At 53.4% G+C, this 57,671-nt stretch carries 53 protein-coding genes and 1 pseudogene (2 of these 54 cut by a window edge); 38 read left to right on the forward strand and 16 right to left on the reverse strand.

What is annotated here, in order from left to right; genetic code table 11:
* The 4 genes in view from hpaH to hpaA are tightly spaced (at most 21 nt apart) and all read left to right on the forward strand, a layout consistent with a single transcriptional unit that may run on beyond the window.
* Positions 1–399 carry the final stretch of a 2-oxo-hept-4-ene-1,7-dioate hydratase gene (gene hpaH, locus V7Q49_RS12530; RefSeq protein WP_333852293.1) on the forward strand. It extends 405 nt beyond the left edge of the window, so only the last 399 of its 804 coding nucleotides appear in the window; the start codon falls outside the window, past its left edge; the stop codon is at positions 397–399.
* Between the two features lie 10 nt (positions 400–409).
* The gene (gene hpaI, locus V7Q49_RS12535) at positions 410–1,207 is read left to right on the forward strand and encodes a 4-hydroxy-2-oxoheptanedioate aldolase (protein ID WP_333852295.1); all 798 of its coding nucleotides are present in this window, start codon (positions 410–412) and stop codon (positions 1,205–1,207) included.
* 21 nt (positions 1,208–1,228) lie between these two features.
* Positions 1,229–2,575 (forward strand): 4-hydroxyphenylacetate permease, encoded by a 1,347-nt coding sequence (gene hpaX / locus V7Q49_RS12540; protein ID WP_333852297.1) that lies wholly within the window; start codon positions 1,229–1,231, stop codon positions 2,573–2,575.
* 9 nt (positions 2,576–2,584) lie between these two features.
* Positions 2,585–3,475, forward strand: a complete 891-nt coding sequence (gene hpaA / locus V7Q49_RS12545) for a 4-hydroxyphenylacetate catabolism regulatory protein HpaA (protein WP_333852299.1) — start codon at positions 2,585–2,587, stop codon at positions 3,473–3,475.
* 75 nt (positions 3,476–3,550) lie between these two features.
* Here the strand turns inward: hpaA and V7Q49_RS12550 are convergent, their stop codons facing one another.
* Positions 3,551–4,006, reverse strand: a complete 456-nt coding sequence (locus V7Q49_RS12550) for a hypothetical protein (protein WP_333852301.1) — start codon at positions 4,004–4,006, stop codon at positions 3,551–3,553.
* 468 nt (positions 4,007–4,474) lie between these two features.
* Between V7Q49_RS12550 and hpaB the strand changes: the two genes are divergently transcribed.
* The 26 genes from hpaB (at position 4,475) to V7Q49_RS12680 (ending at position 37,072) form a co-directional block, all read left to right on the forward strand.
* Positions 4,475–6,037: a 4-hydroxyphenylacetate 3-monooxygenase, oxygenase component gene (gene hpaB, locus V7Q49_RS12555; protein ID WP_333852302.1), complete on the forward strand. Its 1,563-nt coding sequence runs from the start codon at positions 4,475–4,477 to the stop codon at positions 6,035–6,037.
* A gap of 17 nt (positions 6,038–6,054) precedes the next feature.
* On the forward strand, positions 6,055–6,567 hold the full coding sequence (locus V7Q49_RS12560) for a 4-hydroxyphenylacetate 3-monooxygenase reductase subunit (RefSeq protein ID WP_333852304.1): 513 nt from the start codon (positions 6,055–6,057) through the stop codon (positions 6,565–6,567).
* A gap of 485 nt (positions 6,568–7,052) precedes the next feature.
* The gene (locus tag V7Q49_RS12565; protein WP_333852306.1) at positions 7,053–7,427 is read left to right on the forward strand and encodes a hypothetical protein; all 375 of its coding nucleotides are present in this window, start codon (positions 7,053–7,055) and stop codon (positions 7,425–7,427) included.
* Between the two features lie 17 nt (positions 7,428–7,444).
* Positions 7,445–9,208 carry a polysaccharide biosynthesis/export family protein gene (locus tag V7Q49_RS12570; protein WP_333852308.1) on the forward strand — a complete coding sequence of 588 codons (1,764 nt, stop codon included), beginning with the start codon at positions 7,445–7,447 and terminating at the stop codon, positions 9,206–9,208.
* A 109-nt stretch (positions 9,209–9,317) separates the two neighbouring features.
* Entirely contained in the window at positions 9,318–10,061 is a 744-nt protein-coding gene (locus V7Q49_RS12575) for an ABC transporter permease (RefSeq protein WP_333852310.1), read from the forward strand.
* 10 nt (positions 10,062–10,071) lie between these two features.
* Positions 10,072–10,722 (forward strand): ABC transporter ATP-binding protein, encoded by a 651-nt coding sequence (locus tag V7Q49_RS12580; protein WP_333852312.1) that lies wholly within the window; start codon positions 10,072–10,074, stop codon positions 10,720–10,722.
* Between the two features lie 12 nt (positions 10,723–10,734).
* Entirely contained in the window at positions 10,735–11,937 is a 1,203-nt protein-coding gene (locus V7Q49_RS12585) for a sugar transporter (RefSeq protein WP_333852314.1), read from the forward strand.
* Positions 11,938–12,187: 250 nt separating this feature from the next.
* Positions 12,188–13,153: a hypothetical protein gene (locus V7Q49_RS12590; protein WP_333852316.1), complete on the forward strand. Its 966-nt coding sequence runs from the start codon at positions 12,188–12,190 to the stop codon at positions 13,151–13,153.
* A 1-nt stretch (position 13,154) separates the two neighbouring features.
* Positions 13,155–15,071: a glycosyltransferase family 2 protein gene (locus tag V7Q49_RS12595; protein ID WP_333852318.1), complete on the forward strand. Its 1,917-nt coding sequence runs from the start codon at positions 13,155–13,157 to the stop codon at positions 15,069–15,071.
* Positions 15,072–15,357: 286 nt separating this feature from the next.
* Positions 15,358–16,947, forward strand: a complete 1,590-nt coding sequence (locus V7Q49_RS12600; protein ID WP_333852321.1) for a CatB-related O-acetyltransferase — start codon at positions 15,358–15,360, stop codon at positions 16,945–16,947.
* A complete protein-coding gene (locus V7Q49_RS12605) occupies positions 16,940–18,970 on the forward strand; it encodes a glycosyltransferase (RefSeq protein ID WP_333852323.1) in 2,031 nt (676 codons plus the stop codon). The genes V7Q49_RS12600 and V7Q49_RS12605 overlap by 8 nt, the downstream gene beginning before the upstream one ends.
* Positions 18,971–19,110: 140 nt before the next feature.
* A complete protein-coding gene (locus V7Q49_RS12610; protein WP_333852325.1) occupies positions 19,111–20,277 on the forward strand; it encodes a nucleotide sugar dehydrogenase in 1,167 nt (388 codons plus the stop codon).
* An 88-nt stretch (positions 20,278–20,365) separates the two neighbouring features.
* Positions 20,366–21,274, forward strand: coding sequence for a glycosyltransferase family 2 protein (locus V7Q49_RS12615; RefSeq protein ID WP_333852327.1), 909 nt, complete (start codon positions 20,366–20,368; stop codon positions 21,272–21,274).
* 69 nt (positions 21,275–21,343) lie between these two features.
* Positions 21,344–23,353 (forward strand): glycosyltransferase family 2 protein, encoded by a 2,010-nt coding sequence (locus tag V7Q49_RS12620; RefSeq protein ID WP_333852329.1) that lies wholly within the window; start codon positions 21,344–21,346, stop codon positions 23,351–23,353.
* The gene (locus V7Q49_RS12625; RefSeq protein WP_333852331.1) at positions 23,341–24,366 is read left to right on the forward strand and encodes a glycosyltransferase family 1 protein; all 1,026 of its coding nucleotides are present in this window, start codon (positions 23,341–23,343) and stop codon (positions 24,364–24,366) included. The genes V7Q49_RS12620 and V7Q49_RS12625 overlap by 13 nt, the downstream gene beginning before the upstream one ends.
* A gap of 145 nt (positions 24,367–24,511) precedes the next feature.
* A complete protein-coding gene (gene rfbB / locus V7Q49_RS12630; protein WP_333852333.1) occupies positions 24,512–25,597 on the forward strand; it encodes a dTDP-glucose 4,6-dehydratase in 1,086 nt (361 codons plus the stop codon).
* Complete coding sequence (gene rfbD, locus V7Q49_RS12635) at positions 25,597–26,484, forward strand: dTDP-4-dehydrorhamnose reductase (protein ID WP_333852334.1); 888 nt, start codon at positions 25,597–25,599, stop codon at positions 26,482–26,484. The genes rfbB and rfbD overlap by 1 nt, the downstream gene beginning before the upstream one ends.
* Positions 26,485–26,573: 89 nt before the next feature.
* Positions 26,574–27,446 (forward strand): glucose-1-phosphate thymidylyltransferase RfbA, encoded by an 873-nt coding sequence (gene rfbA / locus V7Q49_RS12640; RefSeq protein WP_333852335.1) that lies wholly within the window; start codon positions 26,574–26,576, stop codon positions 27,444–27,446.
* Positions 27,447–27,497: 51 nt separating this feature from the next.
* Entirely contained in the window at positions 27,498–28,046 is a 549-nt protein-coding gene (rfbC, locus tag V7Q49_RS12645; protein WP_333852336.1) for a dTDP-4-dehydrorhamnose 3,5-epimerase, read from the forward strand.
* Positions 28,047–28,096: 50 nt separating this feature from the next.
* Entirely contained in the window at positions 28,097–30,100 is a 2,004-nt protein-coding gene (locus tag V7Q49_RS12650; protein ID WP_333852338.1) for a capsular polysaccharide biosynthesis protein, read from the forward strand.
* 85 nt (positions 30,101–30,185) lie between these two features.
* Positions 30,186–31,430 (forward strand): capsule biosynthesis protein, encoded by a 1,245-nt coding sequence (locus V7Q49_RS12655; RefSeq protein WP_333852340.1) that lies wholly within the window; start codon positions 30,186–30,188, stop codon positions 31,428–31,430.
* A 204-nt stretch (positions 31,431–31,634) separates the two neighbouring features.
* On the forward strand, positions 31,635–32,522 hold the full coding sequence (locus V7Q49_RS12660; RefSeq protein ID WP_333852342.1) for a helix-turn-helix transcriptional regulator: 888 nt from the start codon (positions 31,635–31,637) through the stop codon (positions 32,520–32,522).
* Positions 32,523–32,742: 220 nt separating this feature from the next.
* The gene (locus V7Q49_RS12665; protein ID WP_333852344.1) at positions 32,743–34,896 is read left to right on the forward strand and encodes a carbon starvation CstA family protein; all 2,154 of its coding nucleotides are present in this window, start codon (positions 32,743–32,745) and stop codon (positions 34,894–34,896) included.
* A gap of 96 nt (positions 34,897–34,992) precedes the next feature.
* Positions 34,993–35,196, forward strand: a complete 204-nt coding sequence (locus tag V7Q49_RS12670; protein WP_032616354.1) for a YbdD/YjiX family protein — start codon at positions 34,993–34,995, stop codon at positions 35,194–35,196.
* Positions 35,197–35,206: 10 nt separating this feature from the next.
* A complete protein-coding gene (yjiA, locus tag V7Q49_RS12675; RefSeq protein ID WP_333852348.1) occupies positions 35,207–36,160 on the forward strand; it encodes a GTPase in 954 nt (317 codons plus the stop codon).
* A gap of 366 nt (positions 36,161–36,526) precedes the next feature.
* A complete protein-coding gene (locus tag V7Q49_RS12680) occupies positions 36,527–37,072 on the forward strand; it encodes a YfaZ family outer membrane protein (RefSeq protein ID WP_333852350.1) in 546 nt (181 codons plus the stop codon).
* Positions 37,073–37,181: 109 nt separating this feature from the next.
* Here V7Q49_RS12680 and V7Q49_RS12685 read toward each other — a convergent pair whose 3' ends face one another.
* The 4 genes and pseudogenes from V7Q49_RS12685 to V7Q49_RS12700 form a co-directional block, all read right to left on the reverse strand.
* Positions 37,182–38,552 carry an NAD-dependent succinate-semialdehyde dehydrogenase gene (locus tag V7Q49_RS12685; protein WP_333852352.1) on the reverse strand — a complete coding sequence of 457 codons (1,371 nt, stop codon included), beginning with the start codon at positions 38,550–38,552 and terminating at the stop codon, positions 37,182–37,184.
* A gap of 584 nt (positions 38,553–39,136) precedes the next feature.
* Positions 39,137–39,268: pseudogene (locus V7Q49_RS12690) on the reverse strand (BrnA antitoxin family protein); the annotation flags it as partial.
* A gap of 50 nt (positions 39,269–39,318) precedes the next feature.
* Positions 39,319–39,741, reverse strand: a complete 423-nt coding sequence (locus tag V7Q49_RS12695; RefSeq protein ID WP_333852354.1) for a hypothetical protein — start codon at positions 39,739–39,741, stop codon at positions 39,319–39,321.
* Positions 39,719–40,111: a polymorphic toxin type 44 domain-containing protein gene (locus tag V7Q49_RS12700; RefSeq protein WP_333852356.1), complete on the reverse strand. Its 393-nt coding sequence runs from the start codon at positions 40,109–40,111 to the stop codon at positions 39,719–39,721. Before V7Q49_RS12700 ends, V7Q49_RS12695 begins: the two co-directional genes overlap by 23 nt.
* A 174-nt stretch (positions 40,112–40,285) precedes the next feature.
* Here V7Q49_RS12700 and V7Q49_RS12705 point away from each other — a divergent pair, with 174 nt between their 5' ends.
* From V7Q49_RS12705 to V7Q49_RS12715, 3 genes are all read left to right on the forward strand, one after another.
* Positions 40,286–41,029, forward strand: coding sequence for a helix-turn-helix domain-containing protein (locus V7Q49_RS12705; protein ID WP_333852358.1), 744 nt, complete (start codon positions 40,286–40,288; stop codon positions 41,027–41,029).
* A gap of 47 nt (positions 41,030–41,076) precedes the next feature.
* On the forward strand, positions 41,077–41,721 hold the full coding sequence (locus tag V7Q49_RS12710; protein WP_333852360.1) for a LysE family translocator: 645 nt from the start codon (positions 41,077–41,079) through the stop codon (positions 41,719–41,721).
* A 125-nt stretch (positions 41,722–41,846) separates the two neighbouring features.
* The gene (locus tag V7Q49_RS12715) at positions 41,847–43,127 is read left to right on the forward strand and encodes a DUF445 domain-containing protein (protein ID WP_333852362.1); all 1,281 of its coding nucleotides are present in this window, start codon (positions 41,847–41,849) and stop codon (positions 43,125–43,127) included.
* A 5-nt stretch (positions 43,128–43,132) separates the two neighbouring features.
* On the opposite strand, the gene V7Q49_RS12720 is transcribed toward V7Q49_RS12715, so the two are convergent.
* The 5 genes from V7Q49_RS12720 to V7Q49_RS12740 all read right to left on the reverse strand — a co-directional run bounded on the left by V7Q49_RS12720 (position 43,133) and on the right by V7Q49_RS12740 (position 46,768).
* The gene (locus V7Q49_RS12720; RefSeq protein ID WP_333852364.1) at positions 43,133–44,200 is read right to left on the reverse strand and encodes a DUF2955 domain-containing protein; all 1,068 of its coding nucleotides are present in this window, start codon (positions 44,198–44,200) and stop codon (positions 43,133–43,135) included.
* 2 nt (positions 44,201–44,202) lie between these two features.
* Entirely contained in the window at positions 44,203–45,270 is a 1,068-nt protein-coding gene (locus tag V7Q49_RS12725; protein WP_333852416.1) for an HlyD family secretion protein, read from the reverse strand.
* Positions 45,270–45,737: a MarR family winged helix-turn-helix transcriptional regulator gene (locus V7Q49_RS12730; RefSeq protein WP_333852366.1), complete on the reverse strand. Its 468-nt coding sequence runs from the start codon at positions 45,735–45,737 to the stop codon at positions 45,270–45,272. Before V7Q49_RS12730 ends, V7Q49_RS12725 begins: the two co-directional genes overlap by 1 nt.
* 108 nt (positions 45,738–45,845) lie before the next feature.
* Positions 45,846–46,187 carry a hypothetical protein gene (locus V7Q49_RS12735; protein WP_333852368.1) on the reverse strand — a complete coding sequence of 114 codons (342 nt, stop codon included), beginning with the start codon at positions 46,185–46,187 and terminating at the stop codon, positions 45,846–45,848.
* 17 nt (positions 46,188–46,204) lie between these two features.
* Entirely contained in the window at positions 46,205–46,768 is a 564-nt protein-coding gene (locus V7Q49_RS12740) for a helix-turn-helix transcriptional regulator (protein WP_333852370.1), read from the reverse strand.
* Positions 46,769–47,299: 531 nt separating this feature from the next.
* On the opposite strand from V7Q49_RS12740, the gene V7Q49_RS12745 reads away from it, so the two are divergent.
* Positions 47,300–51,283, forward strand: a complete 3,984-nt coding sequence (locus V7Q49_RS12745; RefSeq protein WP_333852372.1) for an autotransporter outer membrane beta-barrel domain-containing protein — start codon at positions 47,300–47,302, stop codon at positions 51,281–51,283.
* 56 nt (positions 51,284–51,339) lie between these two features.
* Here the strand turns inward: V7Q49_RS12745 and V7Q49_RS12750 are convergent, their stop codons facing one another.
* From V7Q49_RS12750 to V7Q49_RS12765, 4 genes are all read right to left on the reverse strand, one after another.
* Entirely contained in the window at positions 51,340–51,717 is a 378-nt protein-coding gene (locus V7Q49_RS12750; protein ID WP_333852374.1) for a hypothetical protein, read from the reverse strand.
* A gap of 295 nt (positions 51,718–52,012) precedes the next feature.
* Complete coding sequence (locus V7Q49_RS12755; RefSeq protein ID WP_333852376.1) at positions 52,013–52,708, reverse strand: ArsR/SmtB family transcription factor; 696 nt, start codon at positions 52,706–52,708, stop codon at positions 52,013–52,015.
* Positions 52,683–53,078 carry an amino acid-binding protein gene (locus tag V7Q49_RS12760; protein ID WP_333852418.1) on the reverse strand — a complete coding sequence of 132 codons (396 nt, stop codon included), beginning with the start codon at positions 53,076–53,078 and terminating at the stop codon, positions 52,683–52,685. Before V7Q49_RS12760 ends, V7Q49_RS12755 begins: the two co-directional genes overlap by 26 nt.
* Complete coding sequence (locus V7Q49_RS12765) at positions 53,071–53,394, reverse strand: antibiotic biosynthesis monooxygenase family protein (protein ID WP_333852378.1); 324 nt, start codon at positions 53,392–53,394, stop codon at positions 53,071–53,073. Before V7Q49_RS12765 ends, V7Q49_RS12760 begins: the two co-directional genes overlap by 8 nt.
* Before the next feature lie 161 nt (positions 53,395–53,555).
* Between V7Q49_RS12765 and V7Q49_RS12770 the strand changes: the two genes are divergently transcribed.
* Entirely contained in the window at positions 53,556–53,825 is a 270-nt protein-coding gene (locus V7Q49_RS12770) for a type II toxin-antitoxin system TacA family antitoxin (RefSeq protein WP_333852380.1), read from the forward strand.
* 3 nt (positions 53,826–53,828) lie between these two features.
* The gene (locus V7Q49_RS12775) at positions 53,829–54,350 is read left to right on the forward strand and encodes a GNAT family N-acetyltransferase (protein WP_333852382.1); all 522 of its coding nucleotides are present in this window, start codon (positions 53,829–53,831) and stop codon (positions 54,348–54,350) included.
* A gap of 88 nt (positions 54,351–54,438) precedes the next feature.
* Here the strand turns inward: V7Q49_RS12775 and V7Q49_RS12780 are convergent, their stop codons facing one another.
* Complete coding sequence (locus V7Q49_RS12780; RefSeq protein ID WP_333852384.1) at positions 54,439–55,854, reverse strand: aldehyde dehydrogenase family protein; 1,416 nt, start codon at positions 55,852–55,854, stop codon at positions 54,439–54,441.
* Between the two features lie 100 nt (positions 55,855–55,954).
* On the opposite strand from V7Q49_RS12780, the gene V7Q49_RS12785 reads away from it, so the two are divergent.
* Positions 55,955–56,857 (forward strand): LysR family transcriptional regulator, encoded by a 903-nt coding sequence (locus V7Q49_RS12785; RefSeq protein ID WP_333852386.1) that lies wholly within the window; start codon positions 55,955–55,957, stop codon positions 56,855–56,857.
* Here the strand turns inward: V7Q49_RS12785 and V7Q49_RS12790 are convergent.
* The gene (locus V7Q49_RS12790) at positions 56,844–57,323 is read right to left on the reverse strand and encodes a carboxymuconolactone decarboxylase family protein (protein WP_333852388.1); all 480 of its coding nucleotides are present in this window, start codon (positions 57,321–57,323) and stop codon (positions 56,844–56,846) included. The two genes, V7Q49_RS12785 and V7Q49_RS12790, sit on opposite strands and share 14 nt — an antisense overlap.
* Before the next feature lie 100 nt (positions 57,324–57,423).
* On the opposite strand from V7Q49_RS12790, the gene pdxR reads away from it, so the two are divergent.
* A protein-coding gene (pdxR, locus tag V7Q49_RS12795; protein WP_333852390.1) for a MocR-like pyridoxine biosynthesis transcription factor PdxR crosses the window boundary here: on the forward strand, positions 57,424–57,671 show its 5' end (the start). 1,144 nt of this gene lie beyond the right edge of the window; 248 of the gene's 1,392 nt are visible here — the first part of the coding sequence; the start codon lies at positions 57,424–57,426; its stop codon lies off the right edge, out of view.

Raw genomic sequence — 57,671 nt, forward strand, 5'->3', positions numbered from 1 at the left:
CCGGCCCTGGAGCTGATCGACGCCCGCTGCCACAACATCGATCCTGAAACCCAGCGCCCGCGCAAAGTGTTCGACACCATCTCCGACAACGCCGCCAACGCCGGGGTGATCCTCGGGGGCCGCCCGATCCGCCCGGACGAGCTGGATCTGCGCTGGATCTCCGCCCTGCTCTACCGCAACGGGGTGATCGAAGAGACCGGGGTTGCCGCGGGCGTGCTCAACCACCCGGCCAACGGCGTGGCCTGGCTGGCGAACAAGCTGGCACCCTACGACGTACAGCTTGAGCCCGGCCAGATCATCCTCGGCGGCTCCTTCACCCGCCCGGTTGCTGCCAGCAAGGGCGACACCTTCCACGTGGACTACGGCAACATGGGCTCCATCAGCTGCCGCTTTGTATAAGGAGTTCGCTATGCAAAACGCATTCAAAGACGCGCTGAAAGCCGGAAAACCGCAGATTGGGCTGTGGCTGGGGCTGACCAGCAGCTACAGCGCCGAGCTGCTGGCCGGGGCAGGCTTCGACTGGCTGCTGATCGACGGCGAGCACGCGCCCAACAGCGTGCAGACCGTCCTCACCCAGCTACAGGCCATCGCCCCCTACCCCAGCCAGCCGGTGGTGCGCCCGTCGTGGAACGATCCGGTGCAGATCAAGCAGCTGCTGGACGTGGGGGCGCAGACCCTGCTGGTGCCGATGGTGCAAAATGCCGACGAAGCCCGTCTGGCGGTGAGCGCCACCCGCTATCCGCCTGCGGGTATTCGCGGCGTCGGCAGCGCGCTGGCGCGGGCGTCACGCTGGAACCGCATCCCGGATTACCTGCACCAGGCCAACGACGCCATGTGCGTGCTGGTGCAAATCGAAACCCGCGAGGCGCTGAAGAACCTGCCGCAGATCCTGGATGTGGAAGGGGTGGACGGCGTGTTTATCGGCCCGGCTGATCTCAGCGCCGACATGGGCTTTGCCGGTAATCCCCAGCACCCGGAGGTGCAGGCCGCTATCGAACAGGCCATCGCGCAGATCCGCGAGTCGGGGAAAGCCCCCGGCATCCTGATGGCCAACGAGCAGCTGGCGCGGCGCTATCTCGAACTCGGGGCGCTGTTTGTCGCCGTCGGCGTCGACACCACCCTGCTCGCCCGCGGCGCAGAAGCGCTGGCGGCATGCTTTATCGATAAACCGGTTACGTCAGTTAATAACAATAAATCCGTCTACTAAACGTAAGATCTGGAGCGCACCATGACGACCCTACAAACTCAGGATAATAAAGCCGTTGAACATCGCGTCATTAATAAGCTGTTCCGTCGTTTGATCGTGTTTCTGTTTATCCTGTTTGTCTTCTCGTTCCTTGACCGCATCAACATCGGCTTTGCCGGGCTGACGATGGGCAAAGATCTGGGCCTCACCTCAACGATGTTTGGCCTGGCCGCGACGCTGTTTTATGTCACCTACGTGCTGTGCGGGATCCCCAGCAACATCATGCTGGCGAAGATCGGCGCGCGCCGCTGGATCGCCGGGATCATGGTGGTGTGGGGCATCGCCTCGACCTGCACTATGTTCGCCACCAGCCCGCAGACGCTCTACGTCCTGCGCATGCTGGTGGGCATTGCCGAAGCCGGTTTCCTGCCGGGGATCCTGGTCTATCTGACCTGGTGGTTCCCCGCCTGGCACCGCGCCCGCGCCAACGCGCTGTTTATGATCGCCATGCCGGTGACCATGATGCTGGGCTCGATCCTCTCGGGCTATATTCTGGCGCTGGACGGGCTGTGGAACCTGAAGGGCTGGCAGTGGCTGTTCCTGCTGGAGGGGCTGCCGTCGGTGGTGCTCGGCGTGGTGACCTGGTTCTTCCTCAACGACACGCCGGATCAGGCCACGTGGCTGGACGACGAAGAGAAACAGACCCTGAAAGCGATGATCGCCCGCGAGCAGGAGAACGCCGTGGCGCACACCGCCACGCCGCGCTCGACGCTGCGTGAAGTGTTGACCCCGGCGGTGCTGCTCTACACCCTGGCCTATTTCTGCCTGACCAACACCCTGAGCGCCATTAACATCTGGACGCCGCAGATCCTGCAGAGCTTTAACACCGGCAGCAGCAATATCGTGATCGGCCTGCTGGCGGCGATCCCGCAGTTTTGCACCATCCTCGGGATGATCTGGTGGAGCCGCCGCTCTGACAGGCTGAGCGAGCGAAAAAAGCACACCATCCTGCCGTATCTGTTTGCGGCGGCGGGATGGCTGCTGGCCTCCGCGACCGATCACAGCCTGATCCAGCTGCTTGGCATTATCATGGCCTCAACAGGATCGTTTACCGCCATGGCGATCTTCTGGACCACTCCGGATCAGGTGATTAGCCTGCAGTCCCGGGCGGTGGCGCTGGCGGTAATCAATGCGGTTGGCAACGTCGGATCCGCCGTCAGCCCGCTGCTGATCGGCATTCTGCGTGACACGACCGGCAGCTTCAGCTCCGGGCTGTGGTTCGTCGCCGGGCTGCTGGTAGTGGGTGCCCTGGTGCTGACGCGGATCCCGATGACCCGCCAGCAGAGACGCGAAAGCGCGCCGGGGATGGCGGCGCAGAAGAGCCATTAAGGAGCGGTTATGTGCCAGAGCCCGATTGCCAATATCGACATCAGCAAAGAGTATGACGAGAGTCTGGGTACGGACGATGTGCATTATCAGTCCTTTGGCCGGATGGCGGCCTTTTTTGGCCGCGATATGCAGGCCCATCGCCACGACCAGTATTTTCAGATGCACTTTCTCGATACCGGGCAGATTGAGCTGCAGCTGGACGATCATCGCTACTCGGTGCAGGCCCCGCTGTTTGTCCTCACCCCGCCGTCGGTGCCGCACGCGTTTTTCACCGAATCGGACAGCGACGGCCACGTGCTGACGGTGCATGAGGATCTGATCTGGCCGCTGCTGGAGGTGCTCTACCCCGGCACCCGGGAGACCTTCGGGCTGCCGGGTATCTGCCTCTCTTTAGCTGATAAACCGGATGAGCTGGCGGCACTCAGCCACTACTGGCGGCTGATTGAACGGGAATCCACCGCCCAGCTTCCCGGGCGGGAACACACTCTGGTGCTGCTGGCGCAGGCGGTATTCACCCTGCTGCTGCGCAATGCCACTCTTGACGATCATGCCGCCAACGGCATGCGCGGCGAACTGAAGCTGTTCCAGCGTTTCAACCAGATGGTCGACGGTCATTTCCATCAGCACTGGACGGTGCCGGATTACGCCAGCGAGCTGCACCTCACCGAATCGCGGCTGACCGACATCTGCCGCCGCTTCGCCAACCGTCCGCCAAAACGGCTCATCTTCGACCGCCAGCTGCGCGAAGCCAAACGGCTGCTGGTCTTCTCCGACAGCGCGGTGAACGAGATTGCCTGGCAACTGGGGTTTAAAGACCCGGCCTATTTCGCGCGTTTTTTTAACCGTCTGGTGGGGTGCTCGCCGAGCAGTTATCGGGCGCAGAAAGTGCCGGTGTCGTGAAACTTTTCGTACAACAAACCACTGATCGTAGGCCCGGTAAGCGTTAGCGCCACCCGGCAAGCAGGCCGCACCGGATCAATGCACGGTCAGGTACGGCTCCTTCACATACTCCGCCAACAGATACACCACGTCATGCAGTAAACCCGTTAAGGATTTTGCCACTGGCGGCGGCAGGGTATTGCTCAGAAGTGCCTGAGTCAGCGCCTGGGCATACTCCACCAGAGTAGCGGTCTCTTGCCAGCAATCGGGGATGCACGAAGTTACGCTTTCGCCTGCGATCAACTGCTCGATGAGATACGGCGGTAAATCCTCATCGCACAGATAACGAAACTGGTTTAACGCCTGCAATAGACGCCTGCACAGGGCATGGCTTGCTTCATCGTCGTGAGTGTCGATGAGGAGGCAGACAAATGCGGCGCATGCATCTGCGACCTCGAAGAGATCTGCCGAAGCTGGAAGGGGTTGGGTGATAATTTGGTGGATTATGTCTTCTTCGAAGTGGGAGTAAGACGGGGTTGGGATAGTAGCCATAAGGCACTCCTTACATTATGAATGGAAGTTACCTCGTATTTTCAGGTTCTCACGCCCGGCTGCGGTTATCGCCGCAACACAGGCACCTTACGACTCAACGAAAATAAAAAAAAGACAAAACCTTGTGTTTCGTCGGGTTACTTTGAGCTTTGCGAGCATGCTTCCAGAAGCAGGCGGTTTAGGCATGTGCGGCCAGTTCCCCTCACCCTAACCCTCTCCCCAAAGAAGGGGCGAGGGAACCGTCCGGCGCACGCTTTCAAACCGTAGGCCGGGTAAGCGCAGCGCCACCCGGCAAGCAGACCGCACCATTCCCCCATCAAACCCCGCCCCGATCACAATTCTTACACCCGCCTGAAAAGTACCCGTCGTTGACCCATTCGTCCCTTCACGTCCCGCCTCTCTCAGGCTTCAATTAAACAACAAAAACAAAACATAAATTTAACAAACCTATTCCGATACGAGGTCCCTATGAAACCTGAAGATTTCCGCGCCAGCACCACCCGTCCGTTAACCGGCGAAGAGTACTTAAAGAGCCTGCAGGATGGCCGGGAGATCTACATCTACGGCGAGCGCGTGAAAGATGTGACCACTCATCCGGCGTTTCGCAATGCGGCGGCCTCGGTCGCACAGCTGTACGACGCGCTGCACAAACCCGACATGCAGGACACGCTGTGCTGGAACACCGATACCGGTAGCGGCGGTTACACCCATAAGTTCTTCCGCGTGGCGAAAAGTGCCAACGACCTGCGCCAGCAGCGCGATGCCATCGCCGAATGGTCACGCCTGAGCTACGGCTGGATGGGTCGTACCCCGGACTACAAAGCCGCTTTCGGTTGCGCCCTCGGCGCTAACCCGGCCTTTTATGGTCAGTTCGAACAGAACGCCCGCAACTGGTACACCCGCATTCAGGAGAGCGGCCTCTACTTTAACCACGCTATCGTCAACCCACCGATCGATCGCCATAAACCAGCCGATGAAGTGAAAGACGTCTATATCAAGCTGGAAAAAGAGACCGACGCCGGGATCATCGTCAGCGGGGCGAAAGTGGTCGCCACCAACTCGGCGTTAACCCACTACAACATGATCGGCTTTGGCTCGGCGCAGGTGATGGGCGATAACCCGGACTTCGCCCTGATGTTTGTCGCCCCGATGGATGCCGAAGGCGTGAAACTGATCTCCCGCGCCTCCTACGAGCTGGTGGCGGGTGCGACCGGCTCTCCTTATGACTATCCGCTCACCAGCCGCTTCGACGAAAACGATGCGATCCTGGTGATGGATAACGTGCTGATCCCGTGGGAGAATGTGCTGATCTACCGCGATTTCGACCGCTGCCGTCGCTGGACCATGGAAGGCGGTTTCGCCCGCATGTATCCGCTGCAGGCCTGCGTGCGTCTGGCGGTGAAGCTCGACTTCATCACTGCCCTGCTGAAGAAATCGCTGGAGTGTACCGGTACCTCTGAGTTCCGCGGCGTGCAGGCCGATCTCGGTGAAGTGGTGGCCTGGCGCAATATGTTCTGGGCGCTGAGCGACTCCATGTGCTCGGAAGCGACCCCGTGGGTGAACGGCGCATACCTGCCGGACCACGCGGCACTGCAAACCTACCGCGTCATGGCCCCGATGGCCTATGCCAAAATCAAAAACATCATCGAGCGCAACGTCACCAGCGGCCTGATCTACCTGCCCTCCAGCGCCCGGGATCTCAACAATCCGCAGATCGACAAATACCTGGCGAAGTACGTGCGCGGCTCCAACGGCATGGACCACGTCGAACGCATCAAGATTTTGAAACTGATGTGGGATGCCATCGGCAGCGAGTTCGGCGGCCGCCACGAGCTGTATGAGATCAACTACTCCGGTAGCCAGGACGAAATCCGCCTGCAGTGCCTGCGCCAGGCGCAGACCTCCGGCAACATGGACAAAATGATGGCGATGGTCGACCGCTGCCTGTCCGAGTACGACCAGAACGGCTGGACGGTTCCGCACCTGCACAACAATACCGATATCAACCTGCTGGACAAGCTGCTGAAATAACGCAGCGGGAGGTCAAGATGCAACATGATAAACAACGCCTGCGTTTTCGCGACGCAATGGCCAGCCTCTCTGCGGCGGTCAATGTGATTACCACCGATGGCGAAGCCGGACGCTGCGGCATTACGGCTACTGCGGTCTGCTCGGTGACGGATACCCCACCGTCGGTGATGGTGTGCCTGAACGCCAACAGCGCCATGAACCCGGTATTTCAGGGCAACGGCAAGCTGTGTATTAACGTGCTCAATCACGAGCAAGAGTTAATGGCACGCCATTTTGCCGGGATGACCGGTATGGCAATGGAAGAGCGGTTTACCCTCTCCTGCTGGCAAAAGGGTCAGCTGGACCAGCCGGTACTGAAAGGAGCGCTGGCGAGCCTGGAAGGTGAAATAAGCCAGGTCCAGACCATCGGCACCCATCTTGTGTACCTGGTGGCGATCAAAAATATCCTCGTAAGCCAGGAGGGACACGGCCTGATTTACTTTAAGCGCAGATTTCATCCGGTGTTGATTGAACAAGAAATGACCGCTTAACCCCCCTTCGCCAGCCGAATTTCCGGCTGGCGCTTATTTGTTTCTACTCACTAATATATGAAACAATCACCGCCAGAAACTAATATCGAATATTCGTATTTATTCAACCCACCAGAGTTAATAGTCTTTCGGACTTTTCCCCTGTTTAAGAGCACTTTTCTTAAATTTGAAATGACACAATCTGCAAAATTATGTAATCTTCGCCGCATAAAAGCACTTTCATGAATAATAAAAAAACGATTTAGTTGTTTACTGAATAGTTTTTTTGTGGCAGCAACCTTGAGCAAATTGAACATATCTTAACCGGAATCGTGATTTTCCGTGCGGTAGCCTACCCTTTTTTTGCTATTCCTTGCTTTACTTCTGCGTTTTTTTGCTTTTCCTGCGCCAGCACGACGTCTCAGCTGTTTGCTATTAACCCCAGCTGACTACCATCGACATTTTATTTCGCATTCCAGTTTCAGAATTATTGGAAATATTAAGCTATGAAGAACGCAACTCGCCTTCTGGTGATTTCGCTCGCCCTCATACTGAGCGGCTGTGCATATTCACCGAAGCAGGTTGAAGCCTCCCGACCGCTTGTTAATCCGGCCGCTTCTACCGATCTCCAGACCATGTCCGCTAACCTGCAACAACCTCTGAACACCCTGCCCCAGGGCGCCGCGCTGAGCGCCAACGGCAACACCTGGATTCTGGGCCAGCGTTATGTCTCCGCCCTGGGTCTGGAATGCATTGAACTGCTACGTAACCGGAACTACAACCAGTCACAGCATGGCGTGACCTGCAAGAACGGTGATACCTGGTATCTGGTACCGCAACTGGAACAGGCGTCAGCCAGCAACCTGCTTGCAGTGCAATAATTTTGAAGAGAAATGTTGTGAAAATAACGAAATTTCGGCAATTGAGTGCCATTCTGTTGCTGGCCTGCGCCTCCTGCGCGGCCTTTGCTGCCCCCACTAAGGAAGATGCCCAGGCCTTTGGTATGAACGCTCCGGCAGATACCGGCGACGGTCGCCTGCAGCTTGGCGGTGAACAAGCGATGAGCGGCCAGGCAAATACCTCCTCCACTACCGGTACCTTTGCGCAGCAAAACCGCCAGGGCATGTTACTGCCGGGCGAGTCCGACGTGCGTAAACTCCTCCCGCAATCCGAGTCCGGCCTGCCCCCTCCTTACGGTGCCAACCTGTTTGCCGGCGGCTATGAAACCGAGCGCAGCGACGGCTTAAACGATAATTACCTGATCGCTCCCGGCGATAAGCTGAATATCTGGATCTGGGGCGCCGTCAATTTTTCCAACGTAGTTACGGTTGACAACCAGGGCAATATTTTCATTCCTGACGTCGGGCCGATAAATGTCAAAAACGTGGCCGCCAGTAAAGTTAATAACCTAGTCACCAGCCACATCAGCGAAGTATTCACCAATAACGTTAATGTTTACGTAAATTTACTTACCGCCACCCCGGTCAGCGTATTTGTGACCGGCCCGGTGATCCGTCCGGGCCAATATGCCGGCCAGTCATCCGATAGCGTTTTATATTTTCTGAAACGCGCAGGGGGTATCGACTCCGACCGTGGTAGCTATCGTCATATTAAGGTATTGCGTCAGAACCGGGTCGTTCAGCAAATCGACCTGTACGAGTTTATGCAGCAGGGCAAAATGCCGAAGCTGTCGCTGAAGGATCAGGACGTGATTCTGGTGGAACCGCAGGGGCCAATGATCAACGTGGCCGGTAAAGTGCGTAACCCGTTCCGCTTCGAGTTAAAAAACAGCACCGCGCTGGGCTCTGAGCTGATCAACTATGCCCTGCCGCTCGCCAAGGTGAGCCACGTGGGGGTGATTGGCGATCGCTCTAACGGCCCGTTCTCGGTCTATATGCCGTATAAAGATTTTGACCGCATCCAGCTGAGCGATGGCGACAAAGTGCTGTTTAACGACGATATGCATGCCCAGGTTTACGACGTGCAGGTGATGGGCAGCTACCGCGGGCCATCTTACTTCACCGTGCGTAAAGAGACCCGCCTGCACGATCTGCTGAACCACATTCCGATTGACCCGAACATGGCCGATTACGGCTCGATCTACATCATGCGTAAGAGCGTGGCCGCGCGGCAGAAAGAGATGCTGGAAGATTCCCTCAACCGCCTGGAGCGCAGCGTGTTTACCGCGCCAGCCAGCTCCGACGGTGAAGCCTCTATTCGCACCAAAGAAGCCGAGCTGGTGATGCGCTTCGTGGAAAAAGCCCGCAAGATCCAGCCGCTGGGTAAAGTGGTGGTGTCGGATAAAGGCGTGATTGCCAACATCCTGCTGGAACAGGGCGATCAGATTGTGATCCCGAACAAGACCGACCTGATTCAGGTAGGTGGCGAAGTGATGATGCCGCAGGCGGTAGTCTTCAACAAAAGCGCCAGCCTGGAAGACTATGTGGCCTGGGCGGGCGGCTTTACCGACCGTGCGAACGACAAGCGCATTGCGGTGGTACATGCCAACGGGCTGATGGAGTTTAAAGACGGCGGTGATGTGATGCCGGGCGATCAGATTCTGGTCATGCCGAAAGTGGACAGCAAAATGATGCAGTCCATCAAAGATATTACCCAGGTCATCTATCAGGTTGCCGTGGCGGCCAACGTGGTCCTGAACTAACCCTTCAAGACGGGCTCGCTGATGGGCGAGCCCGTGTTATATCGGCCTTCTTATGCTTAAACCTGTTCTCAATCAAACGCCCCGCAGCTCGTTCCAGGTGCTGCGCGATGTGACGTTTGGCCTGCTTATCCGTGAACTGAAAACACGATTTGGGAGTTACCGGCTGGGGTATGCCTGGGCGCTGTTAGATCCGTTGTTGATCATTTGCGCGTTTAGCCTAATATTTGGTATGCGTGGGCACAGTGGCTTCGGCGGAGCACCTGCACCGCTATTTATTACAACTAGCTATTTGCCTTTTATTTTTTTTAGAAATGTAGTCAGCAAACTGCAATCAGCCGTTAGTGCTAATATGGGGCTCTTTTGTTATAGACAGGTGACACCATTTACAACTTTTATTGCCCGTTTTATTCTCGAAGTGATCATTGGTATGGTTGTTGGTTTTATTCTAATATTAGGCTTAGTTTGGTTTGGTTTTGATGCTATACCAAGCGATCCATTACAAGTTATTATGATCTATTTGCTACTAATGATTTTTTCTTTTTCACTAGGTGTAATATTTTGCGTGGCTGGAAGTTTATTCCAAGAAGCGAAAAAGTTTCTAGATCTGATAATGATGCCGCTAATGTTTATTTCTTGCGTAATGTATCCCCTTGCGACTATACCAAATCAGTATCAACATTGGTTTTTATGGAATCCATTAGTACATGCTGTCGAACTTATTCGATCTGGATGGATTTCAGGTTATATAAGTCCAAATGTCAGTGGGGTCTACTTATCCTTCATAACAATGCTACTACTGACTTTTGCAATGAGCAGCTACCGACTGAGTCATCGCAGTCTAATTGCAAGCTAAGGCGAAAAGCATGATCGTTCTAGATAATGTATCAAAATACTACCCAACAAAGTTTGGCCGCAATTATGTGTTACGTGATGTAAGCATTACGTTACCTCGCGATCGAAACATTGGTATTTTGGGTGCAAATGGGGCGGGAAAATCCACACTGTTACGTTTATTAGGCGGAATGGATATGCCCAGCAAGGGGAAACTCACCCGCCATTGTCGTGTCTCATGGCCACTCGCTTTGAACGGAGGATTTCAGGGGAGTATGACCGGCCGAGAAAATACTCGCTTTGTATGCAGGATTCATGGAGTACGTGATACGCGTGCTATTGAGGAATGGGTAAAGGAATTTTCAGAAATAGGTCAACATTTTGAACTACCGATAAAAGCATACTCAAGCGGGATGAAATCAAAATTTTCTTTTGCGGTCAGCATGGCGTTTGATTTTGATATCTACCTAACTGATGAAATTACGTCAGTAGGTGATGCCCGCTTTAAGCAAAAATGCATTGATACCTTTAATCAAAAACGAGAGACTGCCAGCCTGATAATGGTATCGCATGATATGAAGAATTTACGTCAACAGTGTGATATGGGTATTTTACTTTATAATAGTACACTTGAATTATTTGACAACATTGACGACGCAATTCATATTTATCAGGATCTATAACAAATTTAAATCATGACCAAACCAACCTATTTACAAAAACCTTCCAGTTTGATGCGTAAACTGCAGAAATTAAAAACAAAGCCAAAACATTTTATCATTGATTCTAGCGGTTTTAAATTTGCACAACGCTCATGGAAACGGAGACTTAAGCTGGGTAGTTTCCAATGGGTCGTCAGTTGTTTTGCAATCGCTGCCATCTATTTTGGAATAATAGCCTCAGACCGTTATGTAAGCCGGGCTGAACTCGTAGTTAAGCAAGCAGATCAGATAAAAATGCTTCCTGATGCTCTTTCAATGTTGGGTATTGGAGGTAGTAATCATGAAGATGTTTTAGTAATTCAGGATTATCTCAAGTCCCCAGATCTGCTAGATAAATTAGACAAAGAACTTGCTCTAAAAGCTCATTACCAGAGCCATAGTGTGGATTACCTGTCCCGCTTGCCAAATGATGTGAGCCGAGAAGATTTTCTTAAATATTACCGAGAGCATTTATCATTGCGCTTGGATGAATTGTCTGGCGTACTTACGATAGAACTACAGGCGTTTGATCCTGTTTATGGTCAACGTGTTGTCACGCTGATGTTGAAGGAATCAGAAAGCTTTATCAACAAACTAGGGCATCAAGTGGCACTGGAGCAACTTGCGTTTGTCGAAAAAGAAGTTGATCGTGCTTATCAACGTGTACAAACAGAGAAAGCAAAAGTATTAGACTTCCAAAACAGACATCATTTGATCAGTCCAGAATCTACCAGTAGTTCCCGCTTGGGAGTAGTCAGCCAGATAGAAGCTCAACTAGCGCAGCAACAAGCTCAGTTAAAACAGCTACAAAGCTATATGAAAGAAACCGCACCTGCCGTCGTCTCTGTGCAGACCCGAGTGGATGCCTTAAACCAGCAATTGGTTCAGGAACAATCCAAACTTACTGGGGTAGACAAAGATGCAATGAATGAAATCACTGCCCGCTACATGGATGTTCAAACACAAGCAACACTAGCAGCTGATCTCTATAAAACTGGCCTTATCAGCCTAGAACAGGCCAGAGTCGAAGCGTATCGGAAACTAAAGCATCTTTTAGTAGTGAGCCAACCCACTCTTGCGGAAGATGCTGAATATCCTCGCCGTCTATACAACTTAGCCACGATTGGTGTATTGCTATGCTTGCTTTATGGGTTAATAGTGATGGGGTTAGCTACTTTGCGTGAGCATCAAGACTAAATAAAATTTCTGTAGCACCATTAAAAAATTAAATTATTTCAACAACTTAACAAACCAAAATATAAAATCGCCAACGTATTTGGAGAATTAAAAATTAAATCCATTTATTACATTTAATTAAAACCACACATACAATAGTCTATATAATCCACTATATCTCACCCAGAAATTATTTTTATCCAATCTCTCAATCGGCTGAGTCACTTTTGTTATTAAAAATACGGATTATATTCACAGGATAGCTAATAGAATGACCAGAAAAAAAAAGTTCAAATCTAAAATATCATCAAACAATCATATTACTTCAACTTTGGTAAACTCATCCGATAGAGGTATTACTAGTCATACTTTAGAACCAGCATCTTATGACTGCGTTAGCGAAATAGCGCATACTGCGCAACAATTTGCCTCAGGAGATTTGTATTACTTAAATCAAGAAAGCCTATCTACGCCGATAACTGAAATAACTGAAATAAGTAATAACTCATTATTAAAAGAAAAAATACCTTTCGAAAACACTACCAATGATAAACCTAACATAGATCAGCAGCAATTTATAAAGCTAATTCAAGAGCTTGAGATCGAAAAAGAAAATTTGGAAAGATGTAATCAAGCATTAAAATTTAAGCTGTCTGATATGCAAAATAAAATTCAGAATAATAACGATTTTATTTCAATGCTTGAAAGAGATCAAATTATAGCCGCAAATAAAATATCCTCTCTAATTCATTCGGAATCTATGCTAAAGCAATCATTAGAAGAGAGATTTGAGGAGCTAGCTATATTAGCTAACTTACTTGTCGAAAATGAAAAAGATTATAAAAACAAGATAGACATGCTGCATAAAAAACAAAGCGTTATAGATATTAGACCTCAAGATACCCTTACCAGTCGTCTCAAAAACAAACTTACTTCAATTAAACATCAGAAAGTAAAATCACGGCAATTTTTACAAAATGTAGCTATTATTCGACAGTCTGAGCTTTTTAATAACGACTGGTATTTGAAAAACTATCCAGAATCATCTTCCCATAAATTTGGTGCAGCTGGTCACTACTTAGAACACAGTTTAGTTTTAAAAACTAATCCGTCTCCGGATTTTGACGGAAATTGGTATTTACAAGTATATGAAGATGTTAATGTCGCTGGAATGAACCCATTATTACATTATATAAAGTTTGGCATCAAAGAAAATAGGGAAATAAAGGTACTGTAATATGAAATTCACTTTAGTAATAATTTCTTACAATGCAGAAAAAACAATAGAGAAATGTCTTAGTTCGTGTATATCTCAAACTTATAAAGATTTAGATATAATTATAGTCGATGACAACTCGAGTGATAATACTCTAGCTATTATTAAAGAGTATATGACACGAGATAAAAGAATTAATTTAATTTGCCATGACAAAAATAAATCTGCATTGCAGGCACGTAAGAACGCTGTGCAATATGCAAAATCTCAATACGTTTGGTTTATAGATAGTGATGACCATATTATTCCTTCTGCTGTCGGTGAATTATCCAGAGCATTAAAAGCAAAGGATTATCCAGATATGCTTACTTTTGGATCAAATGATTATAGTGAGCATGGAGAGCTTAAAAGACAATTTTATGACTGGAGTAAAAATCAACCATTAATCAAATGGAAATTCAACTCGGATTATCGACCTTATACCAGAATAACTAAAACATCAATTCTCAAAAAAGCTGCTGATATAATACCATCAGATTTATATTTATATCGGCATAATGATTTTTTCATGTTTAACTTAGTAAAACTATTTATAAGTTCAAAATCACATTTTGATCGAACCCTGTATAATTATACATTATCTTCAACATCCGTTACTAATCAAAAAAGCATACAAGATATTACCCGACATATAGAATTGATTGATATATTGCTAACCCAATATGAAGAAGTAGCTAAATTAGTTAAACAGGATGAGGTTAATATTACTGAGTTTATCAAAAATGAAAAATTAAAACTAAAAAAATATGCAATAAGCCAATATCAAAATGATCCTGCAAATTATTTATACTCATTGAAAAAACTTTATAAAAGCGAACAGAAAATCATTGTATCTTTGACAAGCTTTAGTAAACGGATCCAAACTGTACATTTAACCATTCAGTCATTGCTCAAACAAACTATATTGGCTGATAAAATAATTTTATGGCTCGATGAGAAAGAAATCACTCGAACAGAATTACCATCAAATTTAAAAGACCTAGAGTCAGAAATTTTTGAAGTACGATTTTGTGCAAATTATAAAAGTTATAAAAAATTAATCCCAACTCTGCAATTATATCCTGAAGCAACTATAGTTACCTTTGATGATGATATCTATTATCCGAATGATCAACTAGAAAGATTAATTTTAGCTCATTTTGATAATCCGAATGAGGTAATCACTCATGTAGCCAGAAATATTTTAATACAAGATAGAGAATTGTTACCATATACCAAATGGGTACACATATTTAAAGATCAAATAGGACAACCATTGTTGAATTTATTACCGATTGGAGTTGGTGGTATTCTTTATCCACCTAAAGCTCTTCATCCTGAAGTCGCGAATATTTCAGCATTTATGAAATTGGCTGCTCACGGTGATGATCTTTGGTTCAGATGCATGAGCCTGTTAAACAATAGGAAGATTGTTGCTTTAAATCATGGTTACTTCTTAACACCTAATCAAATTGAGGGTACGCAAGAAGTTGGCCTGTGGCAAACCACCAATGAAGATACTGACAGTAACAAACGACAACTAGAAGAAATCATCAAAAGCTATCCAGAACTAGGGTGTAAATTTTTAGAAGATGAATTTTCTTATCATAAAATAAATAACATTATGTACTGTAATCTATTACAAAAAGTCCATTCTTTATCTTCGGAAAATAGCAAATTAAAGAAAAATAAATCACATCCTAATACTACAAGCTCAATACCTAAAAAAGATATGCTGCATGAGAAAGGCGAGCTTGATTTTAACGATCTTCCTCGGGATCAATTCGACGAACAATGGTATGTGACAAAATATCCAGATGTTCTTAAAACCATACTCAAGCCATTTGAACATTATAATTTGATTGGGAAAAAGCTTAATCGTTCCCCAAAACCCAATTGAAATTAGAATAAATAAAATATAATCTATTGCTATATATTTTGAAAGATATTGTAATTACATTATTTTTAACCAATAAAACCTCACAGTGATTATTGTGTAATACTTATGTATTCATTATTTTTATGGAGCTGTTATTGCATGACTATCGCTTTATAAAAAATGAACTTTCATTGCTCCTATAAATAGTATGGTAATCCCCTCCCTCAAGATAGAGCCATGAGTTAAAAATTATTTAATTTAAAATTCTAGTTTCGCAAATAATCAAAAAACAAATTCGGACATTTACATGGAATATAACTTCAAGATAAATCTATTCAAAAATAATATTCTCCAAGAATATTCCAGCCATAACATAAATACAAATTCATTAGATGAATTAAATATATCAGTGCTTCCCAAAACATATGGCTTTTTTGAAAATGACGTTAAAATCCAGTCTCCTCACATTGGCGGTGGCCAGCTTTTTGTTGGGGCTCATTCATATATAAATGATGGAGGATACTTACGTGGCAATATAGCCATTGGCCGTTACTGCTCAATTGGTAGAAGGGTAACAATTGGCGCCGGTATGCACTCCATGGCTGGATTATCTACGTCGCCGCATTTAAGAGGGGTAAAATCTACTGCATATAGCGAGAATGAGCAAAATAATGTCCATATTTCAAGTAGAGTTAATAACGTTATAATTGGCCACGATGTTTGGATTGGAGATGGGGCCATAATATTACCAGGAGTTACTATTGGTAACGGTTGTGTTGTAGGCTCAAATTCCGTTGTAACCAAAGATCTTCCAGACTATAGTATTTTCGGGGGCGTCCCAGCGAAGAAAATATCATCCCGGTTTGAAGTGGAAGTAATCAACAAGTTAAATAGATCCAAATGGTGGGACTCTAGCAAAGAACAGTTAAATCAATATCCGATGTCAAACATCTACCAGTTTATTGAATCATACCGTTATGATAATTATATATATCCAACCTTTTTTTATAGTAAAGATAATGCGCCTGAAATTTTTAACTTCAAGGCTGAGTTAGGGATAATAACCTATAAAAAAGAACACGAGATGCTGAAGAAATTGTTATCCAGTATAGCGTTAAGACTTACTGAGAAAAATACTTCAATATGTATTATCTCTCAGGATAACGTGAATCTCGATGACATAATAAGTCCATTTAAAAATACGCTTCCTAATTTAAGTTGGAATTCAGCCAGCAATCTATCGATTGATGGATTAGAAAAATGCAATGGCTGGCAACAGCAACAATTACTCAAACTATATTTATCATCTATTAGCAAGTTTAATTTCACAATTCTTATCGATAGTAAACACTATTTTATTAGGGATTTCTCTATTTCAGAGTTTTACGAAAAAGATGGGCGAGCTGTCATGCCTATTGGCTCTCAAGAAAGCCATTTAGGTAGTAATCGAGGAAATGCTTATATCTCTTGCGCTGAATACTTTAATACTGATTATCGCTATCACATTAAGAATACCTTACCCACAGTAACTCCCTTCGTATTCATTAATGAAATCACAAGAAATATAATTTCTACAGTAGAAGCAAAAGAAGAAGAAAACTTTTATTCTTTCTTTAGAGCTAATATAAATAAATATACTGAGTTTTACTTCTACTCATCATATATTCATAGCCAATATGATATCTCGAATTTATATAGACCAACTAAAAATCACGATTTCATATTCTGGTCTAAGCAAGACATTTACAACAAAAATTTAAGCGAGTTAATATCAAAAGGACAAACCCGTAGTGTTGCATTCCATAATCGTTGCATAGATGACATCATCAACAGTGATGAATCTGAAAAAATAAAATTAATAAGCATGCTTCCATATGGTTACACATTAGATGTATAACAAAAAAAACATTAATATAAATTTGGAACAATACCTATTTTTTAAATCATTTGAAGATTTAAACTCATCTCCTGTTAATTTAATAAAGAACGTCCTGCCTGCTAAAACTGAATATAAACTGAGTGTTGTAATCCCTTTTTTGGACAATTACCAATACCTTTATACTGCATTAGATTCGATAAGGAATCAATCTTATTCAAACAAAGAAATAATTATTATAAATGATTCTCACAATGCCTTCGATACTACAACCCTTCACCAAGGTGAATTATTATTTAATAACTATACAAATCTTGGGACTTATGGTTCAAGAAACCTTGGAATAAATGAATCATCTGGTGAATTTATTACAGTTCACGATTCAGATGATTGGTCCCATCCTCAAAAGTTTGAGTTACAAGTTCAGGCATTATTGGATAACCCAAATGCTGTCGCCAGTGTATCGCATTGGGCAAGATGTTCATCAGATATGTTTTTTGAAACTAAGCCTGATGGTTCAGTCATACACCGCAACGTATCATCTTTAATGATTCGCCGTGAAGTAATTGAAAGATTGGGATATTGGGACAGGGTATCTATCAATGCTGATACTGAATATTATTATCGAATTCTAGCAGCATATGGTCCTGATAGCATTGTCGAAGTCCTACCTGGAGTTCCACTTGCATTAGGTAGACGCCACGAAAACAGCTTAACCATGCAACCACAGACCCATTGGAAAACCCAATATGGGGGTGTGCGTAAAGAATACATGGAAGCTGCTCATGCATGGCATCAAGAATGTGTGAAAACCAACGATTGGTTCATGCCTTATGTGCCTAAAAAACGCCATTTTCCTGTACCAGAAGTAATCGAACGCTCAGTAATTGAGCTTGGCGATAGAGTTTGGCCCTATATTCGTGGACAACAAGCAGTATCAAAGGATACACCTTGTGTTTTATTATGTGGCCATGCATCTGGTCCACAACGTTTTGGAGCAGAACGGAGTTTATTTGATTTAGCTAAAGCAATCTTTCAACTTGGTTATCGGCTAATAATAACTTTACCGCAGCGCAATGCAGCCTATATAAATATTTTAAATCCTTGGTGTAGCGATATAGTTTTATTGCCAAGCCCATGGCAACAAGATGCGGAAATTTGGCCAATCGCACTTGAGGCATATTCTAGAATTATAGCACATTTTAATGTAGATGCCGTACATGTAAATACGTTAGTCAATAGAGCCCCTTTATTATCTGCTCGCCAACAAGGGATTAAATCAATTCTCCATGTACGTGAGTTACTTGAATGGGACACCGAACTCCGTCAATCTATAGACGGTTATTTTGACATAAAATATCTGCTGGATGCAGACTTAGTTTTGGCAAATTCAGAATATACAGCTGAATGTGTTTTAAAAACGGGTTTTAATGGCAATCTTAAAACTGTAGTCAATACCGCTGAGCTTGGATGTATATGGCGAGCGCGGAGTTTTAATAAAGATGAATTAATACGTGTTGGCATGGTAAGCAGTAATCTTCCAAAAAAAGGGCTAAAAGATTTTTTGGCTATAGCTTCTGCAGCAAAAGACCTTAATCTGCCTTTACAATTTGTACTTATCGGCCCGATCAATGAACATGTAAAAGCTTTAAAAAGGGATTTGCCTGAAAATATCTCAGTGTTAGGATATTGCAATACCCCTGAGCAAGCATTCGTACATTTGGATATTTTACTAAACCTTTCTCATTTTCAAGAGTCCTTTGGACGTACTGTCGCTGAGGCCATGCTCGCTGCCAAACCGGTTATTTGCTATCGATGGGGAGCGTTACCAGAGCTTGTTGAAAATGGCAGCACTGGTTTTTTGGTTCACTTTAGAGATATTGATGGGGTTGTTCAACGCTTGAATTATCTTTGTAATCACCCAGAGCTCATAGAAGAATTAGGATGTTACGGGCAAATGATTGCTATTTCACGCTTTAGTCCAGAAGCATTTAAGCACAGATTAAGCGATGCTTATCTATCAATTTTACCTAAAGCGAAATAGCATTGTCTTCCCCATAATTATTTAAATAATACGTATTTTGATTGAATTAAATTATTTTAAGAAAAATTTAAATAGGATTGTCAACACGAATCTTTTTTTCCATCTGTGAAAAAAATAATTTTAAAAGGAATGTTGAGCTTATGAACATTGCTATTGCCGGTACAGGATATGTTGGACTTTCTAACGCAGTGTTACTAGCGCAGCATCATAAAGTAACAGCTTTAGACGTAATAACCGAGAAAGTCGCCCAGATTAACCAACACCATTCCCCAATCGCAGATAAAGAACTTGAAGATTACTTAGCCAACAAGCCTCTTAATCTTCGGGCCACGCTGGACAAAGTCGAAGCCTATCAGGACGCTGAATTTGTCATTATCGCCACCCCGACCGATTACGATCCAAAGACAAACTACTTTAATACCAGCACCGTCGAAGCCGTGATTCGCGATGTGATGAGTATTAACCCGCATGCCGTCATGATCATTAAGTCCACCATCCCGGTGGGCTTTACCGAACGTATGCGTCAGGAATGTGGTACCGAGAACTTAATCTTCTCACCAGAGTTCCTGCGTGAAGGACGCGCTCTGTATGACAACCTCTATCCGTCACGCATCGTGGTGGGAGAATGCAGCGAGCGGGCGCAGCGTTTTGCCGATCTGCTGAAAGAAGGTGCCATTAAAAAAGATGTGCAGGTGCTGTTAACGGGCAGTACCGAAGCCGAAGCCATCAAGTTGTTTGCTAATACCTATCTCGCCATGCGAGTTGCGTATTTCAACGAACTGGATACCTACGCTCAGTCGCATGGGTTGGACAGCCGTCAGATTATCGAAGGCATTGGTCTGGATCCGCGTATTGGCACGCACTATAACAACCCTTCGTTTGGCTATGGCGGCTACTGCCTGCCGAAAGACACCAGGCAGTTGTTAGCCAACTATCAGGAAGTGCCTAACAACCTAATCCGTGCGATTGTCGACGCTAATACTACTCGTAAGGATTTTATTGCCGACAGCGTCATCGCCCGTAAGCCTAAGGTTGTAGGCATCCACCGTCTGGTCATGAAAGCGGGCTCCGATAACTTCCGCTCTTCCGCCATTCAGGGGATTATGAAGCGGATAAAAGCCAAGGGAATCGAGGTCGTCGTCTTCGAACCAGCCATCAAAGAAGATACCTTCTTTAACTCCCGCGTCATTCGCGATGCTGCAGAATTTAAAGCCATCAGCGATGTAATTCTCTGCAACCGAATGGCCCGCGACTTAGCTGATGTCGCCGACAAGGTTTACACCCGCGATCTATTTGGCTCAGATTGAAATGCCCTGAAAAAGAGGGGCTATTCCCCTCTTTATTAACAATGCGTACAGGTAATACTGTCACACATTTTTTGATTGAGAATGCATTTTGAAATTATTTGTTGCCGCAATTATTAAAAACGAAATGGAAGCCCTGCTTGAGTGGATTGCATACCACAGGGTCGTAGGTGTAAGCGGGTTTATTATTGCGGATAACGGCAGTAATGATGGTTCGCGAGCCTTTCTTGATGGGCTGGAAAGGCTGGGCATAGCAACTGTGCTGGATTTTCCCAATGTCGAAGGGCAAAAGCCGCAGTTGCCCGCCTATCAACGAATTTTACGCAGTTGTAGTACAGATATCGATTTACTGGCCTTTATCGATGCCGACGAGTTCCTGGTGCCACTTGATCCTGAGCAGGGCATAGACTCCAGTCTGACCGAATGGTTTAGCGATCCCTCCGTCAGTGCTGTCGCCCTTAACTGGTCAAACTTCGGCTCAAACGGCGAACTGTTTGCCGAAGAAGGGTTAGTAACCGAGCGCTTTACCCAACGCGCCCCTCAGAAATTTAATGCCAATAAGAATTTTAAGAGCATCGTAAGACCCAACAGCGTAAATCACTTTAACAATCCCCATCACGCCGATCTGCGTTATGGCCGCTACATCGATACGCTGGGCAACGATCTCGTTTTACATGCAAAACACGGCAACGGCGTCAGTGAAGAAGTGGTCTGGAATGGCGTGCGGGTGAACCACTATGTGGTTAAATCCCTCGAAGAGTTCCTGCTCGGTAAACACCTGCGCGGCAGTGCCGCTACGGCAAACCGCGTAAAACACAAAGCCTATTTCAAAGCCCACGATCGTAACGACGAAACCTGCCTGCTGGCGGCCGCCCTGGTCCCGAAAGTCAAAGCAGAAATGGCAGCGTTACAGGCACAGCTGGATGCCTTGCCAGAACAAGAGAGTCCGCAGAAGAACGACTCCTGGCTGGCGACCCGTGTTAAAAAGTTAATCGGCTAATCGACGTTTTCCCCTTATTCGACAGGAGTCAGAAGTGGCCTTCTCCACTTCCGGGTTGTGAATCCTCTAATGCATAGCGATTACCACTGGCACCCTCTGGCGCTTCCAGACACCTCTTTATCCCGCGCGGGCTGGTTCCTGATACAGGGCACCCTGCGTGCCCGCCAGCCGCGGGGTGAAACCCGCCTGCGCTGGCTGTGTCAGGGCATTTGGCATGAGCAGATCCTGCCAATTACCCGCCGCGGCACCCTGCAGGAGCTGGTCTGGCTGCCGGTGGGTGCCTGCCAGGTGGGGCTGCTCGCGAGTAGCGAAGGGGCGGAATGCCAGCTGAATATTACCCGCTTCGCACAGGTGTCGGCGGGCAAGAGCCTCTGGCGCCGGTTGCGCCGGGTGTGGCCTTTCTATCAGCGTCTGAATGCGCAAAAGCGCAAGCGTCTGGGGCTGTCCTGGCACCTGTGGTTTACCGATTTACAGCAGGCTTACGAGCTGGTGGGCAAAATCCGTGACGACAGGCCACTGCACGCCTACGAACACTGGCTGGCTAATTTCGATACCGTGCAGCCCGGAGAGCGCCGGTTGATCGATCGTCTGCTGGCCCGCTGGGGCAACCTGCCCCGCGTCTGCCTGCATCTGGTGAACGGCGGTGATGATGAGGCGCGTCAGCGCACGCTGGCGAGTATTGCGGCGCTCTGTTATCCGGCAACGCATATCACCGTGCTGGAACAGCCGCCTGTGGCGGACAGGCCTGAGGGTGAATGGCAATGGGCCATTCCCGTGGGCGCTGAACTGGCTCCGGCAGCATTGGTGTGGCTGGCGCACCAGCTGCGCCAGACCCCGCACGCAAAATGGATCTACGGCGATCACGATCTGCTGGATGAAAAAGGCAAGCGCCACTCGCCGGACTTCAAGCCGGACTGGAACGAAACCCTGCTGCACAGTCAGAACTATATCGGCTGGTGCGGCCTGTGGCGGGAACAGGGTACCGCCGCTATCCCGCAGGATGGGGCCGAGAGCTATCGCGGGTGGTTGCAGCTGGCCCACCGGCTTGCGCCGCAGGATATCGCGCACATCCCTGCCCTGCTGATGCACGTCCCGGACACGCTCCCGCAGCAGGACGGCTACGAAACGCTGGCAAGCCTGCTGCAGGACCTACCCGTCGGGGTGACGCTGGAGTCGGCTCCGCACGGCATCTGTCGCTGGCGCTGGCCGCTCCCGGCAGAGCTGCCGCGGGTATCGGTGATTATTCCCACCCGCAATGGCCTGGCGCATCTCAGGCCGTGCATTGAAAGCCTGGTGCAGCACACCCGTTATCCGAATATCGAAATTATGGTGATGGATAACCAGAGCGACGACCCTGAAACCCTGGCCTATTTCGAACATATCACCCAGGCGTACGGGGTTCGGGTTATCGCCTGGGACCGTCCGTTTAACTACTCCGCCATTAACAATGCCGGGGTACGCGAGGCCACGGGCGAGCTTATCTGCCTGCTTAATAACGACACCGAAGTGATCAATCCCTTGTGGCTGGATGAGATGGTCTCTCACCTGCTGCGTCCGGGCGTCGGGATAGTCGGGGCGAGGCTCTTCTACGGCGATGGCCGTGTTCAACATGCGGGCGACGCGGTTGGGCCAGGTGGCTGCGCGGATCACTTTCACAGTGGGCTCGCTGCCGATGAGCCCGGCTACCAGCGCAGGGCGGTGAGCGCCCAGGAACTGTCGGCGGTGACGGCGGCCTGTCTGCTCACTCCTCGCCAGCTCTTTTTATCCCTGAACGGCCTGGATGAAGTGAATCTGCCGGTGGCCTTCAACGACGTGGATTACTGTCTGCGTGTTGGTGAGGCGGGCTGGCGGATCGTCTGGACCCCCTTTGCCGAGCTGTACCATCATGAGTCGGTCTCCCGCGGCAAAGATGTCACGCCAGAACAGCTGGCGCGCTCCCGGGGTGAGCTGCGCTACATGAAAAAACGCTGGGCGCAGCGGCTCAAGCACGATCCCGCATACAATCCCAACCTGAGCTACGACCGACCCGATTTCTCGTTAAGTCATACTCCTAATGTGGTGTTGCCATGGACGAACTGATCAGAAAGGCACTCTTTAAACCGTATCTGAAGTTGAAAAAGCAAAACAGCGAGACGCCGTCGGACAGCTGGCCCGAGTGCCACTCGCTGTTGATCCTGCATGAGGGAGATTCCCCGACGCTGGCCTATTTTGAAGCGGCGATCAGAAGTCGTTTTCCCGATGCTGTCTGTCAGCTGGTGAATACCTTAACCACGCCGGCCATCGAGGTGGATAAAGGGACCGCCATCGTGGTTATTCGCTTTATCTCCACCGAGTGGCAGCGCGAGATTGTACGCAACATCGATGACCTCTCCCAGGTGGTCTATTTTATGGACGACGATCTGTTCGATCCGTCCGCCTTAACGGCATTGCCCAAAGCCTACCGGACGAAAATCATCCGGCGCTCTGCGGCACAGCACCGCTGGATCACCACCCATTGCGACACCATCTGGGTCTCGACGCCCTATCTGGCCAACAAATATGCGCACCTCAATCCCGATGTGGTGCCCGCCCAGCCCACGCCGCGGCTGCTGGCCGTGACCCGGCCGGTAAAAATTGCCTATCACGGCTCCAGTTCGCACCAGGCAGAAAAATACTGGCTGCGGGAGGTGGTTGAAGGCGTGCTGAGGAAGTGCCCGCAGGCCAGCTTCGAAATTTTTGGCGAACATGAAATTTATAAACTTTACCGTGATTTACCGCGGGTAACGGTATTACACCCGATGACCTGGCAGAACTATCTGGATTACACTCAGCATCATCGGGTTGATATTGGTCTGGCCCCGTTACTGGAGTCGGAATTTAATATGGCGCGCGGGCCAGTAAAATTTTATGATTTCGTACGCATGGGCGCGGTGGGGGTTTACAGTAATTGCGCCCCGTACAGCGACTTTATCGAACAAAATATCAATGGCGTGCTGCTGAACAACGATCCGCAAAAGTGGATCGACGCCTTATCGCTGTTGGTCAATTCCGGGCAAAAACGTCAGACTCTGGCGAATAATGCGAAGGAATACACTTACTCATTAATGAGTTAAAACAGGACAGTATGGGAAAGCTGTTATTCCCAACCTGCATCAGGCCTTGTTTCCACCTGTGCCTGCCGTTAAAACACGGTCTGAACGGATAGCAGAGACTGTGTTCTGGTGAACATTTCATCCAAGAGAAAAGTAAAAAACGCTTATGAAAATCCTTGTAACCGGTGGAGCCGGTTTTATCGGTTCTGCTGTTGTTCGCCATATCATCCGTGATACCCAGGATGCGGTGATCAACCTTGATAAGCTCACCTACGCGGGCAACCTTGAATCGCTGGCCGAGGTGGCCGCAAGCGACCGCTACGCCTTTGAGCAGGTGGATATCTGCAACCGTGCGGAGCTGGATCGCGTCTTCGCCACCCACCAGCCGGATGCGGTAATGCATCTGGCCGCCGAGAGCCATGTGGATCGCTCCATTACCGGCCCGGCCGATTTTATCGAAACCAATATCGTCGGCACCTATACGCTGCTCGAAGCGGCCCGCGCCTACTGGAGCGAGCTGGATGAAGCCCGCAAGCAGGCGTTTCGTTTCCACCACATCTCCACCGACGAAGTGTATGGCGATCTGCCGCACCCGGATGAAGTGAGCGCCGGCACCGAGTTGCCGCTGTTTACCGAGACCACCCCGTATGCGCCAAGCAGCCCATACTCGGCGTCGAAAGCCTCCAGCGATCATCTGGTGCGCGCATGGCGTCGTACCTATGGCCTGCCGACCATCGTCACCAACTGCTCCAACAACTACGGCCCATATCACTTCCCCGAGAAGCTGATCCCGCTGGTGATCCTCAATGCGCTGGACGGCAAAGCGCTGCCGATCTACGGCAAGGGCGACCAGATCCGCGACTGGCTGTACGTTGAAGATCACGCCCGTGCGCTCTACACCGTAGTCACCACCGGCGTGGTAGGCGAGACCTACAACATCGGCGGCCACAACGAGAAGCAGAACCTGGACGTGGTGCACACCATCTGCGACCTGCTCGATGAGATAGTGCCGAAAACCGGTTCTTACCGCGACCAGATCACCTATGTGACTGACCGCCCGGGCCATGACCGTCGCTACGCCATCGATGCCAGCAAAATGAGCCACGAGCTGAACTGGCAGCCGCAGGAGACCTTCGAGTCCGGTATCCGCAAAACCGTGCAGTGGTATCTGGATAACCAGCAGTGGGTCAACAACGTGAAAAGCGGCAGCTATCAGGACTGGATCGCGAAGAACTATCAGGAGCGTAACTGATGCATATTCTGCTGTTCGGCAAAAATGGCCAGGTGGGCTGGGAACTGCAGCGCGCGCTGCTGCCGCTGGGTCGTATCACGACGGTGGATTTTGACTCTACCGATTACTGCGGTGACTTCAGCAACCCGGAAGGCGTGGCCGAGACCGTGCGTCAGCTGAAGCCAGACGTGATCGTTAACGCTGCCGCCCATACCGCGGTGGATAAAGCCGAGAGCGAGCGCGACTTTGCCGAGCTGCTCAACGCCACCAGCGTTGCCGCTATCGCTAAAGAAGCCGAGGCGCTGGGCGCGTGGCTGGTGCACTACTCCACCGACTACGTCTTCAACGGCAGCGGCGATAAGCCGTGGGTGGAGACAGACCAGACCGCGCCGCTGAACGTCTACGGCGAAACCAAGCTGGCGGGTGAGCAGGCTGCTGCGCTCTGCTCCCGTCATCTGATTTTCCGCACCAGCTGGGTCTATGCCGCCCGTGGCGCTAACTTCGCTAAAACCATGCTGCGCTTTGGTAAAGAGCGCAGCGAGATGTCGGTGATCAACGATCAGTTTGGTGCACCGACCGGGGCAGAGCTGCTGGCCGACTGCACGGCCCATGCGATCCGTATCGCGCAGGATAAACCTGAAGTGGCCGGGCTGTATCACCTGATCGCCGCGGGCACCACCACCTGGTTCGACTATGCCCAGCGGGTGTTCGCTACCGCGCGTGCCGCGGGCGTTGAGCTGGCCGTGACCCAGGTGAACGCTGTTCCGACCAGCGCCTTCCCGACGCCGGCAAAACGTCCGCATAACTCACGCCTCAACACCAGCAAGTTCCAGCGCACCTTCGGGATGACGCTGCCGGACTGGACCATCGGCGTCGATCGCATGATGGCTGAAATTCTCGGGAAGTAAATGCAAACCAAGGTATGCTATGCCTGCCTTGGTTTATGGCGTTTTTGCCCTCCCCCGTGCAGGTAACCAAACAGAAGAAATGAAGGATTATGAACAAGCGTAAAGGTATTATTCTGGCCGGTGGGTCAGGGACTCGTCTCTATCCGGTCACCATGGCGGTGAGCAAACAGCTGCTGCCGATCTACGACAAGCCGATGATCTACTACCCGCTGAGCACCCTGATGCTGGCCGGTATCCGCGATATCCTGATCATCAGCACCCCGCAGGATACGCCACGCTTTGAGCAGCTGCTGGGCGACGGCAGCCAGTGGGGCCTGAACCTGCAGTACAAAGTGCAGCCAAGCCCGGACGGTCTGGCGCAGGCCTTTATCCTCGGCGAAGAGTTCATCGGCGACGACGACTGCGCGCTGGTACTGGGCGACAACATCTTCTACGGTCACGATCTGCAGAAACAGCTGGAAGCCGCCGCCTCCAAAACGGCGGGTGCCACCGTCTTTGCCTATCATGTCCATGATCCTGAGCGTTATGGCGTGGTGGAGTTTGACCGTGAAGGCACCGCGATCTCCCTCGAAGAGAAGCCGCTGGAGCCGAAGAGCAACTATGCGGTAACCGGCCTCTACTTCTACGACAACCGCGTGGTTGAGATTGCCAAAAGCCTGAAACCGTCGCCGCGCGGCGAGCTGGAAATCACCGACGTGAACCGCATCTACCTTGAGCAAGGGGATCTGTCGGTTGCCATGATGGGCCGTGGCTATGCCTGGCTGGATACCGGCACCCATGAGAGCCTGATTGAGGCCAGCAACTTTATCCAGACCATCGAAACCCGTCAGGGGCTGAAAGTGGCCTGTCCTGAAGAGATTGCCTACCGTCTGAAGTTTATCGACGCCGACCAGGTGCGCAAGTTAGCCGCGCCGCTGGCGAAGAATGCCTACGGGCAATACCTGCTGAAAATGCTTAAGTAGTTATCGTTTTTCCTGGGGCGTGATGCCCCATTTATGAATCAGGCCGTCATCATGAACGTAATTCAGACCGCAATTCCCGATGTATTTATTTTTGAGCCAAAAGTGTTTGGCGACGATCGTGGTTTCTTCTTCGAAAGCTTCAACCACCTGCAGTTCGAAGCCGCCATTGGCCGCAGCGTAAACTTCGTCCAGGACAACCACTCTAAGTCCTCTAAAGGCGTACTGCGTGGCCTGCACTACCAGCTGGCACCGCATGCGCAGGGCAAACTGGTGCGTTGCGTGGCCGGTGAGGTGTTCGACGTGGCGGTAGATATTCGTCAATACTCCCCGACCTTTGGTCAGTGGGTGGGCGTGCATCTCTCCGGCGAGAACAAGCGTCAGCTGTGGATCCCGGAAGGTTTCGCCCACGGCTTTATGACCCTGAGCGACACCGCAGAATTTCTGTACAAAACCACTAACTACTATGCGCCGGAGAGCGATCGCGGCATCCGCTGGAACGATGAGACCATTGGGATTACATGGCCAGAAATCGACAGCGAGATCCTCACCTCCGCCAAAGACAGCGTTGCCAAATCCTTCCCTGACGCAGAGTACTTCTGAGTCACACGCCCCGCAGTGACGCGGGGCGTTTTCTGATGCACAGAGCGCACATGAAATTTTACACAGGTTCAGCCGGGATCCTGGCCCGAAAAGCACAGCTCGAGCCGATGCTTGGCCGCCCGTTACACGCCTTTAAAATGGGTATGCAGCTGGCGCAGGACGATGTGCTGGTCGGCTGGGGCCAGAAAGCCAATACCCGACAGATCAAACAGAAAGCCCAGGAGCTGGGCCTGCCTTACTGGCAGCTGGAAGATGGCTTTATCGGGTATATCGGCCACCCCGCAAGAGGGGGCAAAGCCGTCTCCCTGATCGCCGATCCTGTGGGCATTTACTACGACGCGCGCCAACCGAGCCGCCTTGAGCAGCTGATTGCCACGCCGTGCGATGCCAGAATGCTGGCACGCGCCGAAGCGCTGGTGTGTGAACTGCTGCGCCTGGGCATCACCAAGTACAACTGTTATGCCGCAGACGGCGGCCTGCCCGACGCGCTGGCTACCCGCCTGCACCACGACGCTCGCCCAAAGGTGCTGCTGATCGACCAGGTGGCAGGGGATCTCTCCATTCCCGGCGCGCTCGCCAGCCCTGACGATTTCATGGCGATGGTCGCGGCGGCACGGCGTAACCATCCCGGTGCCCGCCTGCTGCTGCGCACCCATCCGGATACCCGGCTGGGGAAGAAGCGCGGCGTGCTGGCGCAGATGCAGCTGGACGACGTGGAGTGGGTCACCGAGCACTGCCATCCCCATGCCCTGCTGAAGGAAGTGGAGGCGGTCTATACCGTCTCCTCGCAGATGGGGTTTGAAGCCCTGCTGCTGGGCAAAGCGGTGTACTGCTTCGGCATGCCGTTCTACGCCGGCTGGGGGTTGACCCACGACAGCAAACAGTGTGAACGTCGCCAGGCGCAGATTGGCCTGCCGCAGCTGGTGGCAGCGGCTTTAATCCTCTATCCCCGCTATCTGGATCCGGTTCTGGGCCAGCGTTGCGAAGTGGAGCAGGTGCTCGAGGTTATCGCGGGTCAGCTGACCCCGGCTCCGCGCTATCGCCGCCTGTATATGGTGGGCTTCTCGCTGTGGAAACGCGCCTTTATGCGCGCCTTCTGCCAGCCGCTGGCTGAGGAGCTGCGCTTTGTGCGCACCCCACCTGCACAGCTGGCCGCCGATGAGCAGGTGCTGGTCTGGGGCAGCCGCCACCCGGAACTGACGAACCCGATCCGGGTGGAAGATGGTTTTATCCGCTCCCGGGGCCTGGGTTCGAACCTGTGCCGCCCTTCTTCGCTCTCCATCGATCCGGTGGGGATTTATTTTGACAGCCGACGTCCGAGCGGGCTGGAGCTGTTGCTCAATCAGCAGCCGCTCAGCGAGCAGGCGCTGGAACGCGGCGCGGCGCTGGTGGAGCTGCTGCGCCAGCATGGGGTCAGCAAATACAACGTCGGCACCGTGCAGCCCTTCACGCCGCCTGGCGACGGGCGTGCGCTGGTGCTGGTGGTGGGCCAGGTCGATGGCGATGCCTCGATCCTCACCGGCAGCCCGGTGATCCGCAGCAACGAACAGCTGCTGTGGGCGGTACGCGCCGCCAGGCCGGAGGCGCATATCCTGTTTAAACCGCACCCGGACGTGGTGGCGGGCAACCGGGCCGGGGCGATCTCGGCCGAATGCCTGGCGAGCTGCGTTGACAGCCAGGTGCTGGATCTCGGCCTGACCAGTCTCTATCCCCATGTTGACGAGCTGCACACCATGACCTCCCTCAGCGGGTTCGAGGCGCTGGTGCAGGGGGTGAAGGTCACCACCTGGGGCCAGCCGTTCTACAGCGGCTGGGGGCTGACCGAAGATATCCACCCTGCCGAGCGCCGTCAGCGCACCCTGCCGCTGGCCGCGCTGGTCTACCTGACGCTGGTCGCCTATCCGCGCTATATCGACTGGCAGAGCGGCCTGTGGATGAGCCCGGAGCAGCTGATCCGCCAGCTGGCGGTGCAGGGAAATTCATCATCGCAAAAGGCCAGCCGCTGGCAGCGCTGGCAGCTCAAACTGAGCTATCTCGCCCAAACACTTCGCTAACGAACTATTTATCCTGATTTATTAAAGAAAAGCGGTCATCAAGCCGTTACACACTGTTCATCAACGGATCGATCTGGGAAAAATAATGGAAGAGCAAGCTATCCGCCACCTGCTGAATGGCCGTCGATATCTTTTACTACAAGGACCCATGGGCCCCTGCTTTTCACGTCTGGCAAGCTGGTTACAGAGCAGCCACCGTGAAGTGAAGCAGGTCTGCTTTAATGCCGGGGACGCGTGGTATGCCGCAAAAGAGACCGCGCTGCACTACACCGGCTCCGTGAAAAACTTTGCCTTCTGGCTGCGCGAGCTACACAAAACCTACCCCTTCGACACGGTCGTCTGTTTTGGTGACTGTCGCCCGATGCACATCGAAGCGAAGAAGTGGGCGCGCAGCAAAGCCATCGATTTCCTGGCGTTTGAAGAGGGTTATTTCCGCCCGTTCTACATCACCCTGGAAAAAGGGGGCGTGAACGCCTTCTCCTCGATGCCCATCGACGCCAGATATTATCGCGAACAGCCGCTGCCGGAGGTGAAAACCCCGACGCCGTGGAAACCGAGCTCCTTTAACCGTGCCGCCCATGCCATGCTCTACTATGCGGCGGGCTGGTTTGGCCGCCATCGCTACCGGGGCTATCGCCACCATAAGTCGTTCTCCCCGTGGTATGAGATGCGCTGCTGGTTCCGCGCCGGACGTCGTAAGCTGTGGTATCGCTGGCAACAGCGCCATATGCTGAGCCATATCACCGGCCAGCTGGATAACGAATACTATCTGGCGATTCTGCAGGTCTACAACGACAGCCAGATTATTCACCACAGCCCGTATAAAGACGTGCGTGACTATATCGAAACCGTGATCCGCTCCTTTGCCCGGCACGCGTCAAAAGAGCGCCACCTGGTGTTCAAGCACCACCCGATGGATCGTGGTCACCGCTTTTACGGCATCCTGATTAACAAGCTGACCGAAAAGTACGGCATTACTGGCCGGGTGATCTATGTTCACGATCTCTCCCTGCCCGCCCTGCTGACCCACACCCGGGGGGTGATTACCGTCAACAGCACCGCGGGCCTGTCGGCGCTGATCCATAACAAGCCGCTCAAGGTGATGGGCAAAGCGCTGTACGACATCGAAGGGTTAACCTGGCAAGGGCCGCTGAACCAGTTCTGGCAGGCGGATTTTGCTCCCGATAAAAAGTTGTTCCAGCGTTTTCGTACCCACCTGCTCTATCACACGCAGATCAACGCCGTCTTTTACGGCAAGTCGGACTGGCTCACTATCCCGACAGAAGTTCCTCTGCCGACGCCGCTTGCCGATTCCGAACTCGAACGCTAATTCATCCCTACGCCGGGGAAATTACCCCGGCGGATCCGATCTACCCCTCGCTTTTATCCCTCCGTTGTAAAAATCCCTAATGTTTATCCCGATTCTGGCCGTTATAACCTAAGACAAATTTTCATGCCGAACCCTGTACTGACATATTTTGTCAGCCACACCGGCATAATTCACAGCAATGGCTTAAATAACGGGAAAGCTCATATGACAATTCCGACCAGGAGTCGCTCGGCTGAAAGGTTGGTTGATATTCTGCTGGAGCTTCATTTACACGGCGTGGTTAGCCGTCAGGCATTGATGCATAAATTTAATATTACTGAGCGCACGGTCTATCGCGATCTGAATGCACTTTCGCCCATTGTGGAGCACTGCGGAGACGGGCAGTACCGGCTAATTCATGCCCGTCCGGGCCATGCCAGCCCAGGGCTGCATCATGTCATAGCTAACTTTCTGAATGTCGATAACTTTTTCCCGGCAACAGGCCGCGAATTCTGGGACAAACTGGAGTCTAGAGTCGAGGAAAACCATATTATGATCCTCGGTAACGATGCCGAAAGAACGGGTCCTAAGGATATTCACAGCCTGTTAGCGGACTTTGAAAAGGCGATTAAGGGACAGCAGATTTGCCAGATCCTGTATAAAGGAAAGTCGCGACAGATTAGCCCCTATAAAGTAATTAACAAAAAGAACATATGGTATTTACAAGCCACCGAAGAGAAGCGTTTGAAATCGTTTTCTTTGAGCCTGATCCAGTGGCTGGATATACAAAGCAAGACCTTCACCCCGGACAATGACATCCTCGAACTGCTGGAAAAAAATCCCGACCCCTGGGTCAGCGAAGAGACGTTCGAAGTGGACGTATTTATTCCCACCCGCATTGCGCACTATTTTAAGCGTCGCGATCTGCTCCCCGACCAGGAAATTCTGGCGGAGGACAAAAAGGGCATCACTCTGCGCTGCCATGCCGCACATGAGAACCAGATCCTGCCGCTGCTGTTCTACTGGCTGCCCAACATTCAGGTGCTGGAACCGGCCTGGCTGAAGCAGAAGTTTGTCGGCACGTTAGAAGAGTATCTCGCCAGCGCGGAGTGATCCGCGTCTGACGGCGTGATCCTCTTCACACAATTTCCCCCTGCAACGGCGAGCCTGAACCACTCGCCCTCTTCTTTGACCGTTCATCCCGCCATACAACCACTCACCGATTTACCTTCCTTTACACGCGCAAGGCTCTGGCAAGATCGCCTCAGCATTACTCAACATCTCTCACAGCGAACCCTGACCCTTTTTTTCATCTAAAAAACCAGGTTTTATTATGGACATTAAAAAACTACTTAAGCACGTTCCCTGGCTGCTCCTCGGGATCCTCGGTGCCTGTTGTCTTGCCGTGGTTGCCCTGCGCCGCGGCGAGCACATCAGCGCCCTGTGGATCGTCGTGGCCTCGGTGTCGGTCTATCTGGTGGCGTACCGCTACTACAGTCTCTATATCGCGCAGAAGGTCATGAAGCTTGACCCGACGCGTGCCACTCCGGCGGTGATTAACAACGACGGCCTGAACTACGTGCCAACCAACCGCTACGTGCTGTTTGGTCACCACTTTGCCGCCATCGCGGGCGCTGGCCCGCTGGTCGGCCCGGTGCTGGCCGCGCAGATGGGCTACCTGCCGGGTACCCTGTGGCTGCTCGCAGGCGTGGTGCTGGCGGGTGCGGTGCAGGACTTTATGGTGCTGTTTATCTCTTCCCGCCGTAACGGCGCGTCTCTGGGTGAGATGATCAAAGAAGAGATGGGCCGCGTGCCGGGCACCATCGCCCTGTTCGGCTGCTTCCTGATTATGATCATCATCCTTGCGGTGCTGGCCCTGATCGTGGTGAAAGCCCTGGCCGAAAGCCCGTGGGGCGTGTTCACCGTCTGCTCCACCGTACCGATTGCACTGTTCATGGGGATCTACATGCGATTCCTGCGTCCGGGCCGCGTGGGTGAGGTGTCGGTGATCGGTATCGTGCTGCTGGTGGCCTCCATTTACTTCGGCGGCGTGATTGCGCACGACCCGTACTGGGGCCCGGCACTGACCTTCAAAGACACCACCATCACCTTCGTGCTGGTTGGCTATGCCTTTGTCTCTGCCCTGCTGCCGGTATGGCTGATTCTGGCGCCGCGTGATTACCTGGCGACCTTCCTGAAAATCGGCGTGATCGTCGGGCTGGCGATCGGCATCGTGATCATCAACCCTGAGCTGAAAATGCCTGCGGTGACCCAGTACATTGACGGTACCGGTCCACTGTGGAAAGGCGCCCTGTTCCCGTTCCTGTTTATCACTATCGCCTGTGGCGCGGTCTCTGGCTTCCATGCCCTGATTGCCTCCGGCACCACGCCGAAGCTGCTGGCGAACGAAAACGACGCCCGTCTGATCGGTTACGGCGCGATGCTGATGGAGTCCTTCGTGGCGATCATGGCCCTGGTGGCCGCATCCATCATCGAGCCGGGTCTCTACTTTGCGATGAACACCCCGCCTGCGGGCCTGGGCATCACCATGCCAAACCTGCATGAGATGGGCGGTGACAACGCGGCGCTGATTATGGCGCAGCTGAAAGACGCCAGCGCCCACGCGGCGGCGACCGTCAGCTCCTGGGGCTTTGTGATCTCCCCTGAGCAGATCATGCAGACCGCGAAAGATATCGGCGAACCGTCGGTACTGAACCGTGCCGGTGGCGCGCCAACGCTGGCTGTCGGTATTGCTCACGTGTTCCACAAAGTGCTGCCGTGGGCGGACATGGGCTTCTGGTACCACTTCGGTATTCTGTTCGAAGCGCTGTTCATCCTGACCGCGCTGGACGCCGGTACCCGCGCAGGCCGCTTTATGCTGCAGGACTTGCTGGGTAACTTCGTGCCGTTCCTGAAGAAAACCGACTCGCTGGTGGCGGGCATTCTCGGTACCGCCGGCTGCGTAGGCCTGTGGGGTTACCTGCTGTATCAGGGCGTTGTTGACCCACTGGGCGGCGTGAAGAGCCTGTGGCCGCTGTTCGGGATCTCTAACCAGATGCTGGCGGCTGTTGCTCTGGTGCTCGGTACCGTGGTGCTGGTGAAGATGAAGCGCACCAAATACATCTGGGTGACCGTGGTGCCAGCCCTGTGGCTGCTGCTCTGCACTACCTGGGCGCTGGGTCTGAAACTGTTCAGCACCAACCCGCAGCTGGAAGGCTTCTTCTTTATGGCTAACCAGTACAAAGAGAAGATTGCCGCAGGCGGCGGTGAGCTGACCGCACAGCAGGTTGCCAACATGAACCATATCGTGGTGAACAACTACACCAACGCGGGTCTGAGCATTCTGTTCCTGGTGGTGGTTTACAGCATCATCTTCTACGGCATCAAAACCTGGATGAAGGTGCGTGACGCCGACGGCCGTACGGATAAAGAGACCCCGTATGTGCCGGTACCGGAAGGCGGCGTGAAGACCTCTTCGCACCATTAAAAAAATGGCGGGTGGCGCTACGCTGACCCGCCCTACACAGAAACTGTAGGCCCGGTAAGCGTAGCGCCACCGGGCTTTTTCTGTCTGGAACCCACAATGTTTGGTAACTTAGGCGAAGCGAAAAAATACCTCGGTCAGGCGGCAAAAATGCTGATTGGCATCCCGGACTATGACAACTACGTTGAACATATGAAGACCAACCATCCGGATAAGCCGTACATGACCTACAACGAATTCTTCCGCGAGCGTCAGGAAGCGCGCTACGGCGGAGGAGGAGAAGGCGGCGTACGCTGCTGCTAAAGGAGAGAACATGACACCGATTGCCGTTACCCTGCTCACCGGCTTTCTCGGCGCGGGCAAAACCACCCTGCTGCGCCACATCCTCAACGAACAACACGGCTTTAAAATCGCGGTCATCGAAAACGAGTTCGGGGAAGTCTCCGTAGATGACCAGCTGATTGGCGATCGCGCCACCCAGATCAAAACCCTGACCAACGGCTGCATCTGCTGCACCCGCTCGAACGAACTCGAAGATGCCCTGCTCGACCTGCTCGACAGCCGCGATCGCGGCGAAATCGACTTCGACCGCCTGGTGATTGAGTGCACCGGCATGGCCGACCCCGGCCCGATTATTCAGACCTTCTTCTCCCACGAGATCCTCTGCCAGCGCTACCTGCTGGACGGCGTGATCGCCCTGGTCGACGCGGTTCATGCCGACGAGCAGATGAACCAGTTCACTATCGCCCAGTCGCAGGTGGGCTATGCCGACCGCATCCTGCTGACCAAAACCGACGTGGCGGGCGAGAGCGAAAAACTGCGTGAGCGCCTGACGCGCATCAACGCCCGCGCGCCGATCTATACCGTCACCCATGGCGATATCGATCTCGCCCAGCTGTTCAACACCAACGGCTTTATGCTGGAAGAGAACGTGACGGCTAAGCCGCGCTTCCACTTTATGGCCGACAAGCAGAACGACGTCTCCTCCATCGTGGTCGAGCTGGATTACCCGGTGGATATCAGCGAGGTCTCCCGGGTGATGGAGAACCTGCTGCTCTCGTTTGCTGACAAACTGCTGCGCTACAAGGGGATGCTGTGGATCGACGGCGAACCGAACCGCCTGCTGTTCCAGGGCGTGCAGCGCCTCTACAGCGCCGACTGGGACCGCCCGTGGGGCGAGGAAGTCCCGCACAGCGTAATGGTGTTTATCGGCATTGAGCTGCCGGAAGAGGCGATCCGCGCGGGGTTTGCGGAATTGAAGAAGTAAGATCTGCACTCCCTGTTTACAACGAAGGGGAGTGCTTTCTTTACGGCGCGAATGACGATGAATCAATGTAAATAAAGGTTATAAACTGTAAAACTGAAAACGGGCTACGTAATGATCATCGACACCCTTGATTCGTCTCTGACTATTATTAACGCCCTATTCACCGTCTGTTTAGGGAATAAACTCAATCGATCTTAAACACGATAGAATCAATCATTGACCCTGCGACAAAGAAACCATCCCGCAACAATAATCCTGTAATAAATTTACACAATCAGCATAAAACCGCGACCCTCATCACATTTGCAGTCATAAACCTCGCCTGTTAGGGTGTGCCCAGATTAATTTGACGACGAGGAAGAAAACATGAAAAAGCTTAATATCTTTATCCTTTCCGCCCTGACAGCCATTTCCGGCTCTGCCATGGCAATGGGCGGCAGCATTGAGCAGGGTAAAAACTACACCAACCTCAATCTGGAAATGGGTAAATCCTCCTCCGGTCTGTACGCTGAAAGTAACTGGCTGAAAAACACCGATGACGGCACCCAGACCGGTGGCGTTGGCGCAGGCTACAATTTCGAAGTCGGCCCGGTGATGCTGAATGCGGGTGCGAAAGCCATCTACATCGGCCCGAAAAAAGGCGATAACGGCGTTGCATTCCCGGTTGGCGGCGGCGTTAACCTTGCCCTGACGGATAGCATTAATGTGTTCGGTGAGGGTTACGTTGCGCCAGAAGGCCTGAACAACAGCGTTAAGAACTACGTGGAAGCTAACGGCGGCGTGAGCTGGACCCCAATCAAACCGGTTACGCTGAAAGTGGGTTACCGCCACGTGAGCGTTGACGGCAAAGACGGCCGTCCAAACCATACCCTGATTGACGGTGCCTACGTTGGCGGCGGCGTGAGCTTCTAAGGCTCCGTAGAAAATGTGTTGCCGGGTGGCGCTGCGCTTACCCGGCCTACAACACTGCCGGTTTGTTCCCTCTCCCCTTTGGGGAGAGGGTCAGGGTGAGGGGAAATACCTAGCGGCGGATCACCACCAGCTTCTGGTTCACAAACTCTTTAATCCCCAGATCCGACAGCTCGCGCCCGTAACCGGAACGTTTTACGCCGCCAAACGGCAGCTCCGGCGCGGTATCGGTGAGCCAGTTGATCCACACCATCCCGGTTTCGATTTTCGAGGCCATCTTTTTGGCGCGATCGATATCTTTACTGAACACCGCGCCGCCCAGCCCGTAGTGCGAGTCGTTGGCGAGCTTCACCGCCTCATCATCGTTTTTCACCACGTAGATCTGCGCCACCGGGCCGAAGAACTCTTCGAAATACGCCGGGTTATCGCGGGTGATATTGGTCAGAATGGTCGGCTCAAAGAAGCTGCCTTCACGCTGGACGGGTTTGCCGCCGTAATGCAGCGTCGCGCCGTTCTTCACCGCCTCGTCCACCTGTTTCGTCAGGGTCTCCAGCGCCTCTTTCGACGACAGCGGCCCAAGTCGGGTGCCCTCGTCGAGCGGATCGCCGATCTTAATCGCGCGGAATGCCTCGGTGTATTTCGTCAGGAACTGCTCGGCCACCTTTTCATGCACGATAAAACGCTTGGCGGCGGTACAGACCTGTCCGGCATTGGCCAGACGGGCGTTGACGCCGATCTTCACCGCCTTCTCCAGATCCGCATCGTCCAGCACCACGAACACGTCGTTGCCGCCCAGTTCGAGGGTCGATTTCTTGATGTGCTTCGCCGCCTGCGCGGCCACCACGCTACCGGCCTTCTCGGACCCGGTCAGGGCCGCACCCTGCACGCGATCGTCGGCGATGATATTCGCCACCTGATCGGAAGAGATAAACAGGGTAGTCCATGCTCCGTCCGGGGCACCGGCCTCGCGCACCAGATGGGCGAACGTCTCGGCGCAGTGCGGCACGATGCTCGCATGTTTGGCGATCACCGGGTTACCCGCCGCCAGGTTCGGGGCCAGCACGCGCATTAGCTGGTAGTAAGGGAAGTTCCACGGCTCCACGGCCATCACCACGCCGATCGGGTGATGCTCCACCCACGCCTCGCCCATCTCGGACGGGTATTTCACCGGGGCGAGAAACTGTTTGGCGTTATCCGCATAGTAGCGGGCAATCTGCGCGCAGAGTTTTACCTCACCGCGGCTCTGAGCAATGAGTTTACCCATCTCCACGCTGGCAATTTTCGCCAGCTCTTCGGTACGGGAGTCAATCAAATCCGCCAGCTTGTGCAGCACCGCCAGGCGCTTGTCGATGCTGCCCTTCGACCAGTCGGAGTGGTAGAGCGCATCGGCGGTGTTCAGCGCCGCCTCGACATCAGCATCGGTATGAGAAGGATATTCTTTGATGAGTTTGTTGTTGGCAGGATTCACTGTCTTATAGGCCATTGTTGCCTCCTTTTTTACCGCGTTGGGTATTAAGGGTAGTCAAAATGGCTGAGCTTGCAGGTAAAGTTAGGTATAAAGGGAACGCCACCCGGAGGGTGGCGTGAGAGATTCTGGTCTTATGGCACCGGGATCTATGCGACGCAGCATTCGTTCCAGCTGTCTTTAAAGACAATATTTCCCTATTCGCTATTTTTATTTCTGGCAAGGTATTTTTCTAATATACCAACAACCTTTGAACATATAGAGAATGCAACAAACCATAACGCGGCATATACGAACTTCATTGGCCACACAACAGACAGCAGAAGGCAAACTATAAAGCCACCTACAAACAGTACGGATTCAAAGAAACTCCAGATTTGAACCGTCACTAATACTAAAGCCTTTAAAATATACTTATACTTAAATGAGAAGGAACTGCTATTTGGCATTTAATTTACTCTCAACCATTTCTATTATTTTATAAAATAGGGCTACCCCAGTTGGTTTGCTAAATGAACCGCTCCCACAAAGGGTTTTTCGAGGGTAAAGTCGATTATATCGAGCGCGCTACCATCAGATGGCATCTGTTCTTTTAATCACTAAAATTTCCCGCGAACCGCATCACTCCACTGCTCATCGGTAGTTTCTGGGATATCACTATAATCGATTTCATTATCAGACTTTTCCTCCAATGCCAGTAGTTCATTTTTATGCAGCGTACTACAAGGTGGCATTTCATCGCGTTTCAATCTCACCACTTCCTGCATTTTCATTTCCATATTAATTAACGTACTCCTGTTGCAGTAAGATTAATCACCGGGATAACCAGCATTTCCTGAGCGTAGAACATCGTCAGATTACTGAAAGAATATATACGCCCTGATAACTTAACATTAACGGTATTACCGTAGCCGCTAATGATCGCACTACCATTATCTGAAACAAGAAAAGGCTCGCTTTTCCTAAGCTGCTCTATCGTCTGATTTTTATCATCCAGATAGTAGCGATAAATATCAGGTACGGTTGCCCCGCCCCCATACTGCGTGACGTAAAGCGTCACTTTTTCTGAAATCGCCTTTTTTATCACTAAACGATCGTCGCTTCGGCTCTTCATGAAGTATTCATAAGAAAAATAGCCTGCAACGATAACAAGCAACAGGACAGTGGTAAGCCGATGTAACCATTTAATAGCCGTGCTGACGTGCATAATTTATTCCCTGCTTTATCCAAAACTGATCGCGCGGGTCGTCACCATAAGGAAATTTACCATGCCATGCACCCCACTGCGGGCGTGATGTCTGCGCATGCGATTGCGCAAAGCCTGCCCCCATATAAAACGTTTCTTCAGGTATACCCGCAGCAAATCCTGTTGCGCCATAATTAAAATTGCCAAAATTTGCCAGGTTTCTGTCTTGCTGTTTGTAATCCCATGGTCCACGATTTCGGACTTTTTGATAGAACCAGTAATAAATTTGCGGCAAGGCCATATTTCTCGACATTCCATTGATACGAGCCTCGCGCATATTCTTATGAATAAGTTCAAAACCCTCTTTGGGTAATAATGGTATAACGGCCATATATTCATTCCTTTGATAATTTTACCTATAACTCCATGATGCGTCGCCGTTATTTTATTTAACCATGAAATTTATACCACTATTCTTATCACATAACGACCTCTCCCTAAATTATCACAGGCGACACCCTTCTCCGCTCATGCTATAACCCTTTAAACCCCTCCGGTAGCCACCATGACCCATACGCGCCACGTCAATCAGACTTTCCGCCGCCAGCCAGGCGTTGAACTGCGCAGCACCTGGCAAAGCACCCAGGCCTATAAGCGTCACAGCCATGCGCAACTTTCGATTGGCGCTATCCTGGAGGGGCAAACCTGCTGCACCTGCAACGGCGAGCCGTTTATCCTTTACCCTGGCGATCTGATCGTCATTCCCGCCCATATGCCGCACAGCTGTAATCCGGTCGCAGGGCAGCCGCGCAGCTACCATATGCTGTATCTGGAGTCCGACCTTCAGCCCGCCATGCAGGTGATCCGCAGCGAAGCGCTGTTTCGCCAGTATTTGACCGTGGTTGAAACACTCGCGGCCACGGCCATCGACAGGCTGCTCTCCCTGCTTGCCGCCACGCCAACGCAGTCCGCCGCCCTGCGTCCTACCAGCCTTGCGCTTCAGCAGACGCTTCGTCAAAGCCTGCAAACGCCGCCTTCTCTGGATGTCTTAGCCCGGCGCTTCTCGCTGCGCAAAGAGACGCTTATCAGAACCTTTAAGCAGGATACGGGCCTGACGCCCGGCACTTTTCTGAACATTTCCCGGATAGAGTTCGCCAAAGCGCGCCTGCGCGCCGGAGATGATATAGCCGACGTCAGCTACCAGAGCGGCTTTGCCGATCAGAGCCACTTCCATAAAACCTTTGTCAGCTATACGGCCGCGACGCCGCGCCAGTACGCCACCGGGCGATCAATATCTGACAATAATTAGCGCTCGCCTCGGCGTAGCCTGACCTCAGTCTTGCTGATGAGGTCACTATGGAACTGCTTACCCCTCTCTTTCCGCCCGCTTTTTTGGCCCTCGCGCTGGCGCATTTTGTCGCCCTGCTCAGCCCCGGCCCGGATTTCTTTTTGCTGATGGGCTTCGCTGCCCGCCACCGTCTGCGCGGCAGCGCCGGGCTGTGCGTGGGGATCGCCGCGGGCAACGGGCTCTATATCCTGCTGGTGATAGTAGGCTGGAGCGCGCTGCGTCAGTTCACGCTGCTGTTCAGTATTATCGAGCTGCTGGGCGCGTTGTATCTGCTGTGGATCGGCTGGCAGCTGGTGCAAAGCCGCGCCCGCACGCTGGCGCTGGATAACCCAGAGCCGCAGCGACCTGCCTGGCGAAAGCAGCTCCTGCTTGGGCTGGGATCGGCAGTGTTAAATCCGAAAAACGCGCTTTTTTATCTGGCGCTGATGACTGCCCTGCTCGGCCCGAATGTCACCCTGCTGCAGCAGTCGGTGAGTGGGATCTGGATGGTCACGGTGGTGCTGATGTGGGATCTGGCGGTGGTGTCGTTTATCGCCCTGCCCACCGTACAACGGCGGCTGAGCGATAACATCTGGAAAATTGAGCGCGTGGCGGGGGTAGTGCTAATGTTATTTGGCGCAGGGATCCTGTGGCGATTTTTCATCTCAATCTGAATGTAGAGAAAGCGCCGGGTGGCGGCTTCGCCTTACCCGGCCCGTAGCCCCGGTAAGCGCAGCGCCACCGGGGAAAATGCCAGCTCCCTTGCCCCTTCGCCTTTTCTCCCTCTATCCTTAACCCTATGGAAAAACTCGCTGAACTCAAACGCGCCAAGCTCCTGGCGCTGTCGCTGCTGCTGATTGCCGCCGCGACCTTTATCGCCACCCTCTTCCTGCCGCAGACCTTCTGGGTACGGGGGGTAAAAGCTATTGCCGAAGCGGCAATGGTGGGCGCACTGGCTGACTGGTTTGCCGTGGTGGCTCTGTTCCGCCGGGTGCCGATCCCCTTTATCTCGCGCCATACGGCCATTATTCCGCGCAATAAAGACCGGATTGGCGACAATCTCGGCCAGTTTGTGCAGGAGAAGTTCCTCGATACCCAGTCGCTGGTGGCGCTCATCCGCCAGCATGAACCGGCTCTGCTTATCGGCAACTGGTTCAGCCAGCCCGATAACGCCCAGCGCGTCGGGCAGCATATCATGCAGGTGATGAGCGGTTTTCTCGAGCTGACCGACGACGGGCGCATTCAGCGCATGCTCAAGCGGGCGGTGCATAAAGCGCTGGATAAGGTCGATTTCAGCGAAACCAGCGCCGCCATGCTGGAGAGCATGACCAAAAACAACCGTCACCAGGTGCTGCTAGATGCGGTGATTAATCGCCTGATTACGCTCCTGCAGCGCGATACCACCCGCGACTTTATCGCCGCGCAAATCGTCCACTGGCTGAAAACCGAGCATCCGCGCAAGGCGATGATTTTGCCTACCGAGTGGCTGGGGGATCAGAGCGCCGAGCTGGTGTCTAATGCGGTGAATGCCATTCTGGATGACGTCAGCCACGACCGCACCCATCAGATCCGTCAGGCCTTCGATCGCGCGGTGCTTAAGCTGGTGGAAAATCTGAAAAACGATCCGGAAACCGCGGCCAAAGCCGAGAACATCAAAGAATATCTCAAGAACGACGAGGCCTTTAACCGCTATCTGGGGGAAATGTGGGCCGACCTGCGCCAGTGGCTGAAGGCCGATATGCAAAGCGACGACTCCCGGGTGAAGCAGCGCCTCGCCAACGCCGGGCTGTGGTTTGGTGAAACCCTGGTGGCGGATACCAACCTGCGCGCCTCGCTGAACGAGCATCTGGAGCAGGCCGCCCATCGCGTGGCGCCGGATTTTGCCCGCTTCCTTACCCGCCACATCAGCGACACGGTCAAAGGCTGGGATGCCAAAGATATGTCCCGGCAGATCGAGCTGAACATCGGCAAAGACCTGCAGTTTATCCGCGTCAACGGCACCCTGGTGGGCGGCACCATCGGGCTGATTTTGTTCCTGCTCTCGCAGCTGCCCGACGTGCTGCCCCTCCTCACCCGGTAAAAGGATTACGGATTGCGGATCACGTAGCGCGTCGGCGCAAAGCAGTTAAGGATCAGGTGCATAAGGAACACCATGGTCAGGGTCGCCACCAGCGCCACCGTCACTGAAACGATGCGGTAGAGATCGCTGAACACCAGGTCGCCGTCGGGGTGCATGTTCTGGCCAAACATGATCCCGATGGTGGTGATGCTGGCAAACCCGACCCCGGCTCCCACCTTCTCCATCACGTGCAGGCGAGCGCCAAACGCCAGCCCGAGGCCGATCAGCGGCATCATCAGCAGCATATGGCTGCTGTGATCGTACAGCACCAGCTGCACCAGCAGAATGTAGAGGCAGCCGAGCACCACCCCGACCACGCGCCAGAGGGAGCTCATCACCGCTCCGCGATAATGCATCGGGAAGAGGATCAGCACGCCCGCCATCAGCGCCGACAGGGAGTCGCTGAGATCGCTTATCTGGAATACCACAAAAATCATCGTCGCCACGGTGCCGGAGAGCAGCGACTCATGGCGCACCCGGGCGGCGTCTTTCTCCAGCCGCGGCGGCGGCGTGCGCGGTTCCACGTCCGGCAGCAGATAGTGCATCAGCGCGCTCAGGCACACCGCCATCACGCTGGCCTCGAGGTTGGAGAACAGCAGCGTGTGCCAGTTGGTGGTGGGGTAGCTCATAAAGTTGAGCATGGTGCTCTGGCATACCACCCCCATCGAGCCAAACAGAAACAGCGGCCCCTGGCTCATAAAGCGAAAACGCATCACGTAGAGGCCAAACACCACCAGGGTCATTATCAGCGGCCACTGCGCCAGATAGCCGATAATGAACACCATTTCGATACAGTTCAGCGCAGAGCTGAACACGAACTGTTTGGCGACGTGGCGGTTAAACACCGGCACCAGCGACAGCAGCATGATCGGGTAGATCACAAAGAAGACGCCGTAGCTGGTGCTGTAAAAGCTCGACACGCTGAGGGCAATCATCCCGGCAAAGACGATGCGCAACGTCTGACGAAAGTCGTTGGCGGTGTAGACGATATTGCCGTGCGGGGTAAAGACCCGCGCCAGGGTATTAATAGACATGATCAATACACATAGTGCAGCAGGCTGACGAGGTGGATCTGCATCCCGGAGAAGAAACGGGCAAACGGACCTTCGCTGTTATAGAGCTGCACGGTGGCGCGCGCCCCGGTCGGCAGGTGCTTCGGCAGGGCTTCGTCCAGTGCCACGTGGATGCGCATGCGCTGGGCATCACGCACCCAGCGGTTGGAGGTCTCCGGCTCCGACAGCTGGCCGTTGACCGCCTCCTGTCCCGCTAAAATACCGGCATCGCTGCTGATAACGTGGGCGCGGAACACGCGGCCCGGGAAGGCGTCAAACACCACCGCGGCGTCGGTGTCCTGATGGGTGTGGCGCAGGCTCTTCTCGCGGAAATCGGCGACGATATCGCTCTGGTTATTCACCAGCGCCAGTGCCGCCAAGCCCGAGGCGGCATAAAAGCCGGGGCTCAGCTGGACGTTACTGACCGTGCCGTCGGCCTCGGCGTAAATTTTCGTCCAGCCGAGGTTGAGTTCAGCCTCGTCCAGCGCGTTGCGGTATTTTTGCAGGGTCACGTTCTGCTTTTCATCGCGCTCGCCGCGCTCAATGCGCAGCTGATGGATGCTGGCGTCCAGATTGGCGACGGCCTGCTCGCTGCTCTGCCAGGTGGTACGGACCTTATCGAGATCCGCCTGGGAGACGTTCTGCAGGGTGCTCAGTTTCTGATAGCGCTCAAAGGTCACTTTATCGTTGCGGGCGGTGAGCTGGGCGGTTTTCAGGCTGGCCTGGGCCGCCACGATCTGCGCGTCCAGCTGCTGGTTGGCGAGCCGCGCCTGCTGCAGGGCAATTTCCGCGGCCTCGACTTTATTGCGGAACGGCGTCGGGTCGAGCTCAAACAGCAGATCGCCCTTCTTCACCTGGCTGTTGTTATGGACATGCACCGCCGCCACATAGCCGGAGACGCGCGCCGATACCGGCGTGACCACGCGCATCACCGTGGCGTCCGGCGTCAGCGGGATCCAGATATCCGCGACAATAAAATAGACAAACATCAGCAGGAAAGAGGCAATACTCACCCTTACCCAGCGGGCAAACTTTTGTTCAGGGGTCATGATTATTGGGTCTTGTTATCTTCTTCGCGGATTGTCCGCAAATTGCAGGCGATTTGATTGAGTGTGGCGCTGAAAATGTCGAGATGATCCGGAGCGATATTCTGCGATACCCGCTCCTGGAACGTTTCGATTACCTGGGTCAGCGTTTTCAGCACCGCGTTCCCCTCGGGTGTGAGCGTCAGCAGCCGGATGCGCTTGTCGTAAGGCGATGTGGTGCGCAGCAGGTAGCCCTGCTTTTCCAGCTGTGAAAGAGTGCGCATAAGCGGCGGCAGTTCAATACCCTGCACCTCCGCCAGTTCGCTTACCGAGACGTTATCCCCTAAGGATTTGAGCTGCATCATCACCGTCCAGCTCGACTGGGTTAACCCGGTTCCGATAATGGCGTCGTCAATCACCGCGCGCCACTGACGCACAATCATTGCCATTCGCATGCCCATCGGCCGGCGGCAGAACAGATCTTCTTCACGCATGGGGGAACCTCGCTTCACACGCTGAGAAGATAATAGTTATCAGGATAAGTATCAAGAAACGAGGAACTAAAGAGCAGGAATTGCGAAAGCGTGACTACGCCTGTTTATTTAGCTGCAGATACGTGTCTGCCTGCGGAGATAGGTTTCAATGGCGATCCATTCGGTAAGACGTTTATAGAGAAGAAGAATGGCCACGGGCAACAGGCTGTTGATCCCCTGGCTGATATCGGGCCCCGCGGGCGACATCCTGCCCAGGTTATTGAACGGCACGTTGGTCAGCCTTAACAGGTTGAAGTAATCCATACGCAAAAGCTGCGGGAAGCTCTGCTGCGAGATATTACACAAACATTCATGGTAAATCCGCAGCTGCTGCTCTTCGCTATCGGTCGTCTCGATCAGGATCAACATCGCTTTTTCCAGACTTTTTTGTGCCGCGATCATTCTTTCCATACGGGTCCCTTACAGCATTAAACGCACTGATCAAATTTTTTATACAAGCCGGTCAGATTGGTCACGGAAAACTTGCGATAAATATTGCGTCGATGATGGCTGACGGTTTTTCCGGTCACGTCCAGGTAACGTGTAATCTCTTTATTCTTTTTCCCCGACACAATATAAGGCAGCAGCATGCTCTCCATGCGGGTTAAAGGTTGTTGTTTTTCAAGTTGATGCCAGCGAACATTTTTAAAAATAGTGACCGGTTGCTCTTCCTGGGAAAAATGAGCAAGACAGGCGCGTAATGTTCGCACGGCGTTTTTACAATCGATAGTATAATCCGCGATGGTATTAATAAGTATATTTTCAATCGTACTTTCGTAGCACACATCCCGGGTAATAAAAATAAAATAGCTCTGCTCGTAACGATTTTTCACATCCAACAGGGCGTTCAGCACCTTGATATCAGACTCACCGTAATCCACCACAATGGCTTTGGTGCGGACCAGATCCTCCCGGGTCGCATTTTTAATATCATCGAGGTACAGTACCCGTTGAAACGATGGCGCGTCGGTCATGAGTTGTTCGACCAGCATGGAAAAGCCCTGCTGAAAATATCTACAGGATGTTAATACAATAATCATCATCTATATCCCTGGCATCACTGTGGATTTAATCATAATCCTTTAGAATGTAATAATTTTCAATTAACACTTTTCGGTGGATTATAAGAATATTCTTAATCGATTAGCGGCAATTCGTGCTCTTCCTCACAGAAAATAATATTTAAGCGAAACATTTATCTGTAATTACAGCGGGATATCCAATCAGCTAAGACTTTTCCAAATAGGGGCAGATCAATCTGACCCTGCCCCTTATTTTCTTTTGATATGCTGCAAAATGTAACGAAGGATTAAACGGTGTATGCGTTTTTATATTCGCCATTGCGAAATAAAATCATTACGCAATTATAGAAGGACTTAAATATGAGCAATTCTTTTCGATTGACGCGTCTGGCTGCCAGTATGAGCTTACTTTTTGGCAGCGGTTTAATTTTATCCCCGGCATTCGCTAACGCCTGCACTACTTTTTCGCAGGAAGGAACCTGTGGATTAACTGAATATGATATGACGTCTCCGATAACACCAAAGCCTACCGCCTGGTATTTCACGCTGCCCACCCAGGATGCGGCCATTAATAGCACGGCTAAAGCGCAAAACGTCTATTTCGCCAGCGGTACCTCTTCGCGTACCGCTTTGGATGTACAACAGCTTCTCGTCGATGGCACAAATCTAAGTGGCCATTATATTAACGTCAGTAAAAACGGTTCGGCCACCCTTTCACTGGAAAACAATGCCAGCGTGGACTGGATCGAAGCGGGGGGCTCGGAAACCAACACCAGGATTATCGTTGATGATTCAACCCTGAATGGTGCCAGTGCGGCGGTAGATTATGACAGTACCGAAAAAACGCCGGTCTATTCTAAAAACTATGCCAAAGGGCTCGCCATTTATCTGGATATCTCCAATAGCGGCGATACCGATATTGATATCCAAAACGGCAGCCAGCTTAACGGTTCGATCGTTGCCGGTGGCGCAGGTAAACATGACATCACCCTGGAGGAGAGTCACATCCAGGGTGGCAGTATTAGTCTGTATAACACCCAAAATAATGATTCAATCACTCTCCTTAACAGCGGTATTGATATCACGGGTGCTTTTGTACCCTTCTCCACGTCTATTGCAAGTAATGCGGTTGAAATTTCCGCTTCTGAGGATGCTGATAAAAATCACGCGGTGGTCATCAATCACAGTCAGATCAAGGGTTCGGTGGCTATCACCAGCTCAGGCAACAACACACTCGCCATCAGTGATTCCACTGTCAGTACCACAACCCAGGCTGAGGGTAACGCCCTGAGCCTGCTGGGCGGCAAAACCACCCAACTGAACCTCGATAACAGCGAGATCGTCGGCCATACAACGCTTTCCGGCTCGAACAGCATTACCGCCTCGCTGGAGGATTCACACCTCAACGGCAACCTGATTGCCAACAAAGCCGCACAGATTGCCATGGATATTACCCGCTCCGTGCTGACAGGCAACATCGATGCCAGCACCGGCACAGGCACCGTGGATCTGCATCTGACCGACAGCACCCTCTCCGGGGACGTCAATCTTAACGGCGCGACGGTACTCCGCTCCGACCTCTGGCTGGATAACACTGCGGTGGCGGGCAAGCTGTACGGCAGCGGCGAGGCAAGCACCCTGCATCTGGCGAACATGCCTGAGTTTGGCGGAACGCAGTTCAGCCACTTTGGCAAGCTGGCGATTACGGGCGATCTGACTCTGACCGACGGCTTTAGCGATGCCAACGTGGGTAACGCCCTCACCGTTAGCGGCACCAGGGTAACCGCCCCGGTACAGCTGAGCAGCGGCACCTTAACCTTTGATAACACCAGACTTATCGCCGACACTCTGGCGCTGAGCAGCGGCGCATCGCTGAATATGGTCAACCATAGCCAGCTGCAAACCCGTTCCGATCGGCTGTTCAACCTGGCGGCCTCATCCACCCTGCCAGAGGGCTATAACGACACCGGCGCGCGTCTGGGCTTTACCGACAGCACGCTGATCCTCACCGATGACACTTACCATCTGGACTATGTGAAGGCGGTCAACGACCTGCTGGGCGCAACACAAGGTAACAGCCTGGTGATGCTCGGCACGCTGCAGAATGCCGATAACGTGGCGGGCACCGCCAGCGTAATCGATGCCGCCATGACCCAGGCCGTGCTGGCCAATACCCAGGTCACCGCCAGTAAAAACCAGCTCCATATCGGCGAGAAAGATGCGATCACCGATGAGACTATTTTCGTACGTAACGGTTTTGGCGCAGCGCAGCTGCGGTTTGAAGGTGAAGGCCAGCCGTCGGTGGAGATTGCCGGTAACCAGACGCTGACCCTGACCGGAGCCGCAGGCGCGTTAATCGACGTGGCTGGCGCACCGGACGCCCCCGTTGCGGTGGCGGTTAATAACGGGACCCTGAACTTAGGCACCGCGGCCATGCAGAACGTCACGGGCCACCTCACCGGCACCGTCACCGTGGCACCGGAAGGCACCCTGAATATCGTGGCGGGCGACCACACCCTGGTCTCCGGCGGATCCGCTGCCGGGGTAGTCAGCAGCGGCCAGGTCAACGTCCATCAGCAAGCCACTCTCCACACCGACATGACGCTGCAGGACAGCGGCCAGCTGGCGGTTAACGGCTCCCTGCTCGCAGGCCAACTCACCGCCAGCCAGGATGCGCAGATTACCGTCGGCAATGTCACCGCTGCGGGCACGCTGATGGCGGAACGTTTAGATCTGCAGGGCGCCCGGCTGTTTATCGACCCGGCCTGGACCGAGGGCGGCACGCTGGCTAACGCGTCCCGCGTGGCAAGCGGCGGCAGCGAGATTAACGGTCGCGTGACCGTGGGCCAGAACGCCCTGCTGGTGCTGGGGGATACCACCACTACCGCAGCGGAAGCCCGTTTCGCCGACAGCGGCTTAACCTGGGGTGAAAACGCGATTACGGCAGCGGTCTCGGTCCATACACCACAATTCCTCAACGCCACTCAGGGCGGGCTGCGGGTTGACGGCGCTCTGACCGGCAGTTCCACCGACCGCGACGCCGCGTTTAACAGCGTCGACTTTGCCGACCACTCTCTGCTGATGGTCAGCACCAAAGAGATGTCCAACGGCCAGGCCGCGCTGAATGCCGTCGGAGGCAGTCTGAACGTGGCCGACAACGCCGCACTTTACGTCGCAGATGCGAAGGCCAACCAGACCTATGCGGTTGCCAGAGGCTTTAGCGACGTCAGCATCGCCGGAAACGGCTGGCAGAATGAGAACCTGCGGCTGAACAAACTGCTGACGGCCACCACGCAGGAACGTGATGGCGAGGTGCTGGTCACCACCCAGGCACGCGCGGCGCAGGATGTCCTGCCGGGCGTGGTCACCACCCATGCACTGGATCGGCTTATCGCCAGCGGGGAGAACTCAGGCTCTGCCAGCCAGGCGGGCGCGCGTTATCTCTCCGTCGCCATCGATACCCCACAGGCGAGCGTGGATGAGGTGGTGAGAACCGTCAACAGCGCGGCGCAAATCGCGACGGCGGGTGGCGTGCAGCATAATACCTGGGCGGCGGGCAGTGCGGCGGTTGATGCCGTGATGGAGCGCAACTCCGTGGCCAACGCGGCGCTGCAACCTGCTGACACCGACGCCAGCGTCTGGGTACACACCCTGTACGGCAACCCGCGCAGCAGCGACCTGCGCGCCGGGAACCTGCGCTACGGTCAGGACAGCAGCTTCTACGGCCTGATGATGGGAGGAGATAAAGCCTGGCAGACCGATCGCGGTACCCTGCGCAGCGGCGCGGCGTTCCATGCCGGTAATGGCGACAGCGACTCCCGCGGCGACGTCAACGCCACCCACAACGATTTCAGCTTCTGGGGCGTTACCCTGTACCAGAACTGGAACCAGGACCGCTGGAACCTGACGGGCGACGTCAGCCTGACTCAGACCAGCAACGACGTTGACCAGAAACAGCCGGGCTGGATGGCGGCGGGCAATAAGCTGAAGGCCAACGTGGACGGGATGCTGTTCAGCGCGGGCGTGCGGGGCGAGTACCTGATCGCAACCGACGTGCTGGATATCATTCCTCATGCAGGCGTGCGCTATAACCAGCTCACGACAGAGGCTTTCGATACCAAAAACAGCCAGGGTGAACGCGTCTTCCATACCGATAAAGGGACGCAGACAATCTGGCAGTTCCCGGTAGGGGTGAAAGTGGCGAAAACCTTTGCGCTGGATTCTGGCTGGACGATGAGCACTCAGGCCGATGCCGCGGTGGTCGCCGTCACCGGTGACCGGGAGAGTCAGAACACTCTGCGTACCGTGGGTATCAGCGGCAGCGATACGATCCGCGCTGAAATCATGGACGACACCGCCTTTAATGGCCAGTTTGGGGTCAAAATGCAAAAAAGCGATATGACCTTCGGCGTGGGCTACAACGTTAACGCTTCTCAGCACGACACCGATCAGACGGTGAGCGCGACCTGGTCGCTCGCCTTCTAAAACAAAAAAGCCGCATACAACAGTATGCGGCTTTTTTTCAGGCCAGACGCGGGATATTAATTCATTACGTTATGCGAGGGGATCCGGGATCCGTTTTGCTCCTCCGAAAATAAGAGAAACTGTGATGCTGAAATATATTGTTCCACCGCATTCCAGGCCACCACATCACTATATAACTCGGTAATAAGGGTCAGCAGATGCTGATTTTTGTTCACTCCCACAGGATGGCGGGTATTCTTTTCGATAAGGGCGGCCAGAAGGGCCTTAACGTCGTTAAGCGCTTTGCGCTGCGCAACCGGCACGTCACGGCTTCCGAGACGCGAAATATAACGCTCTGACAGACTGGCAAGAGTATCCGGCGAGCAGGGCATTTCCGATAAGGAAATAATACTCTGGAACAGCACGCTCTCTGCGTAACTTTTTATTGTAGACACAATATATCTTCTCCCTGTTAATACATTGCATTTTTAAACAGACCTTTATTTAGCTGGCATACATGCAGGCTAATTTTTTATTCTACAGGAGATTTAGCGATGACGATAAGAGTAAAAGCTCACATGCGAAAATTCTCAACTTAAATACATTTAAGTGAAGAATAAATACGACTGCACATATAAATAAGATGAATAATTATCAAGCAGCGGTACGCGCAGATGCCGGGTGGCGCTGCGCTTACCCGGCCTACGGGTCTTTTGTAGGCCCGGCAAGCTTGCGCCGCCGGGCGTCTCCTCAGCGGCTAAAATGCCGATCAATGGCCCGTCTTCCTGACGCGGTCACCACCACTTCGCGAAACCCCGGAACCCGCTGGATCCAGCCGTTGGTTTCCAGATGCACCAGCAGCGCCGCCCCCGCCTCGCCGCCCAGATGAAACCGCCGCTCGCTCCAGTCCAGACAGGCGCAGCAGGCTTTACGCCGCGTGCTGGCATTCAATGCGATCCCCAGAGAGAGAAACGCCTCGCGCCCGCCGAGGGTGAGGGCCGATCCATCCGCCGCCAGCCAACCTGCCGCCTGCATAAAGTCATACATCTGCACCGCGATCGTGCCCGCCAGATGATCGTAGCAGGTCCGCGCGTGGCGCATCGATTCCGGTGCCGTGGTCTCTGGCGGCGTGATGCGGCCCCACGACAGCCCCATCATCTGCTCCACCAGCGCCGCGACCTCGTGACCCGCCAGACGATAGTAACGATGCCGACCCTGAGAAAGGCAGGTTATCAGCCTCCCCTCCAGCAGCCGGGTGAGATGTCCGCTGGCGGTAGAAGGCGCCACGTCCGCCACGGCGCTGAGTTCGGTGGCGGTCCACGCCCGCCCGTCCATCAGGGCGCAGAGCATTTTCACCCGTGACGGGTCGGCCATCGCCGCGGCAACCGCAGCAACGGCCAGCTCCAGCGTGGCGCGGTTATCAGGGGGTAAACTGGTCTTTAGCATTGGCAACCCACGGCCTGGTGATCTCTGCGGCCAGCTTATCATTATCCGTCAGCAGAATAAGGTGGTTCGCATGATCGCTGTACTGGATCAGGATAGAGACGCCCTGTGCTGCCAGCGCGGCCGCAATTTCCCCCAGCTCGCCGGGGCGTTCCTGTTTGAGTTTACGCATCAGCGGCTTTCGCACCGCCTGCACCTTGAAACCGCCGTCGAGCAGCACGCGCCGGGCCTTTTCGCCCTCCTCCACCAGAAAATGCGCCTCCACGCCAAAGACGCCGCCGCCCTCCAGCCCAACACCGTTGCGTCCCAGCAGCTGACCAAAGCGCGCCAGCTCGCCGGGCACATCGTTGAAAAGCACATGAACGTCATACATCGGCATGCCCTCCGTTTTCAGAGGCATATTCCCGCACCACCTGGGCCACGCGAATGCGGTAGCAGGCAAATATCGACGCCCGCCCTTCGGACTGCGCGGCCTGGTGAAAGCCGTTTTGCTTCCAGTTCCGGATAGCCTCTTCATCCCGCCACCAGGAGAGAGAGAGGATTTTGCCGTCAGTGGTCAGGCTCTGAAAACGTTCGATATCGATAAAGCCGTCGATATCCGCCAGCAGCGGTTTTAGCTCGGCGGCCAGCTGCAGGTAACGCGCCTGATGCGCGGGTTGCGCTGTGGCTTCAAACAGGACTGCAATCATGAGGATCTCTCCGTTGTGAGGTTAAGGAGAGGATGAAGGAAAGGAAAAAGGGATGCTTCGGTGAGGAGCGAAATGTGGCGTTATGGTTGAAAAACCCTCAGTTCAGCTTTATAGTCAGTGTACGGAAATTATCCGTACATACAGATAAACCCGGAGTAAAAATGCCAGCACTGAAAAAACAGCGCATCGATCTCAGGTTAACTGACGACGACAAAAATCTGATCGAAGAAGCTGCGGCAATGACCAACCAGACTATCACCCAGTTTATGGTTAACAGTGCCTCTGAACGGGCTGCCGAAGTCATTGAGCAGCATCGCCGTCTGATCCTCAATGAGGAGTCGTGGGATCGCGTGATGGATGCCCTCGACAACCCGCCAGAGCCTGATGACAGGCTGAAACGCGCAGCGAGACGTCTGCAAAACATGGAGTAAGGCGTGGCTAATCTGACGATAAGGATGTTTTCACAAGAGACCCCCTACGATTTAACAGGCTTCAACTGCGGGGACATCGGCCTGAACCGTTTTCTGTGTGAGCACCTTGCACGCCAGCACGGTGGTCGTCTGTTACGCGCTTATCTTCTCGTTACCGACGATCCCACGCCAAAAGTGCTGGGCTACTACACCTTGTCCGGCAGTTGCTTTGAGAAAGAGACCCTGCCCTCAAAAACGCAGCAGCGTAAAGTGCCGTATGCCAATGTACCCAGCGTCACGCTTGGACGCCTCGCGATACACCAGGATCTTCAGGGCCAGGGCTGGGGAACGACGCTGGTGACACATGCCATGAAAGTGGTGTACCTGGCATCACAGGCTGTAGGCATTCATGGCCTGTTTGTGGATGCGCTCAACGATAAGGCGAAAGATTTTTATTTGACGCTCGGCTTTATCCCTTTGACGGGCAGCAACGTCGATGCCCTCTTCTATCCCACAAAATCCATTGAAAAGCTGTTTGTTGATTAAACCGCGAATTGCCGGGTGGCGCTGCGCTTATCCGGCCTACAAAGGCACGAACTGTAGGCCCGGCAAGCCTGCGCCGCCGGGCGTGGTGTTAGCCCAGGATCGACTTCGGCTCCATAAACGCGCCGATCCCCCAGGTCCCCATCTCGCGCCCCACGCCGGAGTGTTTAAACCCGCCAAAGGGGGCTTTGGGCTCATGGGCGAGGGTGTTGACCAGCACGCGACCGGACTGGATCTGCTCCGCCACGCGGCGGGCGCGTTCCGCGTTATCGCCCAACACCAGCGCGCTCAGCCCGTAGTCGGTGTCGTTGGCAATGGCGATAGCTTCGGCCTCGTCGCGGTAGGGGATCACGCACAGCACCGGGCCAAAGATTTCGTCACGGGCGATAGCCATCTGGTTGTGTACGTCGGTAAACAGCGTCGGGCGGACAAACCAGCCGTCCCGGGTGCCTTCCGGCCGCCCTTCCCCGCCCGTCAGCAGGCGCGCCCCCTCAGCCAGCCCTCTCTGAATATACCCCTGCACCCGCTGCCACTGTTTTTCACTCACCATCGGGCCGACCTCGGTGGCTGCATCGCGCGGATCGCCGGACTTCACCGCCGCGATGGCCTGGGCCAGCGCCTGCTCTATTTCCGCTTTTCGCGACTGCGGCACCAGGATCCGCGTCCCGGCCACGCACGCCTGCCCGCTGTTCATCAGACCGGCCTGGATCGCCAGCGGAACCGCCTGTTTGATATCGGCATCGTCGAGAATAATCGTCGGGGACTTGCCGCCCAGCTCCAGGGTGACGCGGGTGAAGTTCTCCGCCGCGTTGCGCAGGATCGCTTTGCCGGTCTGCGTTGAACCGGTAAAGGAGATTTTCGCAACAAGAGGGTGACGGCTGATGGTCTCGCCCACCGTGTCGCCGCGCCCGGTGACGATGTTAAACACCCCCGGCGGCAGGTCGGCGACGTGCAGCGCCTCGGTCACGATCTGCGTCTGCAGGGCGCTCATTTCGCTGGGCTTGATCACCGCCGTGCAGCCCGCGGCCAGCGCCGCCGCCAGCTTGCCGCAGATAAAGCCCGCGTCGCTGTTCCACGGGGTGATCAGCCCGGCGACGCCGAGCGGGGTCATCTCTACCCGGGCCGCCCCGGCAGTCATCACGAATTCAAACGCCTCCAGCGCCGCGATGGTCTGGCCGATCACCTCCGCCGGATAGCTTGCCATCCACGCCGAGCGCGACGCGGGTGCGCCGTACTCCTCAATCACCGCCTCCAGCAGATCGTCGTGACGGGCCGCCACCGCAGCCTGCATCCGCCGTAACGCGGCGATACGCTCCTGCTTCGTGGTTTGCGACCACGCCGGAAAAGCGGCTTGAGCGGCAGCAATGGCGCGTTCGGCATCGACCGCGTCAGCCAGTCGCACCTGGCCTGTCACCCTGGCTGTCGCCGGGTTATAAAGATCGAAACGCTCGGTGCCGTGTGGGGTGACAAATTCACCTTTGATATAAATCTGTTCGATGTTATGCATATAAACCTCCTCAGGCTGGATGCACCCAGTCTGGCACGCCTTCTCCGTTACGATAATCCACGCTATGCTGCAAAGGTTGTTTCGATTTTCGGGATAATCTATGCATCGTTCAGGACTGACAGAGCTGGAAGTGGTGATGGCCGTGGTGCGTCGCGGCAGCTTTCGCGCCGCCGCCCAGGAGCTGGGGATGTCGGCCACCGCCGTGAGCAATGCCGTTGCCGGGCTGGAGAGCCGCCTGCAAACCCGCCTGTTTAACCGCACCACCCGTAGCGTGGGGCTCACCGACGCCGGACAGCGCTACGTGGCGCGGATCGGCCCGGCGTTACAGGAGATTCGTCAGGCAGATGAAGAGATCCACAGCGACACCGACGAGCCCGCCGGCACCCTGCGCCTGAACGTTCCCAACAACGTCGGCACGCTGTTCCTGGATGCGCTGCTGATCGACTTCATGATCCGCTACCCGAAAATGCGCGTCGAAGCGGTGAGTGAAGCGCGGATGATCGATATCGTGGCGGAGGGTTACGACGCCGGGGTGCGCCTCGCGGAAGCCGTCCCGCAGGATATGATCGCCGTCCCGCTTACCCCCGACATTCGTCAGCTCGTCACCGCCACACCGGACTATTTTGCCCGTTACGGCACTCCGCAAACCCCGGACGATCTGCTGCATCACCAGGGGATCGGTATGCGGATGGCCCACGGCGGGATCTATCGCTGGGAGCTGGCGCGACGCGGGGAGCAGATCGCCCTGGCGGTGCCGCCGCGTTTTGCCACCTCGGATCTCTTTGCTTCGATCCGGGCGGTAAAAGCCGGGCTGGGGGTCGGGTTCTTGCCGGAACTCTACATTCAGCAGGAGCTGGAAAGCGGGGAGCTGGTGAGCGTGCTGGATGAGTGGTCGCAGCCCTTTGCCGGGCTGCGCCTTTACTACCCCGGCCATCGCCACGTCCCGCCGGGGCTGCGGGCGCTGGTGGCGATGATCCGCGAGCGCGGTGTTACTCGAGGTTAGCTTTGTTCAGGCCGTAGGCCGCATCCAGCGCGCCAGGTTCCATACGGGAGGTGATCCCCAGACGGTTCCAGGCGTTGATCGCCACGATCGCAAAGTTCAGCTCAGAGATCTCAATCTCCGAATAGTGTTCCGCCACGCTGCGGTACAGCACATCACTGACGCCGTGCGGCCCGATCTGGGTCAGCGCTTCGGTGAAGGCCAGGGCCGCTTTTTCACGGGCGCTGAACAGCGGGGACTCGCGCCATGCGGTCAGATGGTAGAGGCGCAGCTCGCGCTCACCGGCAATTTTTGCCTCTTTTGAATGCATATCCAGACAGAAGGTGCAGCCGTTGAGCTGGGAGACGCGGATGTCGATCAGGTGCTTCAGCGCCGGGTCGATGGAGGTCTGGCTCACTGCCATGCTCAGGTCGGACAGCGCTTTAGCGAGGGCAGGTGTGGCTTTATGGTGGTTAACGCGAGTGCTCATTGGCTTTCCTCTTATGGGCGATGTATGAAATGCGATGGGGCAAATGTACGCCGTTCATGACATAGTAAAAAGATACAAAAAGCGCGAAATGAGGTAGGACATGAAGCCGGGCTATCACGACATCTACACCCGCTATCGGGACAACATCACCCGCGGCGTTCTAAAGCCCGGCGACAAAGTGCCTGCCATCCGCGTGCTGGCAGAAGAGCTGAAGGTGGCGCGTAAAACCGTCGAAACCGCCTATGCCATCCTGATCGGTGAGGGCTATCTGGTGAGCCAGGGGGCGCGCGGCACCCGGGTGAACCCGGATTTAACCCTTCCAGTCACCCCTCCGCCCCCCGGCGATCC

Source organism: Leclercia sp. (assembly GCF_036780805.1).
Lineage (GTDB): Bacteria > Pseudomonadota > Gammaproteobacteria > Enterobacterales > Enterobacteriaceae > Enterobacter.

What these genes read in the sequence shown, in the direction of transcription:
- V7Q49_RS12715 (WP_333852362.1), top strand. Translation starts at nt 41,847, where the DNA reads ATGGAAAAACTCGCTGAACTCAAACGCGCCAAGCTCCTGGCGCTGTCG.
- rfbB (WP_333852333.1), top strand. Translation starts at nt 24,512, where the DNA reads ATGAAAATCCTTGTAACCGGTGGAGCCGGTTTTATCGGTTCTGCTGTT.
- V7Q49_RS12660 (WP_333852342.1), top strand. Translation starts at nt 31,635, where the DNA reads ATGACAATTCCGACCAGGAGTCGCTCGGCTGAAAGGTTGGTTGATATT.
- rfbC (WP_333852336.1), top strand. Translation starts at nt 27,498, where the DNA reads ATGAACGTAATTCAGACCGCAATTCCCGATGTATTTATTTTTGAGCCA.
- V7Q49_RS12595 (WP_333852318.1), top strand. Translation starts at nt 13,155, where the DNA reads ATGAAATTCACTTTAGTAATAATTTCTTACAATGCAGAAAAAACAATA.
- V7Q49_RS12670 (WP_032616354.1), top strand. Translation starts at nt 34,993, where the DNA reads ATGTTTGGTAACTTAGGCGAAGCGAAAAAATACCTCGGTCAGGCGGCA.
- V7Q49_RS12590 (WP_333852316.1), top strand. Translation starts at nt 12,188, where the DNA reads ATGACCAGAAAAAAAAAGTTCAAATCTAAAATATCATCAAACAATCAT.
- V7Q49_RS12730 (WP_333852366.1), bottom strand. Translation starts at nt 45,737, where the DNA reads ATGCGTGAAGAAGATCTGTTCTGCCGCCGGCCGATGGGCATGCGAATG.
- V7Q49_RS12650 (WP_333852338.1), top strand. Translation starts at nt 28,097, where the DNA reads ATGAAATTTTACACAGGTTCAGCCGGGATCCTGGCCCGAAAAGCACAG.
- V7Q49_RS12565 (WP_333852306.1), top strand. Translation starts at nt 7,053, where the DNA reads ATGAAGAACGCAACTCGCCTTCTGGTGATTTCGCTCGCCCTCATACTG.
- hpaI (WP_333852295.1), top strand. Translation starts at nt 410, where the DNA reads ATGCAAAACGCATTCAAAGACGCGCTGAAAGCCGGAAAACCGCAGATT.
- rfbA (WP_333852335.1), top strand. Translation starts at nt 26,574, where the DNA reads ATGAACAAGCGTAAAGGTATTATTCTGGCCGGTGGGTCAGGGACTCGT.
- V7Q49_RS12585 (WP_333852314.1), top strand. Translation starts at nt 10,735, where the DNA reads ATGACCAAACCAACCTATTTACAAAAACCTTCCAGTTTGATGCGTAAA.
- V7Q49_RS12785 (WP_333852386.1), top strand. Translation starts at nt 55,955, where the DNA reads ATGCATCGTTCAGGACTGACAGAGCTGGAAGTGGTGATGGCCGTGGTG.
- V7Q49_RS12740 (WP_333852370.1), bottom strand. Translation starts at nt 46,768, where the DNA reads ATGCTGGTCGAACAACTCATGACCGACGCGCCATCGTTTCAACGGGTA.
- V7Q49_RS12625 (WP_333852331.1), top strand. Translation starts at nt 23,341, where the DNA reads ATGGACGAACTGATCAGAAAGGCACTCTTTAAACCGTATCTGAAGTTG.
- V7Q49_RS12745 (WP_333852372.1), top strand. Translation starts at nt 47,300, where the DNA reads ATGACGTCTCCGATAACACCAAAGCCTACCGCCTGGTATTTCACGCTG.
- V7Q49_RS12790 (WP_333852388.1), bottom strand. Translation starts at nt 57,323, where the DNA reads ATGAGCACTCGCGTTAACCACCATAAAGCCACACCTGCCCTCGCTAAA.
- V7Q49_RS12605 (WP_333852323.1), top strand. Translation starts at nt 16,940, where the DNA reads ATGTATAACAAAAAAAACATTAATATAAATTTGGAACAATACCTATTT.
- V7Q49_RS12700 (WP_333852356.1), bottom strand. Translation starts at nt 40,111, where the DNA reads ATGGCCGTTATACCATTATTACCCAAAGAGGGTTTTGAACTTATTCAT.
- hpaB (WP_333852302.1), top strand. Translation starts at nt 4,475, where the DNA reads ATGAAACCTGAAGATTTCCGCGCCAGCACCACCCGTCCGTTAACCGGC.
- V7Q49_RS12620 (WP_333852329.1), top strand. Translation starts at nt 21,344, where the DNA reads ATGCATAGCGATTACCACTGGCACCCTCTGGCGCTTCCAGACACCTCT.
- rfbD (WP_333852334.1), top strand. Translation starts at nt 25,597, where the DNA reads ATGCATATTCTGCTGTTCGGCAAAAATGGCCAGGTGGGCTGGGAACTG.
- V7Q49_RS12765 (WP_333852378.1), bottom strand. Translation starts at nt 53,394, where the DNA reads ATGATTGCAGTCCTGTTTGAAGCCACAGCGCAACCCGCGCATCAGGCG.
- V7Q49_RS12770 (WP_333852380.1), top strand. Translation starts at nt 53,556, where the DNA reads ATGCCAGCACTGAAAAAACAGCGCATCGATCTCAGGTTAACTGACGAC.
- V7Q49_RS12580 (WP_333852312.1), top strand. Translation starts at nt 10,072, where the DNA reads ATGATCGTTCTAGATAATGTATCAAAATACTACCCAACAAAGTTTGGC.
- V7Q49_RS12610 (WP_333852325.1), top strand. Translation starts at nt 19,111, where the DNA reads ATGAACATTGCTATTGCCGGTACAGGATATGTTGGACTTTCTAACGCA.
- V7Q49_RS12600 (WP_333852321.1), top strand. Translation starts at nt 15,358, where the DNA reads ATGGAATATAACTTCAAGATAAATCTATTCAAAAATAATATTCTCCAA.
- V7Q49_RS12780 (WP_333852384.1), bottom strand. Translation starts at nt 55,854, where the DNA reads ATGCATAACATCGAACAGATTTATATCAAAGGTGAATTTGTCACCCCA.
- V7Q49_RS12735 (WP_333852368.1), bottom strand. Translation starts at nt 46,187, where the DNA reads ATGGAAAGAATGATCGCGGCACAAAAAAGTCTGGAAAAAGCGATGTTG.
- V7Q49_RS12685 (WP_333852352.1), bottom strand. Translation starts at nt 38,552, where the DNA reads ATGGCCTATAAGACAGTGAATCCTGCCAACAACAAACTCATCAAAGAA.
- V7Q49_RS12680 (WP_333852350.1), top strand. Translation starts at nt 36,527, where the DNA reads ATGAAAAAGCTTAATATCTTTATCCTTTCCGCCCTGACAGCCATTTCC.
- V7Q49_RS12550 (WP_333852301.1), bottom strand. Translation starts at nt 4,006, where the DNA reads ATGGCTACTATCCCAACCCCGTCTTACTCCCACTTCGAAGAAGACATA.
- V7Q49_RS12720 (WP_333852364.1), bottom strand. Translation starts at nt 44,200, where the DNA reads ATGTCTATTAATACCCTGGCGCGGGTCTTTACCCCGCACGGCAATATC.
- V7Q49_RS12655 (WP_333852340.1), top strand. Translation starts at nt 30,186, where the DNA reads ATGGAAGAGCAAGCTATCCGCCACCTGCTGAATGGCCGTCGATATCTT.
- V7Q49_RS12710 (WP_333852360.1), top strand. Translation starts at nt 41,077, where the DNA reads ATGGAACTGCTTACCCCTCTCTTTCCGCCCGCTTTTTTGGCCCTCGCG.
- V7Q49_RS12705 (WP_333852358.1), top strand. Translation starts at nt 40,286, where the DNA reads ATGACCCATACGCGCCACGTCAATCAGACTTTCCGCCGCCAGCCAGGC.
- V7Q49_RS12560 (WP_333852304.1), top strand. Translation starts at nt 6,055, where the DNA reads ATGCAACATGATAAACAACGCCTGCGTTTTCGCGACGCAATGGCCAGC.
- V7Q49_RS12755 (WP_333852376.1), bottom strand. Translation starts at nt 52,708, where the DNA reads ATGCTAAAGACCAGTTTACCCCCTGATAACCGCGCCACGCTGGAGCTG.
- yjiA (WP_333852348.1), top strand. Translation starts at nt 35,207, where the DNA reads ATGACACCGATTGCCGTTACCCTGCTCACCGGCTTTCTCGGCGCGGGC.
- hpaA (WP_333852299.1), top strand. Translation starts at nt 2,585, where the DNA reads ATGTGCCAGAGCCCGATTGCCAATATCGACATCAGCAAAGAGTATGAC.
- V7Q49_RS12665 (WP_333852344.1), top strand. Translation starts at nt 32,743, where the DNA reads ATGGACATTAAAAAACTACTTAAGCACGTTCCCTGGCTGCTCCTCGGG.
- V7Q49_RS12695 (WP_333852354.1), bottom strand. Translation starts at nt 39,741, where the DNA reads ATGCACGTCAGCACGGCTATTAAATGGTTACATCGGCTTACCACTGTC.
- hpaX (WP_333852297.1), top strand. Translation starts at nt 1,229, where the DNA reads ATGACGACCCTACAAACTCAGGATAATAAAGCCGTTGAACATCGCGTC.
- V7Q49_RS12760 (WP_333852418.1), bottom strand. Translation starts at nt 53,078, where the DNA reads ATGTATGACGTTCATGTGCTTTTCAACGATGTGCCCGGCGAGCTGGCG.